45 protein-coding genes, 1 tRNA gene and 2 pseudogenes (1 of these 48 only partly in view) are annotated in these 57,671 nt (G+C 58.3%); 31 read left to right on the top strand and 17 right to left on the bottom strand.

Annotated features, from left to right (window positions below; genetic code table 11):
- From JQ611_RS12680 to JQ611_RS12660, 5 genes are all read left to right on the top strand, one after another.
- A protein-coding gene (locus JQ611_RS12680; RefSeq protein ID WP_211995177.1) for an efflux RND transporter permease subunit crosses the window boundary here: on the top strand, positions 1 to 2,769 show its 3' portion. Its footprint begins 345 nt before the window's first position; the window shows 2,769 of its 3,114 coding nt (coding positions 346-3,114); its start codon lies off the left edge, out of view; it ends in the stop codon at positions 2,767 to 2,769.
- Between the two features lie 57 nt (positions 2,770 to 2,826).
- Positions 2,827 to 3,573 carry a tRNA-uridine aminocarboxypropyltransferase gene (locus JQ611_RS12675; protein WP_212261479.1) on the top strand — a complete coding sequence of 249 codons (747 nt, stop codon included), beginning with the start codon at positions 2,827 to 2,829 and terminating at the stop codon, positions 3,571 to 3,573.
- A gap of 67 nt (positions 3,574 to 3,640) precedes the next feature.
- A complete protein-coding gene (locus JQ611_RS12670; protein WP_212465626.1) occupies positions 3,641 to 4,060 on the top strand; it encodes an SxtJ family membrane protein in 420 nt (139 codons plus the stop codon).
- 147 nt (positions 4,061 to 4,207) lie between these two features.
- Positions 4,208 to 6,040, top strand: coding sequence for a carbamoyltransferase (locus JQ611_RS12665; protein ID WP_212465625.1), 1,833 nt, complete (start codon positions 4,208 to 4,210; stop codon positions 6,038 to 6,040).
- A gap of 124 nt (positions 6,041 to 6,164) precedes the next feature.
- Positions 6,165 to 6,238: transfer RNA gene (locus JQ611_RS12660), tRNA-Cys, on the top strand.
- A 74-nt stretch (positions 6,239 to 6,312) separates the two neighbouring features.
- Here JQ611_RS12660 and JQ611_RS12655 read toward each other — a convergent pair.
- Positions 6,313 to 6,492, bottom strand: coding sequence for a hypothetical protein (locus JQ611_RS12655; protein ID WP_212465624.1), 180 nt, complete (start codon positions 6,490 to 6,492; stop codon positions 6,313 to 6,315).
- Between the two features lie 252 nt (positions 6,493 to 6,744).
- On the opposite strand from JQ611_RS12655, the gene JQ611_RS12650 reads away from it, so the two are divergent.
- Positions 6,745 to 7,002, top strand: a complete 258-nt coding sequence (locus tag JQ611_RS12650; protein WP_212465623.1) for a hypothetical protein — start codon at positions 6,745 to 6,747, stop codon at positions 7,000 to 7,002.
- Between the two features lie 106 nt (positions 7,003 to 7,108).
- Complete coding sequence (locus JQ611_RS12645) at positions 7,109 to 8,035, top strand: SDR family oxidoreductase (protein ID WP_212465622.1); 927 nt, start codon at positions 7,109 to 7,111, stop codon at positions 8,033 to 8,035.
- Between the two features lie 46 nt (positions 8,036 to 8,081).
- Here JQ611_RS12645 and JQ611_RS12640 read toward each other — a convergent pair whose 3' ends face one another.
- Complete coding sequence (locus JQ611_RS12640; protein WP_212465621.1) at positions 8,082 to 8,315, bottom strand: hypothetical protein; 234 nt, start codon at positions 8,313 to 8,315, stop codon at positions 8,082 to 8,084.
- 385 nt (positions 8,316 to 8,700) lie between these two features.
- Here JQ611_RS12640 and JQ611_RS12635 point away from each other — a divergent pair, with 385 nt between their 5' ends.
- The 3 genes from JQ611_RS12635 (at position 8,701) to JQ611_RS12625 (ending at position 11,143) form a co-directional block, all read left to right on the top strand.
- Positions 8,701 to 9,378 carry a hypothetical protein gene (locus tag JQ611_RS12635; protein WP_212465620.1) on the top strand — a complete coding sequence of 226 codons (678 nt, stop codon included), beginning with the start codon at positions 8,701 to 8,703 and terminating at the stop codon, positions 9,376 to 9,378.
- A gap of 848 nt (positions 9,379 to 10,226) precedes the next feature.
- A complete protein-coding gene (locus tag JQ611_RS12630; protein WP_212465619.1) occupies positions 10,227 to 10,664 on the top strand; it encodes a DUF1772 domain-containing protein in 438 nt (145 codons plus the stop codon).
- A 149-nt stretch (positions 10,665 to 10,813) separates the two neighbouring features.
- Entirely contained in the window at positions 10,814 to 11,143 is a 330-nt protein-coding gene (locus JQ611_RS12625; RefSeq protein ID WP_249133122.1) for a collagen-like protein, read from the top strand.
- Between the two features lie 263 nt (positions 11,144 to 11,406).
- Here JQ611_RS12625 and JQ611_RS12620 read toward each other — a convergent pair whose 3' ends face one another.
- From JQ611_RS12620 to JQ611_RS12610, 3 genes are all read right to left on the bottom strand, one after another.
- Positions 11,407 to 13,398: an HlyD family type I secretion periplasmic adaptor subunit gene (locus tag JQ611_RS12620; RefSeq protein WP_249133121.1), complete on the bottom strand. Its 1,992-nt coding sequence runs from the start codon at positions 13,396 to 13,398 to the stop codon at positions 11,407 to 11,409.
- Positions 13,399 to 13,545: 147 nt separating this feature from the next.
- Positions 13,546 to 15,321 (bottom strand): tetratricopeptide repeat protein, encoded by a 1,776-nt coding sequence (locus JQ611_RS12615; RefSeq protein ID WP_212465617.1) that lies wholly within the window; start codon positions 15,319 to 15,321, stop codon positions 13,546 to 13,548.
- A 157-nt stretch (positions 15,322 to 15,478) separates the two neighbouring features.
- Positions 15,479 to 17,641 (bottom strand): peptidase domain-containing ABC transporter, encoded by a 2,163-nt coding sequence (locus JQ611_RS12610; protein WP_312011943.1) that lies wholly within the window; start codon positions 17,639 to 17,641, stop codon positions 15,479 to 15,481.
- Between the two features lie 750 nt (positions 17,642 to 18,391).
- On the opposite strand from JQ611_RS12610, the gene JQ611_RS12605 reads away from it, so the two are divergent.
- Positions 18,392 to 18,793, top strand: a complete 402-nt coding sequence (locus JQ611_RS12605) for a hypothetical protein (RefSeq protein WP_212465615.1) — start codon at positions 18,392 to 18,394, stop codon at positions 18,791 to 18,793.
- Positions 18,705 to 19,277: pseudogene (locus JQ611_RS41700) on the top strand (DUF4347 domain-containing protein); the annotation flags it as partial. The gene JQ611_RS12605 and the pseudogene JQ611_RS41700, both read left to right, overlap by 89 nt.
- A gap of 1,204 nt (positions 19,278 to 20,481) precedes the next feature.
- Here the strand turns inward: JQ611_RS41700 and JQ611_RS42445 are convergent.
- Positions 20,482 to 21,249: a hypothetical protein gene (locus tag JQ611_RS42445; protein WP_283816752.1), complete on the bottom strand. Its 768-nt coding sequence runs from the start codon at positions 21,247 to 21,249 to the stop codon at positions 20,482 to 20,484.
- 167 nt (positions 21,250 to 21,416) lie between these two features.
- Here JQ611_RS42445 and JQ611_RS42440 point away from each other — a divergent pair, with 167 nt between their 5' ends.
- Together JQ611_RS42440 and JQ611_RS12595 are read left to right on the top strand one after the other, a co-directional pair.
- The gene (locus JQ611_RS42440; protein WP_283816751.1) at positions 21,417 to 21,665 is read left to right on the top strand and encodes a hypothetical protein; all 249 of its coding nucleotides are present in this window, start codon (positions 21,417 to 21,419) and stop codon (positions 21,663 to 21,665) included.
- Positions 21,666 to 22,447: 782 nt separating this feature from the next.
- Complete coding sequence (locus JQ611_RS12595) at positions 22,448 to 23,881, top strand: glycosyltransferase (protein WP_212465614.1); 1,434 nt, start codon at positions 22,448 to 22,450, stop codon at positions 23,879 to 23,881.
- Between the two features lie 177 nt (positions 23,882 to 24,058).
- On the opposite strand, the gene JQ611_RS12590 is transcribed toward JQ611_RS12595, so the two are convergent.
- Positions 24,059 to 24,793 carry a hypothetical protein gene (locus tag JQ611_RS12590; protein WP_212465613.1) on the bottom strand — a complete coding sequence of 245 codons (735 nt, stop codon included), beginning with the start codon at positions 24,791 to 24,793 and terminating at the stop codon, positions 24,059 to 24,061.
- A gap of 120 nt (positions 24,794 to 24,913) precedes the next feature.
- On the bottom strand, positions 24,914 to 25,804 hold the full coding sequence (locus JQ611_RS12585) for a hypothetical protein (protein ID WP_212465612.1): 891 nt from the start codon (positions 25,802 to 25,804) through the stop codon (positions 24,914 to 24,916).
- Between the two features lie 154 nt (positions 25,805 to 25,958).
- Between JQ611_RS12585 and JQ611_RS42990 the strand changes: the two genes are divergently transcribed.
- Entirely contained in the window at positions 25,959 to 26,240 is a 282-nt protein-coding gene (locus JQ611_RS42990) for an FkbM family methyltransferase (RefSeq protein WP_212465611.1), read from the top strand.
- Here the strand turns inward: JQ611_RS42990 and JQ611_RS12575 are convergent.
- Positions 26,227 to 29,853, bottom strand: coding sequence for a glycosyltransferase family 25 protein (locus JQ611_RS12575; protein ID WP_249133120.1), 3,627 nt, complete (start codon positions 29,851 to 29,853; stop codon positions 26,227 to 26,229). The genes JQ611_RS42990 and JQ611_RS12575 overlap by 14 nt on opposite strands.
- A 189-nt stretch (positions 29,854 to 30,042) precedes the next feature.
- On the bottom strand, positions 30,043 to 30,357 hold the full coding sequence (locus JQ611_RS12570) for a hypothetical protein (protein ID WP_212465609.1): 315 nt from the start codon (positions 30,355 to 30,357) through the stop codon (positions 30,043 to 30,045).
- An 848-nt stretch (positions 30,358 to 31,205) separates the two neighbouring features.
- On the opposite strand from JQ611_RS12570, the gene JQ611_RS12565 reads away from it, so the two are divergent.
- The 5 genes and pseudogenes from JQ611_RS12565 to JQ611_RS12545 all read left to right on the top strand — a co-directional run bounded on the left by JQ611_RS12565 (position 31,206) and on the right by JQ611_RS12545 (position 36,625).
- On the top strand, positions 31,206 to 31,805 hold the full coding sequence (locus tag JQ611_RS12565; protein ID WP_212465608.1) for a class I SAM-dependent methyltransferase: 600 nt from the start codon (positions 31,206 to 31,208) through the stop codon (positions 31,803 to 31,805).
- A 51-nt stretch (positions 31,806 to 31,856) separates the two neighbouring features.
- Positions 31,857 to 32,056 (top strand): annotated as a pseudogene (locus JQ611_RS42985) (transposase); the annotation flags it as partial.
- Positions 32,057 to 33,494: 1,438 nt separating this feature from the next.
- Positions 33,495 to 33,683, top strand: a complete 189-nt coding sequence (locus JQ611_RS12555) for a hypothetical protein (RefSeq protein ID WP_212261410.1) — start codon at positions 33,495 to 33,497, stop codon at positions 33,681 to 33,683.
- 451 nt (positions 33,684 to 34,134) lie between these two features.
- Positions 34,135 to 34,692 (top strand): NYN domain-containing protein, encoded by a 558-nt coding sequence (locus tag JQ611_RS12550; RefSeq protein ID WP_212465607.1) that lies wholly within the window; start codon positions 34,135 to 34,137, stop codon positions 34,690 to 34,692.
- Positions 34,693 to 36,427: 1,735 nt separating this feature from the next.
- Complete coding sequence (locus JQ611_RS12545; protein WP_249133119.1) at positions 36,428 to 36,625, top strand: hypothetical protein; 198 nt, start codon at positions 36,428 to 36,430, stop codon at positions 36,623 to 36,625.
- Positions 36,626 to 37,332: 707 nt separating this feature from the next.
- Here JQ611_RS12545 and JQ611_RS12540 read toward each other — a convergent pair.
- Both JQ611_RS12540 and JQ611_RS42980 read right to left on the bottom strand, forming a co-directional pair.
- Entirely contained in the window at positions 37,333 to 37,791 is a 459-nt protein-coding gene (locus JQ611_RS12540; RefSeq protein ID WP_249133118.1) for a PilZ domain-containing protein, read from the bottom strand.
- Between the two features lie 9 nt (positions 37,792 to 37,800).
- A complete protein-coding gene (locus JQ611_RS42980; protein ID WP_212261408.1) occupies positions 37,801 to 38,061 on the bottom strand; it encodes a PilZ domain-containing protein in 261 nt (86 codons plus the stop codon).
- 1,023 nt (positions 38,062 to 39,084) lie between these two features.
- Between JQ611_RS42980 and JQ611_RS12530 the strand changes: the two genes are divergently transcribed.
- From JQ611_RS12530 to JQ611_RS12515, 4 genes are all read left to right on the top strand, one after another.
- The gene (locus tag JQ611_RS12530) at positions 39,085 to 39,438 is read left to right on the top strand and encodes a hypothetical protein (RefSeq protein WP_212465606.1); all 354 of its coding nucleotides are present in this window, start codon (positions 39,085 to 39,087) and stop codon (positions 39,436 to 39,438) included.
- 34 nt (positions 39,439 to 39,472) lie between these two features.
- Positions 39,473 to 45,334, top strand: a complete 5,862-nt coding sequence (locus JQ611_RS12525) for a VCBS domain-containing protein (protein ID WP_212465605.1) — start codon at positions 39,473 to 39,475, stop codon at positions 45,332 to 45,334.
- 286 nt (positions 45,335 to 45,620) lie between these two features.
- On the top strand, positions 45,621 to 46,076 hold the full coding sequence (locus tag JQ611_RS12520; RefSeq protein WP_212465604.1) for a hypothetical protein: 456 nt from the start codon (positions 45,621 to 45,623) through the stop codon (positions 46,074 to 46,076).
- A 450-nt stretch (positions 46,077 to 46,526) separates the two neighbouring features.
- Positions 46,527 to 46,715 (top strand): hypothetical protein, encoded by a 189-nt coding sequence (locus JQ611_RS12515; protein WP_212465603.1) that lies wholly within the window; start codon positions 46,527 to 46,529, stop codon positions 46,713 to 46,715.
- Positions 46,716 to 46,910: 195 nt separating this feature from the next.
- On the opposite strand, the gene JQ611_RS12510 is transcribed toward JQ611_RS12515, so the two are convergent.
- The 3 genes from JQ611_RS12510 to JQ611_RS12500 all read right to left on the bottom strand — a co-directional run bounded on the left by JQ611_RS12510 (position 46,911) and on the right by JQ611_RS12500 (position 49,305).
- Positions 46,911 to 48,170, bottom strand: coding sequence for an ERF family protein (locus JQ611_RS12510; RefSeq protein WP_212465602.1), 1,260 nt, complete (start codon positions 48,168 to 48,170; stop codon positions 46,911 to 46,913).
- A gap of 29 nt (positions 48,171 to 48,199) precedes the next feature.
- Positions 48,200 to 48,427, bottom strand: coding sequence for a hypothetical protein (locus JQ611_RS12505; protein ID WP_212465601.1), 228 nt, complete (start codon positions 48,425 to 48,427; stop codon positions 48,200 to 48,202).
- A gap of 77 nt (positions 48,428 to 48,504) precedes the next feature.
- Entirely contained in the window at positions 48,505 to 49,305 is an 801-nt protein-coding gene (locus JQ611_RS12500) for a YqaJ viral recombinase family protein (RefSeq protein WP_212465600.1), read from the bottom strand.
- 93 nt (positions 49,306 to 49,398) lie between these two features.
- On the opposite strand from JQ611_RS12500, the gene JQ611_RS12495 reads away from it, so the two are divergent.
- On the top strand, positions 49,399 to 49,626 hold the full coding sequence (locus tag JQ611_RS12495; RefSeq protein ID WP_212038327.1) for a helix-turn-helix transcriptional regulator: 228 nt from the start codon (positions 49,399 to 49,401) through the stop codon (positions 49,624 to 49,626).
- A 179-nt stretch (positions 49,627 to 49,805) separates the two neighbouring features.
- Here JQ611_RS12495 and JQ611_RS12490 read toward each other — a convergent pair whose 3' ends face one another.
- Positions 49,806 to 50,108: a hypothetical protein gene (locus JQ611_RS12490; RefSeq protein WP_212465599.1), complete on the bottom strand. Its 303-nt coding sequence runs from the start codon at positions 50,106 to 50,108 to the stop codon at positions 49,806 to 49,808.
- Between the two features lie 264 nt (positions 50,109 to 50,372).
- Between JQ611_RS12490 and JQ611_RS12485 the strand changes: the two genes are divergently transcribed.
- The 6 genes from JQ611_RS12485 (at position 50,373) to JQ611_RS12460 (ending at position 55,411) form a co-directional block, all read left to right on the top strand.
- Positions 50,373 to 50,954: a hypothetical protein gene (locus JQ611_RS12485; protein ID WP_212465598.1), complete on the top strand. Its 582-nt coding sequence runs from the start codon at positions 50,373 to 50,375 to the stop codon at positions 50,952 to 50,954.
- 130 nt (positions 50,955 to 51,084) lie between these two features.
- Positions 51,085 to 51,534 carry a hypothetical protein gene (locus JQ611_RS12480; RefSeq protein ID WP_212465597.1) on the top strand — a complete coding sequence of 150 codons (450 nt, stop codon included), beginning with the start codon at positions 51,085 to 51,087 and terminating at the stop codon, positions 51,532 to 51,534.
- 427 nt (positions 51,535 to 51,961) lie between these two features.
- Positions 51,962 to 53,353 carry a sensor histidine kinase gene (locus tag JQ611_RS12475; protein ID WP_212465596.1) on the top strand — a complete coding sequence of 464 codons (1,392 nt, stop codon included), beginning with the start codon at positions 51,962 to 51,964 and terminating at the stop codon, positions 53,351 to 53,353.
- A complete protein-coding gene (locus tag JQ611_RS12470; protein ID WP_212465595.1) occupies positions 53,350 to 53,736 on the top strand; it encodes a response regulator in 387 nt (128 codons plus the stop codon). The genes JQ611_RS12475 and JQ611_RS12470 overlap by 4 nt, the downstream gene beginning before the upstream one ends.
- 270 nt (positions 53,737 to 54,006) lie before the next feature.
- The gene (locus JQ611_RS12465; protein WP_212465594.1) at positions 54,007 to 54,423 is read left to right on the top strand and encodes an ester cyclase; all 417 of its coding nucleotides are present in this window, start codon (positions 54,007 to 54,009) and stop codon (positions 54,421 to 54,423) included.
- Between the two features lie 640 nt (positions 54,424 to 55,063).
- On the top strand, positions 55,064 to 55,411 hold the full coding sequence (locus tag JQ611_RS12460) for a GrlR family regulatory protein (protein ID WP_312011942.1): 348 nt from the start codon (positions 55,064 to 55,066) through the stop codon (positions 55,409 to 55,411).
- Positions 55,412 to 56,047: 636 nt separating this feature from the next.
- Here the strand turns inward: JQ611_RS12460 and JQ611_RS12455 are convergent.
- Positions 56,048 to 56,989: a tripartite tricarboxylate transporter substrate binding protein gene (locus JQ611_RS12455; RefSeq protein ID WP_312011941.1), complete on the bottom strand. Its 942-nt coding sequence runs from the start codon at positions 56,987 to 56,989 to the stop codon at positions 56,048 to 56,050.
- Positions 56,990 to 57,671: the final 682 nt, after the last annotated feature.

The raw sequence follows: 57,671 nt of genomic DNA, 5'->3' as shown, positions 1-57,671 counted from the left end.
AACGCCTCGCTGGCGGATCTGCCGAGCGACCTGCCGTCACTGCCGCGGTTCCGCAAGGCCAACCCGTCCGCGGCGCCCGTGTTCGTGCTGGCGCTGACCTCGAAGACGCTGACGACGAGCGCGATGTACGACGTCGCCGATACCGTGATCGCGCAGCGCATCTCGCAGGTGCCGGGAGTGGGCGAAGTCACCGTCAGCGGCGCGGATCAGCCCGCGGTACGGATCGCGCTCAACCCGGTCGCGCTGTCCAATGCGGGCATCGCCACCGACGACGTGCGGCTGGCGATCGTCAATTCCAACCCACTCGGCCCGGTCGGGATCTTCAACGGCGGCCGCCAGAGCGAGACGATCTCGACCAACAAGCAGATGCGCACGGCGGCCGAATTCCGCGACATCATCATCAAGAGCTCGGGGGGCAATTTCGTCCGCCTCTCCGACGTGGCCGAGGTGGAAGACTCCGTCCGCAACAGCCGCTCGATCGCCTGGTTCAACAAGCAGCCGGCGGTGCTGATCCAGATCACCAAGCAGGGCGACGCCAACGTCATCGATACCGTCGACCGGGTGAGGGCGCTGCTGCCGGAATTGCAGCAATGGCTGCCCGGCGGTGTGGAGATTTCGACGCTGGTCGACCGCACCGGCACCATCCGCGCCAGCGTGCTCGACATGCAATTTACGCTGCTGGCGACCGCGTTCCTGGTCATGGTGGTGGTGTTCGCCTTCTTGCGGCGGTTGACACCGACGATCGCCGCCGGCGTCTCGGTGCCGCTCGCGCTGGCCGGTACCTGCGCCGGGATGTGGCTTGCCGGTTTCTCGATCGACAATCTGTCGCTGATGGCGCTGGCGATTTCGGTCGGCTTCGTGGTCGACGACGCCATCGTGATGATCGAGAACATGTACCGCAATCTCGAGCAGGGCATGGCGCCGCTCGCCGCGGCACTGGAAGGCGCCAAGCAGATCGGCTTTACCGTGCTGTCGATCAGCCTGTCGCTGATCGCGGCCTTTACGCCGCTGATCTTCATGGACGGGATCGTCGGGCGGCTGCTGCGCGAATTCTCGTTGACGCTGACCTTTGCCATCGTGGTGTCGACCGTGGTCTCGCTCACGGTCACCCCGATGATCTGCGCGCATTTCATCAAGGAGGCGACTTCCGATCGTGCCACCTGGTTCGACCGGCTGGTCGAGGGCACGCTGTCGCGCACCGTGTCGTTCTACACCTGGACGCTGCGGCGGGTGCTGGAGTTTCCGTATCTTACCCTGGTCGTGTTCTTTGCCACCATCGCATTGACGGTGACGCTCTACATCAAGACGCCGAAGGGCTATTTCCCGACCGATGACAGCGGCTTCATCATCGGATCGACCCGTGCTTCCCCCGACATCTCGTTTCAGGCGATGCTCGGCCTGCAACAGCAATTGGCCGATATCGTCATGGCCGACCCTGCGGTCGCCGGTATCGGCTCCTCGCTTGGCAGCGGCGGCGGTCCCGGTGGCGGCGGCTCCAACCGCGGCACCATGTTCATCAGCCTGAAGCCACCGGAGGAGCGGGCGGGGCAGTCGACTTCCGATGTGATCGATCGCCTGCGCCGGGCGCTCTACCGCGTCGCGGGCATCCGCCTGTTCATGTTTGCCGCCCAGGATATAAGGACCGGCGGACGGCAGAGCGATTCCGACTATCAGTACACGCTGTCGAGCACCGACCTCGATCTGCTGCAGAAATGGGCCCCCATCGTCGGCAAGCGCATGGAGACCGTCGAGGGCATTACCGACGTGTCCTCTGACCGCGATCCCGGCGGGTTGCAATTGTCATTGGTGATCGACCGCAAGACGGCGTCGAGCTTGGGTGTTCGCGTCCAGGACATCGACAACGCCTTGAACAACGCGTTCGCGCAACGGCAGATTTCGATCATCTACACCCAGCGCAACCAGTATATGGTGGTGCTGGAGATCGACCCGAAGTTCCAGGCCGATCCGTCGAACCTCGAACGCATCTTCGTCGCCGGCGCCAACGACGCGCAGGTGCCGCTATCGGCCGTCGTGCGCTATCAGCGCGGCCTGTCGCCGCTGGCGGTCTATCACTCGCAGTCGTTCCCCTCGACGACGGTGTCGTTCAACCTGCTGCCCAACGTGCCGCTCGAGGTCGCGACCACCAACATCCAGCGCGCGGTTGACGAGCTGCACATGCCGGAGGGCATCCGCGGCAGTTTCGACGGCAATGCCGGCGACTTCAACAAGACCAGCGGCCGGCAGCCGCTGCTGATCCTCGGCGCGCTGGTGGCGATGTATATCGTGCTCGGCGTGCTCTATGAGAGCTTGGCGCATCCCCTGACCATCATCTCGACGCTGCCTTCGGCGGGGCTCGGCGCGCTGCTCGCACTGCAGGTGACCAACACGCCGCTGACCGTGATCGCCTTTGTCGGCATCATTCTGCTGATCGGGATCGTCAAGAAGAACGGCATCATGATGGTGGATTTCGCGCTCGACGCCGAGCGTCACCGTGGCCTGTCGTCGGCGGACGCGATCTTCGAGGCCTGCACCGCCCGGTTCCGGCCGATCCTGATGACGACGCTGGCGGCGCTGTTCGCGGGCATTCCCCTTGTCATCGCGACCGGCCCGGGCACCGAGCTGCGCCGGCCGCTCGGAATTACCATTATCGGGGGATTGTTCGTGTCCCAGATCCTCACTTTGTACACGACACCCGTGATCTACCTTCTGATCGACAGGTTGCGGCGGCGGTGGTCCGAACCGGCCGCAATCCAGGCGCCGGCGGAATAATCGCCGGATCGGCCCTGAATTGTTGATGGGGTGGGCGGCGCAGCGTATAGCGGGCGGATGTCAAAACAATCCGAAGCCAAAGCCACACCTGACGCAGAAGAGGTGCCGGAGTGCGCCGATTGCGGCAAACCGCTGCCGTTGTGCATCTGTGACAGCATCACGCCGATCGAGAACAAGGTTTCGCTCCTGATCCTGCAGCATCCGCAGGAGCAGGACCGGACGCTGGGTACGGCGCGCCTGACGGCGCTCCATTTTGGCGACGCCGTGCTCAAGATCGGATTGTCCTGGCCGAGCCTCTCCAAGGCGCTGGGGCGGCCGGTGGACGATCCCTCGCGCTGGGCGGTGCTGTATCTTGGTTCCGCCAAGGTCAGCGAGCTCGAGACCGAGAACGAAATCGTCGCGATCAACCGCAAGGGCGAGATCGAACCGCATCAGCGCGCTATCCTCAGCGATATCGAGGGCATCGTGCTGCTCGACGGCACCTGGAGCCAGGCCAAGGCGCTGTGGTGGCGCAATGCGTGGATGCTGAAATGCCAACGGGTGATTCTTGGGCCCAAGCGCGCCTCGCGCTATGGAAAGCTCCGCAAGGAGCCGCGTGCCGACGGGCTCTCCACGATCGAGGCCGCGGCGATGCTGCTGGCGGGGTTGGAGAAGCGGCCCGATATCGCCGAAACGCTCAACGGCAGTTTCGAGCGGCTGTTGACGCGTTATCGCGAGGTTCAGACCACCATGCCGGAACTCGCACCCAAGCCGAAGAAGCGCGATTATCGCCGCCGCAAGGGGGTTAAAGCCCGCGCCAAATAATGCTAGCGAAGGTTGCGAGCGACGGGTTGTCTGTCGTCAAAGCCGAAAACATCAGCAGAAAGTACCGATGCAATCGCTTGAGTCGCAACATGACGAGGTTGTCGTCGGGCCAAGCGACCGCAATTTCGGGTTGACGATGGCCGCGTTTTTTTCGCTGATCGGCGGTTACGGTCTCTACCAGGGTTCGTCTCATGCGCCGTTCTGGCTGGGCGCCGCCGCGGTGCTCGCAGGCCTGACCCTGTGGCGCCCGCAGACCCTGAACCCCGCCAACCGGGCATGGCTGAAGCTCGGGCTTCTGATGTATCGCGTGGTCAACCCCGTCATCATGGCCTTGCTTTTCTTTGGCACGATCCTGCCGATTGGGCTGGCCATGCGCCTGTTCGGTAAGGATTTCCTCAATCTCGCCAGGGATCGTTCATCGTCGACCTATTGGCTGCCGCGCTCCGATCCGAGACCACCATCGCAATCCATGCGGCAGCAGTTCTAAGGTCCGCCTGATGTCGTGCCTGCACGAGCCATTTGCCTCTCCGGGATCGCTTTTTGGTTCGCGTGATGCCCGTATGGAAGGATTGCCGGCCGTGAACAACGGCTCAGCGCTGACGTCGTTCGTCTGTACCCTGTTTTGAGTGGCGACGTGCGGATCCTCGGCATCTCCGCATTCTACCACGACAGCGCCGCAGCCTTGCTGGTGGACGGCAAGATCGCCGCCGCCGCGCAGGAAGAGCGTTTCACGCGCAGGAAGCACGATCCGAATTTTCCGGCCGCCGCGATCCGTTATTGCCTGTCGGCGGCGGGCATCAGCGCAAGCGAACTCGATCACGTCGTGTTCTACGAAAAACCGTTCCTCAAATTCGAACGCCTGCTTGAGACCTACCTTGCATTCGCACCGCGCGGCTTTCAGTCGTTCCGGAAGGCCATACCGGTCTGGCTAAAGGAGAAGCTGTTCCAGAAACGCCTGCTCCGCGACCATCTCCTGGAGATCGACGGCAGCGTCGATTGGGAAGCGAAACTGCTGTTCGCCGATCATCACCAGAGCCACGCGGCCTCGGCGTTCTTTGCCTCGCCGTTTGCCGAGTCCGCGATCCTGACGCTGGACGGCGTCGGCGAATGGACGACGACGTCGGCCGGCTACGGCAGGGACAATACGCTCGACCTGACGCGCGAGATCAATTTCCCGCACTCGGTGGGGCTGCTTTATTCGGCCTTCACCTATTACACCGGCTTCAGGGTCAATTCCGGCGAGTACAAGGTGATGGGCCTCGCTCCCTACGGTGAGCCGAAATATACCAAACTGATCCTCGACCACCTCGTCGACCTCAAGGACGACGGCAGCTTCCGGCTCGATCTGCAATATTTTGATTATTGCACCGGCCTGACCATGACCAACGGGCGGTTCGACAAGCTGTTCGGCGGCAAACCGCGCGAGCCGTCCGAGCGCCTGGACCAGCGCCACATGGATCTGGCCGCTTCGGTGCAGCAGGTGACGGAAGAGATCGTGCTGCGGCTGACCCGCAGTCTGGCCCGCGAGGGGCAATCGGAGAATCTGTGTCTGGCCGGCGGCGTGGCGCTGAACTGCGTCGCCAACGGAAAAATCCTGCGTGAGCGCACCTTCAAGAACATATGGGTGCAGCCTGCCGCGGGCGACGCCGGAGGCGCGGTCGGCGCGGCGTTGGCGGCGTATTATCAGTTTGCCGGCAAGGCGCGGGCGGCGCCCGCCGGCGATGCCATGGCGGGCGGCTATCTCGGGCCGTCATTCGCGCAAGCCGAGATCGAGCAGCGCCTGGCGCAGGCGGGGGCGGTGTTCACTGCGCTCACCGATGACGCGCTGATCGAAAGCACCGTCAAAGCGCTGGTTGCGGAGAAAGCAGTCGGCTGGTTCCAGGGACGGATGGAATTCGGCCCGCGCGCGCTTGGGGCGCGGTCGATCCTCGGCGATCCCCGCTCACCGAGGATGCAAAGCTCGCTCAACCTGCGGGTCAAGTTCCGCGAAAGTTTTCGTCCCTTCGCACCGGCCGTGCTGCGCGAGGATGTCGCCGAATGGTTCGAACTCGACGGCGACAGTCCGTACATGCAGATCGTCGCCGATGTGCTGAAGAAGCACCGTCGGCCCGCCAATCCCGGTGATGAAAAGCTGTTCGGTATCGAACGGCTCAATATCCCACGCTCGGACATCCCGGCCGTGACCCATGTGGATTATTCGGCGCGGATACAGACCGTGCATGCCGACACCAATGCGCGCTTTCATGCGCTGCTGACGGCCTTCAAGGCCGAAACCGGGTGCCCGGTGCTGGTCAACACCAGCTTCAATGTCCGCGGCGAGCCGATCGTGTGCACGCCGGAAGACGCCTTCCGCTGCTTCATGGGCAGCGATATCGAAGTGCTGGTGGTCGGCAATTGCTTTCTGCTCAAGGAAGACCAGCCGACGTCGCTGAAGCTCGACTACAAGAACGCGTTCGAGCTCGACTGATCGCACGGCGGGGCGGATCGCGGGTTTCAGAAATCCACGGATTTGGAGTTTCAGAACTTTGTCGATGGGGAAACGAGGAAGGTTGCCTAACCCATTGGCGGGCTGTATTGATCCGCCCCGATGGGGCCACGTGGCGGAGTGGTTACGCAACGGTCTGCAAAACCGTGTACACCAGTTCAATTCTGGTCGTGGCCTCCATCCATATAATCAATAACTTAGCTCGATTATATGAGGGGCCGGACGAACTTCAGGCCGTCGTCAGGCTCAGGCGCTTAGCAGGAGGCGTACCAGCCTTCAGGAAACGGAACCAGCGGCCAAGGGGCGCGGTTGTCGTTGGCGGGGCGCGGCGTTCGACGAGAGGGCAGGGTCTGGGCCACGAAATCATCCTCCGGTACGGGCGCAATGGCCGTTTTAACGGCGTCCAGCAATAGGTCGAACTCAACTTCGCTCATCGCGCTCTCCGGGGTTCCAGAGCGCACGTTCTCAAAACCGGTTTGTTTCCAGATTGAACGGATCGATCCAATTTTATCGATCGGCCAATCGCGGCAAACGTAGTTACTAAATGGTTGATTCCCCGAGGGGCACGGTAGACCCGAACGCCCAGCATAAAGTGTGAGAAAAATCACATTCCACGAAAATTATTCCGCGTATTCGGTCGGATGACGTCCGTGCTGTCAAGCCGGGCCGACCAGGGAGATGCGGACATGAAGACGCACGTGGCGCGAGTTGGAGCGGTACGCAGCCGGATCCGCCGCGCTTCGATGGTCGGTCTGCTCCTCGCGCTGTTCGCAGCGGGGTCGGCTAACGCCCAACAGGGCACGCCTGAGCAACGCCGGGCCTGCACGCCCGACGTCTACCGCCTGTGCGCCGGCGAAATCCCCAACGCGCGCGCCATCACCACCTGCCTGCGCCGGCAGAAGGCAAGCCTGAGCCCGGCCTGTGCGGCGGTGTTCGAGCAGTAGCCAGCTGCTGCACCGGACTCCAGGGCGCGACGTCCGTTCCCTTTACGAAGCGGGATCATTTCCTTAGATGCGATGAAAACTTCGCATTCAGGGAGCGATGCCGTCCATGAAAGCCACTGGATTGAAGGGCCCGCTTGCGGGAAAGGTCGCGCTGGTCGCAGGCGCCACCCGCGGCGCCGGCCGCGGCATTGCCGTTCAATTGGGAGCGGCGGGAGCAACGGTCTATGTGACCGGGCGCACGACGCGACAGCAGCAATCGGAAATGAACCGGCCGGAGACGATCGAGGAAACCGCCGATCTGGTGAATGCGGCCGGTGGCCACGGCATCGCGGTTCAGGTCGATCATCTCGAACCCACGCAGGTACAGGGCCTGCTCGATCGCATCGCATTCGAGCAGGGCGCCCTGCATATCCTGGTGAACGACATCTGGGGCGCCACCCGGATGGAGTGGAACAAGCCGGTCTGGGAATCCTCTCTCGACTATGGCCTGCGTACACTCCGCCTCGCCATCGATACCCACGCCATCACCAGCCATTTCGCCGCGCCCTTGCTGATCAAGACGCGCGGCGGATTGGTGGTCGAGATGACCGACGGTACCGACGCCTACAACGCCACGAATTACCGGGTCTCGTTCTTCTACGATCTGGCCAAGGCCGCGGTGAACCGCATGGCCTTCGCTTTAGCCCATGAACTGGCGCCGCACGGCGGAACGGCTGTTGCGCTGACGCCGGGCTGGCTGCGGTCGGAAGCCATGCTCGATGCTTACCGCGTCACTGAAGCGAACTGGCGCGATGCCACCAAGGTCCAGCCGCACTTTGCGATATCGGAGAGCCCGGCCTTCGTGGGCCGCGCCGTCGTCGCACTTGCCGGCGATCCCGACGGTGCGCGCTGGAACGGAAAATCGCTGTCGAGCGGCGAACTGGCAACAATCTACGGATTTACCGATCTCGACGGCAGCCGGCCCGATGCGTGGCGATACGTCGTCGAGGTCCAGGACGCCGGCCGGCCTGCCGACGTGACCGGCTATCGCTGACTTGCGATTGCTGACTTGCTCTTGCTGCGTTGGGCGCGGTCGGCACTCACATCTCCAGCGCCGCCAGGTTCTTCGGCAGCATCCGCTTGAACAGCGTCAGCATGCGCGTGGCTTGCTTTGGCTCCAGCGCGATCGCGTGGCGCACGGTGGCTGCGATCAGCGTCATGACCAGCTGCGAGAACGACGCCAGCGCAGGAGAGGGCGCGTTCGGCGCGATCCGCCGCAGCGCCTCGAGCAGACCGGCGAGATAAGCGCCGCTGTTGCGCGGCCATAAAGCCATCTGCACTGCCGAAGAAATAACGGGGCCTTGGATGCGATCCCGCACCTTTCAGTGCGCTCGCAACTCGGCAAAGTCGATATCCTCGGTGAGGCTATTCAGATCCGTTTTAAGGCCGTCAGATTGGCTTCGTTTTGCAAATTGGCAAGACCTCTCGAGGCGCCATCGAGCCGAGCCCATTGGACGTCGTTTCTGAAAAATGCAACTTTTGCGAGCTTCTTGGCTGATGCTCGCAAAAGTTGCATTTCGGTCATTTCAAAGACTAAAAATTCTTCGGCATAATAATTGCTAAGTAATAATATTATATTATACTCTTAATTACTGAAATATAGATTTAATATATTTTTAGTATTCGCACCTAATTTCTCACAATAACTTAAGATCATAAATGTCCAATTCTAATACTTCAAAAAATGCTCTCACGCACGGTTTTTACTCCACTGACGTGGTTTTACCCGAAGAAAATAAGCAGGAATTCGACGATCTACTGCAAGCCTATCGGGACGAATATTGTCCCGATGGCATCTCAGAAGAAGCAGCGATATTTGACCTGGTTAGCCTGTACTGGAAAAAGCGCCGTCTCGAGGCCGGATTACAGCAGGCCTACCAAAAGCAGCTGGACCTTGACGCCAAAATCGCCGCTTTTGATTTGGGTCCTGCCGTGAAGTCGCAGTCCGAAGCCGTGCAGAGTGTCTGCAAGATCGTTCAGAGACACCTAGAGCAAATTTATGGGCGCGTCGAAGCGAAAGCCGATAGCCAGACTGTCAGTCAGGCCGTTGATTTCGATAAGCTAACCGTGTTGGCGAAAGAGCTGAACCTCGTTGGCTCAGGCTTCATCGTTCCATCGCTTCAGGCCGCTGAAAAACTGAAACTTGATCAGTTCGAGCGCGCTTGCCTACTGCATATCATGGAAAAGGAATTGAAGATTCAGGCGGAAATCGACAGACGTATCGAGAAGGTCTTGAAACGCCTGGTGGCAGTCAAAGAATATAAAAGGTTTTATGTTGCCAAATCTGTTAATGCGAACCAGATCGAGGCAATCAAATTGCGTGCCGAACCGTCCTAGGAATCCGGTGGGTCGTGAGACTAGTGGGCTTGATGGGTTAGGCCACCCATCGAGCGGGTTGGCGCGATCTAATTCCCTTGCGGTTCTCCAAATTGAGTTCGGAGAGCCGCGAGGCGGTGCGATTACTGCGCTGAACCACGAAGTCGCAATCATGCGACCGACAACACTCAGCTTGGTTTCGACGACGATACTGTGCGCCAGGCAGCAATCGGTGCGCACGGGTCCGTGAGGTATTGCTTCGCAGTTCACCTGTGCTCCCAACGATGGGAAAGACCGCCACCAAGATTACGACGACACCCACGGTCCTATCATGCCGCGTCCAGGCGATTTGCTCACGCTGGCCGGTCAGACTTTCATCTTGTTCTTGTCGGCCTAGGATGGAAGGCAGGGATGTTGCAACTTCGGCCGTCGTTGCAGCACACTCCGAGTGGCATGGATGTAGGATCAAGCTTAATCAACGAAGGCTTGGTGGTTCAATTCGTATGCGAGGCAACAAGCTATCCGCACTCCGGCGCCCGTAGTGTTGCCGCGATCGACTAAGCGGCGGTCATGAAGCAGCCACACGAGCGGACTCGTTCGGAGGGTTAGAACCGCGCTGCCCCTCGAGCGAGTCCACCAACGCCGCGCCGCCGGGCATGGAAGCTAATGATCCCTCCTGATCGGGGACAAAACTCTGCGGCTACGACCCGCAGCGCCGCCGAGGAGATATTCACCCGCCTAGCTCGGACCGTCTTTGGCCTTCTTGGGGTGAACCATTCAAAATCAAGGTTCGCGCATTCCCTCGAGGCCAACCGGCAGTACCCGGGCGAATAAATAGGTCAGCCAGGCAGGTGGCAGCCATCGCGGCGATGAACGTCATCAACGCCGTGATCGTACAGTCGCTGTTCATCCCGCTCTTCCTGGGCGCAACGGTTGCGAGCCTGCTGCTGGCGGTTGCAGGCGGGCTTCGGTGGGGCGAGCCGGGCGCGACGGCGATGCTGGCCGGCTGCGTGCTCTATGTGATCGGCATGTTCGTGTGCACAGCCGTCGTCGACGTGCCCTTGAGCAACGCGCTGGCCACCGTCGATCCCGCAAGTACCGAGGCCGCACCGCTACGGGCGCGCTCTCTGCCCGACTGGACGTTGTGGAATCATGTCCGGACGATTGCATCCACTGTGGCCTGTGCGCTGTTCGTCGGGGCGATCGCGGTGAGATCGGGCGATGCGGCGTTCATTCGACCTTTGGAGGTCGTCAACTCTCTGGAGCTTCGGCATGGGTGGAGGCATATTGTTGGCAACCGCCATTGACGGCGAAAATGACAGGGGGGCTTCACATGAGGATTTTCCCGATACTCGCGATCGGTTTGGCTCTGGCACTTGGCGCATGCGGTAAGGATCCTGGGCCTAAGGGCGATGCAGGTCCGCAGGGTCCGGCCGGCCCTCAAGGGGCGCAAGGCGTGCAGGGTATCGCGGGAGCGCAGGGCCAGCCCGGCGCACAAGGGCCCCAAGGCCCGCAGGGCGCGCCGGGTCCCAAGGGCGAGGCGGGTCCAAAGGGCGAGCTCGGCCCCAAGGGTGAAGCGGGCCCCAAGGGTGACACCGGTGACAAGGGTCCCAAGGGCGACAAGGGCGACGCAGGCGTCACCGTTCGAGCCGTTCAGGCCGACGGGTCGGTAAGCTGCGAATCGACGGAAATGTTGGTGTCGGTGTTCTGCCCAGGTGGCGGTACCGCTGATGGCGCCAAATGCGGGACGGCCCCGACCGTTGGTTTGTGCCTGCGAAAGCCATAAGCCAAACCGGACTCTGATTATCGCGCTCGCCGGTTCACGCCGGCGGGCTTCGCACTGGTCGATCTCGGTGAGGCCAGCTCAGCCCGGGCCAATCGCTCATGTTCGGGTGTTCAAACTCGTCCTCTCTCCTCATGCGGCTACGCCGCTCGGCGTTTACCCGAGCGCCCGGCTGTAGGAGCTGCAGCGAGAGCCGCACTTCCTGGCCGCGTGAGAAGAGCGCTGTGCCGGGACCGTCTTTGCCTTGCTTGGTGAACCATTCAAAATCAAGGTTCGCGCATTCCCTCGAGGCCAACTGGCAGTACCCGGGCGAACAAATAGGTTAGCAAGGTCCGCTTGCCCGCCTTGACGTCGGCAGTAACGGTCATGCCCGGCTTGAGCTGGAAGCCGCCAGGCACGCCGTGCATCTTGAGCTCATCAATGGCCGCGCGGGCTTTGTAGAAGACCGCAGAGCTATCGCCTTGGGTGACGACGGTTCCACGCTGCGTATCTTGCCCGCCGCCGAAGCTATCGGGGCTGATAAAGCGGACTGTCCCCTCGGCCATGCCGTATTGGACGAACGGGAAAGTGTCGAATTTGATCGCGACCTTCTGTCCGGCGTGGACGTAGCCGGCGTCGGCGGTGGCGATACGCATTTCCACCTCAAGCGGCGCATCGGTTGGCACGAGAGTGATCAGCTGCTCGCCGGATTGCATCACCGAGCCGACCGAGACCTTAGCCACACTGAGGACCACTGCGTCCTGGTCGGCGCGTAAGTCAACGAGTTCGCGTCGAAGGGTCGCCTTGCGCAGGCTTTCAGTTGCATCGCTAAGGCTGCGTCTACGCAACGTAAGTTCCTCGCTGATCTTCGCCTTCCACTGCTGTTCGTAGCCGTCACGCTCGGCGACCAACTGGTCGAGGTCGCGGCGGGCGCGCTCGGCTGCGCCGGTCGCATCCGTCAAGTTGCGTTGCATCTCGATGGCTTGGTCTTCCGCGATTAAGCGGTTCACTTGGCTGCCGACCTGCAACCGCTCGAGTTCTCGTCGTTTTGACTCGAGCACGCTGGCGATCCGGTGGCGTTGGCCAAATGCCGCGACGTCGTGCTCAGCGCGGGTTATCTGCGCTTGAAGGCCGCTGAGTTTCTGGTTGTAGCTCTCAATCTGAAACCGATACTGCGCCTGGCGCTGGCCATACATCGCAACCTGCAGGACCGTGGAGGTATCCGCGCTCGTCGGCTGGTACGGCGTCCCGGAAGCTTCCGCCGTGAGCCGGTCGACCTCTGCCTGAAAGCTTTTCACCTGAGTCTGCAGGGCGCTTACGTCGGCCGCGGAGAAGGTCGGGTCGAGGCGCGCCAGCAGCTCTCCGGCGCGCACGGTTTGGCCCTCGCGCACGTTGATCGCGCGCACAATAGCCGTCTCAAGCGGCTGCACGACATTGGTCGCCTGAAGCGACACGACACGTCCCGAGCCGGTCACGACCATATCAATAGGAAACAGCGCAGACACCGCCATCGAGGCTAGGATCGCGGAGACAACCGTCCAGAGCGTGCTTCGCGCCGCGGGCCTGATCGGTGCTTCGACAAGCGCTGCCGTCGGGGACTCAAATTCGAGGAGCGACGACGGTTGCGCATCGACTTTATTACGCTCGCTGAACAATCGTTTTATGGCAGGGACTGTGGGGATAGAGGGCCAACGAATGCTTCCGGCCGCAGGCTTGGCTAGAACTTTTCGCGCGGTGCTCGAAGACTTGAACCCAAATGGCGGCGGAACCGACGGCATTTCCTGCTTGCGACCGAAAAACAAACTGAAGCGCTTGCGCAGCGGCGATGGCGCCCGCGGCGGATCCGCAGCCGACGCTGTTTCAATGTTGGCGGGGAACACCGTCGAACGGGGGAATGCTTCTACTTTCTCGCGGCGCGTGACGACAGGCTGCTCACGCTGTGGCGGTTGGACAGGCTCGCGGCTGAGTACAGTAACTGCGGCCGATACTGGTTGCAGGGCCGGGGAGCGAGGGCCATCCGGATTCTGCCCACCAGGCCTCGCCGAAAAGCTTTCGCGGGACAGGTTCCTGCCGCTACGGTCGGCCTCTACCCTCTGGATCGCTTCCTCAAGAGCGAGATGCTCACATATCAGCTCTGTTTTCGTGAGCGGCGGATTTTGGCTGCCCGAATGCCGGATGAAGGCGGAGCGAGTGCGCTCATAAAGCTCACGCCGAGCCTCGCCGGTATTGAGCGCCAGCGTGGTGACAGCCTTATCGATGAGCGGGTAGTAATTGGTCATTCTATACCATCTTGAATTAAAGGCCTTCGCCGAACGCTTTTTAGTTAGCCAGTGCCTCCGCGCCGCACAGGTTCAGGGTTTGCTAGCTTGCGCCACCACACGCGAGGCTAATCCATTTCCGATCCCGCATGTAGACCTTCCTGTTGACTACGCGGCCGACGCACTTCCTTTCAAACTGCGAGCCCCTCCGCCCGGTTCTTTAGCAAGACGAGTTAACTCGAGCGCCGCTTCAGTCACCCCTTGGGCTTCAGCCGCCTCGAACCATTGCCGTGCTTCGGCAAGATCAGTCCGGCCCGCAGCGCCGCCGAGGAGATATCGGCCGAGCATCAGTTGCGCCCGTGGGTGGCCGCGCTGCGCCGCCTCGCGAAACCAGCGCTGCGCCAGACCAGGATCTGCTGCGATATCATGACCGCCATGATAAAGCGCACCGAGCGCGAACATCGCCCCAACGTGGCCCTGACTAGTAGCCTTTTCAAATAGCGCGCGGGCCGCGCGATGGTCGGCCGGTCCGCCTCGGCCGTTTACAAGCATCTCGCCGAGAAGAACTTGCGCATCGACGATCCCGGCGTCGGCGGCGCGGCTCAGCCACATTCGCCCTTCAACTGGGTTTTCTGAGACGCCACGGCCTTCAATCAAGATCCGACCATACCAATATTGGGCAGTCGGGACGCCCACTGCCGCGCGGCGAAGCCACAGCGCCGCCGCGGTCTCATCGCGCTCGATCCCGATTCCTTCGGCGAAGCAGACGGCGAAGTTGAAGGCGGCTATGAGGTCCCCCGTCTCAGCGGCCTCTTGAAACCAATGACGCGTCTTGGCCTGATCGCCGGATTTGCCGCCGCCGCGGAGCACGAGATTAGCAAAGTCGGCTTTCGACGCCTCGTTACCGAGTTCGGCTGCACGCTCCAGCCAGTAATTTGCGAGGTCCAGATCGCGGTCGACGGCGGTGCCGATCGAGTAGAGCTGACCCAAAGTCCTCGCAGCTGGCGCGTAACCTCCTTCGGCGGCGCGCTCGAGCCATGCTACGGCTTCGACATAGTTAGGTGGTAATTCGCCTCCGCGAGCGTAGAGAAGGCCGACCCTGGCGGCTGCCTCTGCGTCGCCGGCAAGTGCGGCCCGGCGCAGCCAGGTTTCGCCTTCGACCAGATTGCGCTCCATACCGTGACCATTGATGAGGGCCACGCCCAAACGCCTTTGCGCTAGGCACACGCCTTTGTCGGCAGCGAGACGGTACAGCTCGACGGCTCGAGTGAGTTCGCCTCCCACGCCTATGCCAAATTCCGTGAGCACAGCGATGAGATAGAGTGCCGTCGGAATGCCGGCCGCTGACGCTTTCGCGATCTGTTCAGCTGCTTCCTTTTGTGTCCGCTCGTCCTGAGCCCTGCGAAGCAGGGCGAGCCCAAGGCCAAGAGACCCTTGAGGACAGCCTGCTTCCGCCGAACGCGCGTACCAGCGCTCAGCTTCCAGCTCATCGGTCATGGCATCGGGGCCGGAAGTTAGAATATATCCCAGAAGCGCCTGGCCCTCGGCCGAGTTGCCCTCGGCGGCGCGGCGCGCCCAGTTAAGTGCCGTGAAGAAATCTGGGCCGCCACTTTCATTGTCGACGGTAAAGAGAGCCGCACTCGACTGCTCAGGGATGATCACGCCTTGAACATACAGAAGCGCGAGATAAAACTGGGCGTCCGCTGAACCGGCTTCCGCAGCACGTTGGAGCCAGCGTACCGCCTCTGTGGTCGCTTGTGGCACGCCGGTGCCCTCGTGATAGCATCGCCCGACTCGATACTGCGCCTCAATACAGCCGCCGCGGGCGGCGTAGGCGAGTTGATGGAAGCCTTCAGCCACGCGGCCGGATTCGAGGAGCTCAATCCCACGCCGGGCGCGGGCCGATATTGAGACTGGCGCGATCAGACGATCAACGAAACTCATCCTATGGCCTTGCTTGGAGAACCATTCAAAGAAGCTCGCGACGTAAACAGGTGGACCTCGGCCTGAAATTCGAAGAGCGCCGCCAGTATCGGTTGCGTGGGCCCGCGCTTCCTTGGGTTTGATCCGCGAGTGGTGACCGAGCGCCGGGCCATAATCGTCACTCTCGTGTCATGGCGGACTTAAGCGGACGTGGGCGCCCGCCCTCCAAATGCCGGTGTTGCTGCTGCCACAGTTGTCGATAAACGGCGCAGCGCTCAAGCACTTCCTCGTGCGGGCCGATATCGACGACCTTACCCTTGTCAAGGATGAGGATCTGGTCGCAGTCGACCAGCGAGGACAACCGGTGCGAGACGATGATCATCGTCCGACCCTTGGCGATGCGCAAAAGGTTCGCGTTGACAAGGGCCTCACTCTCGGGATCGAGCGCGCTGGTCGCCTCGTCCAAGATCATAAGGCGCGGATCGGAGACGAGCGCGCGCGCGATGGCAAGACGCTGGCGCTGTCCTCCCGACAGGTTGGACGAGGTTTCCTCGAGCCAAGTCTCGTACCCGCGCGGCAGCCGCTCGATGAACTCCTCGGCACCCGCGAGACGGGCCGCCTGCACAGCATGCTCAAGCGTCAAGCCAGGTCGGCTGGCAATGATGTTATCCCGCACCGTGCCGCGAAACAGGAAATTGTCCTGCATCACTACCCCAAAGCTGCTGCGCAGGTGCGTTAGATTGATCTCCCGTAGATCGGTGCCGTCGATCTTAAGGTAACCGCTGTACTCGCGGTTAATGCCCTGAAGGAGGCGCGCGATCGTCGATTTCCCCGAGCCGCTGCGACCGACGAGGCCGAGCATGGTTCCCGCTGGAATTTCGAACGAGATGCGGTCAAGCGCCGGCACGGTTGATCCCGGATAGGTAAAGGTGAGGTCCTGGAATGCAATCGCACCTTCAAATTTCGGCCGAAGACCGGTCCGCATCGCCGCGGCTTCTGTCGGATGGTTGAGAACATCCGCGACCTCGCTCACCGAAAGGCGAACTTCTTCGATATCCTGCATAAGCTTTGCCAGACCAATCAGCGGGCTTGCTACTCGTGCGCCGAGCATTAAGAACGCGATGAGAGCACCGCCCGTAATCGAGGTGCTCCCGGGAGGCGAAGCAATGAGGATGTAGCAGCCAACGAGCAGAACGCCGCGATTGATGAAAGCCTCGATTGGGCTGACAATGGTCTGCGCGACGTTCGAGATGCGACCGGCGTCGAGACGCGCTTGGCCTGCCTCAGCCACGCGCGCGTCCCACTCCTCGTTGCGCACCTTTTCGATGGCGAGCGACTTGACGGTCCGCATGCCATACACGGTCTCGACGAGTACCGAATTCTTACGGTTTTCAGCTATCACGAGGCGCGCAAAAACCTGCCTTATCGCAGGTAAAAATGCGAATACCACGAGGGCAACGAGGGCAGATGCTACGAGCACCATCCAGGCGAGCGTCGCACTCATCCAGAACAGGAATGGCAGAAGAGCGATCAGGGTGAATACGTCGAGAAACGTGCTAACGAGCTTGCCGGTGAAGAAGCTGCGGATGTTGAAGATTTGGCCGACTTTGCGGGCCGTTTCGCCGGTCGGATGGCGCTCGAAAAAGTCCATTGGCAGTGCCAGCAATCGCCGGAAAACGTGCATCCCCAACCGCGCGTCAATCCGCGTCGCGGTGACCTCGATGATCTCGCGACGCGCGTAGCCAAGCAGCGTCTCGTAGGCCGTGATGAGGATCAGTATCAGCGAGATCATGCCCAGCGTCGCCATGGCCTGATGCGTAATCACCCGATCGATGGCGACCATGATAAGGAAAGGCGGCACGATCTGCAGGACACTCAAGCTAATTGAGGCGGCGGCGATCTCGCGCAGATTGCGGCGCTCTTCCAGAACGCGACCCATCATCCAAGAGAACGAGAATGGCTCGTCATCGGCAGATGTGCCTCGCTCCCGCCGCAGGAGCAATACATCCCCATGCCAGACGTTTGCGAGGCGAAGCTCATCGATGGCGACGGGCTCTTCACCGGGACGGCTCGGATCCCGTAAGTATATGGTGCCAGCATTGGCGTCGCGCGAGACGAGGACGCCCGCACCACCGTCGGAAAACAAGAGCACAATTGGGGCGTCCGACTGCATGCGGATCAGGTGGCGCCAGCGCAGGCGCGTCGCTTTTGCCCAAAGTCCGCCCTCGCGCGCCCAAGTGACGAGAGCCGCGGGAGAGGGTACCTCGCCAGGGGAAACGCGTAGCGCTTTGCGATCTAGTTCGACGCCGTAGTGCTGGGCAACAACGGCGAGCGCATCCACGCGCGCCTTAGCTGCGTCATGCCTGACTTGCCCGTCCGGCATTGTGCCAGTGGGCGTTTCCCCGCGGCAAATGTCCGGATGTTGGATGTGAGCCTGAGGGTTCACGCGAAGGCCTACTCTCGATGCATCTCTCAAGTCTGGACGATACGGCAGCGCAACCGCTGCTGCTTATCATCTGCGCGCAAGCAGCATAACCACACTACATTCAAATTCGGTCTGCGCCTACCTCATCTTCAGTTCCCTCAATAATGCCGACAGAAAAGAAGACCCTAGTTTGCTATCTCGAGTCAGCCGCAATCCGTTAAGAGGCGTCGGGCAGGCGCACCGGCCAGCGAAGACATTTCGAGGTAACTCGAAAGGGGTATGTCGTGGAACCGAAGGCGCCGGCGCGTTCGTCGAGTGATGCGATGGGAACAGGCGAAGGCAGTTCAATCGGTCTGCATCGCTCAAAGTTCGTTAATTGAAACAGTCGAGGGAAGGAGAAAGTAAATTTTTGTTTCCGAAGCGTTACAGACAAACCAACGCGGACAGTTGCCAGTGAGGTTGCAGTTGGCTGATGCGGAACATGCGCGCACATATGTCGTGCTGGCGTCGATGTAATTGACACTGCGCATAAGGCGAGACAAATCATTTGCGTGTGCTGAGTTAGGCAGATGAACTACGGAGGAATTTCTCCGTTAGGTCGCTGCGGACGGCGGTGGTACGTGTAATTTGCTCCGGAAGTCGACGTTAGTAGCATTGGGTGGGCGTATGTCTAAATCAGATCGAGCCGACGAGTCGGCGATTTCTTATCAGCATCAGCATGTTCTGCCGCCGCTAACGGCCGTAGGTATTGCCAAATATGGCGGCCTTCTCTCGGCCGGCGTCTCTCACGAAATTGTCGTGAGCGGGTCTTTGCCACACGGCGTGACGACCCAAAACGTCACTTACTTCATTGTCGATCGGGCTACGAAGACGATCGTCTCCCAAGTCATTCTGCCAGACGCATCGAACAATTTTAATGCGGTCGAGATGCGGTTGAAGGTCGGACGCTACGCGAGCGCTTACGACATCGGCACCTTTGATGCGAACGGAGAGTTCAAGCTCTGCCAGTTTATTTCCGTACGCAGCTCTCTCAAGCCCTTACAGCCAGGTGGACCTAGCGGGGAGTAATCTTTCGGCTAGAGCGTCTATTTGTTTGTGGATCTCCTCCACCACTCGGCCTGCCGTGAATCGTGAAGGTCAAAGTCAAAAGAGGACCAATTCCATGGCCCACAAATCAGAGTTTCTGTTCGTCGATCGCTTTGTTCCGGATCTGAGGACGCTGCTAGACAATTTGCGGCCCGAAGTTCAGGCCATTGTGCTTGATGAGCGGAGGCCCGCTGCAAAGCAGATGGCGGAAGTACTTGAAGGGGTCGAAGGTCTCAAGGCGATTCACGTCGTAGCGCATGGCGCTCCAGGACGCCTTTGTTTTACGAGTGGTGAGTGGTCGGCCAGTAGTATCGAAAATGAAGCGGGAGAACTTGCAGCGATTGGTCGCGCTCTTGGTGAGGACGGCGATATTCGGTTGTGGAGCTGCGAAACGGCAGCCGGGGCTCTCGGAGCATCCTTTTTGGCGAAGTTGTCGGCAGCGACGCACGTCCACGTGTCGGGTGCTGCTCAACTCATTGGTAGTGGAGCTCTCGGTGGCCATTGGGAGTTGTCGGAAACTGTGCAATACGCGCCGCCAATGGTGGCCGGTGGAATTCAAGCCTACGCGGGCCTACTTGCGCTGGATGTGACGTTAAACGGCGATATCGATACCGGTGCCCAACCTCAGCATGTCGGACCAACGATCTATTACGTCGTTCAGGGCACGACTGTTGTCGCAAGCTATTCGCTACCTGCAGACGACACCGGGGGGTTTTTTCTGCATTATTCGACGACATTCATTGTGCCTTCCACGGGGTCGTATTCCATTTACGCTTCCGTCGACAATGACGACAATGGCTTTAGCCCTCCAGTTTTCGCAGGCTCGTTCACCATTGCCGCAAACGGCACAGTCACGACTGTTGATGGAGGCGGGCCCAGCAGCAATGGCATCGCCAGTTTGACGAGTGGATCGTCGACGAGCGCCTCAGGTGCGACTGGCCCGACGGGTGCGACCGGAGCCACAGGTGCAACCGGAGCCACGGGCGCGACTGGTGCAACTGGAGCTACAGGTGCGACCGGCGCAACCGGTTCGACTGGAGCCACCGGCGCCACAGGTGCGACTGGCGATACGGGCGCGACCGGCGCTACGGGTGCAACGGGTGATACCGGCGCAACCGGTTCGACGGGTGCCACAGGTTCGACAGGAGCCACCGGCGCCACAGGTGCGACTGGCGATACGGGTGCGACCGGCGCCACGGGTGCAACGGGTGATACCGGCGCAACCGGTTCGACGGGCGCCACGGGCTCGACGGGTGCCACCGGCGCCACAGGTGCGACTGGCGATACGGGTGCGACCGGCGCCACGGGTGCAACGGGTGATACCGGCGCAACCGGTTCGACGGGTGCCACGGGCTCGACGGGTGCCACCGGCGCCACAGGTGCGACTGGTGATACGGGCGCGACCGGCGCCACGGGTGCAACGGGTGATACCGGCGCAACCGGTTCGACGGGTGCCACGGGCTCGACAGGAGCCACCGGCGCCACAGGTGCGACTGGCGATACGGGTGCGACCGGCGCCACGGGTGCAACGGGTGATACCGGCGCAACCGGTTCGACGGGTGCCACGGGCTCGACTGGAGCCACAGGTGCGACTGGCGCGACAGGTGCCACTGGTTCGACAGGTGCCACCGGCTCGACAGGTGCCACCGGCTCGACGGGTGCAACCGGCTCTACGGGTGCCACCGGCTCGACAGGTGCAACTGGTTCGACAGGTGCCACCGGCTCGACAGGTGCAACTGGTTCGACAGGTGCGACTGGCTCGACGGGGGCAACTGGCTCGACAGGTGCGACTGGCTCGACAGGTGCGACCGGCTCGACAGGTGCGACTGGCTCGACGGGTGCCACCGGCTCGACAGGTGCGACTGGCGCGACAGGTGCCACCGGCTCGACGGGTGCAACCGGCTCGACAGGTGCGACTGGCTCGACAGGTGCGACTGGCTCGACAGGTGCGACTGGCTCGACAGGTGCGACTGGCGCGACGGGTGCAACCGGCTCGACAGGTGCCACCGGCTCGACGGGTGCAACCGGCTCGACAGGTGCGACCGGCTCGACGGGTGCCACCGGCTCGACAGGTGCCACCGGCTCGACAGGTGCCACTGGCTCGACAGGTGCGACTGGCTCGACAGGTGCGACTGGCTCGACAGGTGCCACCGGCTCGACAGGTGCCACCGGCTCGACAGGTGCAACCGGCTCGACAGGTGCAACCGGCTCGACAGGAGCGACTGGCTCGACAGGTGCCACCGGCTCGACAGGTGCGACTGGCTCGACGGGTGCGACCGGCTCGACAGGTGCGACTGGCTCGACAGGTGGGACTGGCTCGACGGGTGCGACCGGCTCGACAGGTGCGACTGGCTCGACGGGTGCAACTGGTTCGACGGGTGCCACTGGCGCGACGGGTGCCAACGGCTCGACGGGTGCCACCGGCTCGACAGGTCCAAACGGTGGAGCTACGGGTCCGCGGCAGCACAACAACAACGGCCTTGGCAACGGCCCGGAGGGAGGCGAAACCGGACCCTCTGGTACCGATCCGAGCAACCCGGGCCACCAAAAGTCGGCCAAGGTGGGCATCAGTCCTGCCGATGTCTCCACTGGCGGCTCTGGGCAGATGACCTTCATCAGCGGCGCGCAGGGCAACGTTGCCCACGGTTCGAAGGCGCCGCCCACGTCCGCTATCCCTGGTGGGGTGAAGGACCTGCAGCCGCATGACTTCTCGGCGGGCGGCGCGACAGGAACTGGCCACACAGGCGCGGGCGGTCAAACGCCCGAGCCAGGGTCGAAGGTCAAAGGCGGACTGTCTCTCGACGATCCGCATGGGCCAAAGACTGTCGAAGGCGTGTTCAAGCCGAACGGCTAGTCGACAGACCATCAGAGGAGCGCGACCGGATGGTTGCGCTCTTCAGCAAAGCACCAGCGCGGCGTCGCACGGCGCCGCGCTTTCCGTTTCCGCATAGGATTGATGAACGCCCGAAGACGGGCCGACGTCGATTAAAGAAGGCGAGAGCAGCTTAGGTCACAACGGCCCCGACCAGCGCAGTCGGTGGGACAGACCTCAGCTTTATGCTTGCCGTCGCCGCGAATAACAACCTGGTTCGCGCGTGCTGCGGATTTCTTATCGACCGGCTTCAGGAATGTTGCGCCCGTTGATCCATGCCAAGAAGCGAGACGCACACGCCGGGACGAACCGCGCTTAAGCTGAACTGGGTCAACAGAGAGGGGACGTGGCCAGCAGCGTCCTCGCGGCCGCACCCAGGGCTTTTCTTGCGGGACTAAGTCACCCTCTCATTATCGGTCCGCCACTTCAAAGCACCGCAAGTTTTATCCAGTTTTGAGTTTGCCCTCGCCGTTGGATTTGCCCGGTCGGGCGGTGGGAGCGACGGGAGCTGGCGCGGGATCCTTGGCATAGCGCAGCGCCAGATCCCGGCGCGCGGCAAGATCACATGCGCGATTAATGGTTGGCAGAGGCTCACCAGACCGATCGATCGGCCGATTGACCTTGCCGCCTGAAACGATAGCTTCATTTACTGAATACCGATGGGGACCGATCGGCCTGCACTTCGATGCCGAACGCTTTGAAACCTCTAGAGGACTAGTGAGTCCAGGAGATGACCCTCAGGTAATCACCTAAAAAATCGCCTTGTGCAAATTGAAATTAGAAAAGGACAAGAGCTGATGCCTACCTTACCTGAAGTTTTGGAAAACATTACTCCGCGAATCATACACTTTGTTCTTATTTCTGAGGAGTGCACGGAGCTGCCGCTCGTCTACTATGTTGCGATCAAATCCGCAAAATTACGGAACCCGGATTACACGGTTTTACTGCACACAAACGTTCTGCCAACCGGAATACTCTTTGAACTATTGGAGGCTTCGATACAATTGCGAATTGTGGATGAGCCGCATGCTATTTTCGGTCGAGAAATAATGCGTGTCCAACACAAGGTCGATGTGCTTAGGCTACAGATCCTTATTGAGCACGGAGGAATCTATCTCGACTTGGATACGATTTGCATTCAACCATTCGACGGGTTCCTAAAAAACAAAGTTGTTATGGGAAGGGAAAGTGAATCGGGGCTCTGCAATTGCGTGATTATTTCACCTGCGAAATCAAATTTTCTCAAACTCTGGTATAATGAGTATCGCAATTTTCACAACGATCAATGGAATGAATTTTCAGTATTCCTACCAATGAAGCTTGCACAGACTCAACCCGATATTATTGAAATTGAACCGCGAGAAACGTTTTTCTGGCCGAGTTTTGACCCAGAATCCCTGAAAGATTTGTTTGTTTACTCCAAAAACTTTCCGAAAGCGCACATCTTCCATCTTTGGAGCTCGCTAGCCCGCGATTATGTCTCGAAAATAAATATAACAAACATCTTTGAGCACGAATCTACTTACAACTTAGCAGCTCGACAGGTTATAGGCTCGGATCGCAAACAAATAGAGGGTGAAATGCTATCTGAAAAGATTTTGCAAGCAACGAATACCGAGCGAACCATCTTTACCGAAATTTATGCAAAGTCGCAGTGGGGAGCTGGCTCAGGAAATGGGTCGCATCCAGCGTCAACTTTTGAATACCGTAATTTTCTTGAGCGTTTTATTCACATGAATAATGTCTCTTCAGTAATCGACATTGGGTGCGGCGATTGGCAATCAACGCGTTTCATAAATTTTGGCGCTTCCAAATACCTTGGCTTCGAATTAGTGGAAGGACTCGTGGAATCAAATCGCGCAAGGTTCGGTTCCGACCAGGTTGAATTCAGAAATATGCCCGACAATCCCCTGGAGTTACCGCAGTCGGATTTGCTTATCATGAAGGACGTTCTACAACATCTTACGAACGAGCAGATATTTTTTTTTCGTGATTTTATTTTTCCGAGATACAAGTTTTGTTTAATCACTAACTCATGGAAGGCTATAAATTACGATCACAATTCCAATATCAGTGCGGGCATGTTCCGATCACTTGATCTCCTGGTCGAGCCTTATTCGTTCAAAGGGGGTTACGTTGTTGAAACTTGGAATGAGTGGGAACGGATTCGCACAATGCTTATAACAGGCGGCTGCTAGTTGACTCGCCGGAAACGCCCGCGGTTGCGAGTGAGAGTTAGCGCGCTGTTGGGCTACGTGTGGTGAGCGCGCACAAGCTTGGCTGCACGCCGCCCATTACGCACCCGCTGCGACCACTGTTCCCACGCTCGCAACATCAAATGGGCTGGCTTAAATTCTCGATCTTTGCGCGGTGCCCTAGCTCTTGCGAAGCAGTCCCTGCAGCCGATTAGGCAACTCCGCCGAGGCCTTCAAGTCCTTGCAGCTTGCTTTCCAAGCCTCGAAATACTTCTCTATCGGTAGCGCGCTGCGGCCTTCCCATCTGTTCAGCGCCCCAAGCGCCTCGATGCCGGCGGGGTTGCGTTCATACTCCGCGAGGATAGTGACAGATGCTGCCTGCGCGAAGGCATTCAGACGCGGCTGCGCTTCCATTTCCGCGCGATGTTGCTGAAACCACATGCTGAGGTTTTTTGGATTGCCTTGTTCGATCGCAAGCTTGCCGTAGCGCTCGACCATGTTTTGCCGGTAAGTGGCCACGGCTACACCGAACCCGCTATCGTCCTTGAACGGCGGATCCTTTGACCAGCTATCTGCCAGGAGTGCCAAGCCGCGCAGCGAAAATGCCTCGACCATGGCCTCTTCAAACCATTGGCTGGGAGCAGCTGGCTTGGCATCAGGGCGCCATGAGTTGGCGGTCACATGGCCGAGTTCATGGCCAAACTGATAGGCCAGTCGTGACCAGTCGCGCTCACCGATATTGACGATGACCCACCCGGTGTTGGTGGAATCTGCGTGAAGCCAAACAGCCGGTGACCCCGAAGCGCGTTCCTCGACGCGGAGGCGGTCGGGCTGGTCGTCCGAGATAAGGCGTACGCCATCGAAGCAAGCCGCGCGCATACGTTTTACCACATGCAGGGCCGCGTCGGGGATCATGTGGCCCCAGTCGCCGGTGAGTTCAACTGGGGCGGTAAGGAGGGACGGGCAAGGCGATGACATTTGCGAATAAAATCCTTCAGTTATTGCCGCGCGTACTCTGACTTTTTTCGCGATACTCTATATCACTCCAAGAAGTCTCTGCATCTGACTGGGCAACTCCGCCGAGGCCTTCAACTCTTTGCAGCTGGCCTTCCATGCCTCGAAATACTGCTCCAACGGAAGGGCGCTGCGGCCATCCCATCTGTTCAGCGCACCAAGCGCTTCAATACAGGCCGGATTACGCTCATACTCTTCGAGGATACGCAGAGATGCTGCCTGCGCAAAGGCATTTAGACCTGGCTGGCCTTCCATCGTGAAACGATGTTGCTTTAACCAGATGTCGAGGTTTTTGGGATTTCCCTGTTCTATTGCAAGCTTGCCGTAGCGCTCGACTATGTTTTGTCGGTAGACGGCCAAGGCTGCCCCAAACCCGCTATCGTCCTTAAATGGCGGATCCTTTGACCAACTATCCGCCAAAATCCCCAGGCCGCGCAGCGAGAATGCTTCGACCAGGGCCTCTTCAAGCCATCTGCTTGGCGGGCGCGGTTTGGCGTCACCTCGCCAGGAGTTGGCTGTCACGTGGCCGAGCTCGTGGCCGAACTGATAGGCTAGCTTCGACCAGTCCCGTTCGCCAATGTTGACGATGATCCAGCCGGTGGTGGTTCCATCCGGGTGAAGCCAAATGGCTGGCGACCCTGAGCTGCGTTTTTCGACCCGCAACCGATCGGGCTGTTGATCGGAAACAAGACGTACGCCATCGTAGCAAGCCGCGCGCATCCGCTCGATAACTTGCAGCGCCGCATTCGGGATCATCCCGCCCCAGTCGCCGGTGAGCTCGACTGGCGCGGTGATCAGAAGAGAACGAGTTTTAGCCGAAAGGATCTGCGCCTTTGCATCAATTGGCGTTAAAAACGCGCTGTACGCGCTTCCTGCGCCAACTATCCCTCTTATGAACGATCGTCTATCCATTGAATTTCCCATCCCAAGCGACGTATTGATTGCATCTCGAGATCTCGTTGCGGCTCTCAGGGGGACTTTGGCAGCTAATATCAAAATGACCGTTCGTTACAAATCCTGTTGAGTTTAATTGATAGCGCGGTCGCAGGAAAGGATCGAGGCTCAAATGTTACGCGAAGCAGCCGACACACTGCTTACACTTGCTACGCTTCTGGGTTTTGCCGGTTTCTCGGAGGTTGACATACTTAAAGTAGACATTGAGGGTGCCGAGCTGGAGCTATTCTCAGACGGAATTCGTGATTGTTTGCCGCGAATTCGCATGATTGTCGTGGAAACGCATGATCGGTTTCGGTCCGGAAGTGAGGCAGCCGTACATCGCGCGTTAGCTCCCCTATTCGAAGAAAAATCGTCCAGTGGAGAAAACACGATTTTCACTAGGAAGAAATAGGTTCGTCTAGCAGTGGACGCGAATCTGACTCGAGCCCCTCCAATCGATCGCTCACCCCATCATCTCGATGGACCACAAGCGGAGGAATGCATATGTAACTCTGAGTTTTCGGATACACCAGGTTCATGGCGCCATCGATGCCCTGGTCCTCGTTTACGATTGACGTCCCGGGAAATGGGACAAATTGTTTCTTTAGAGGCAAGAGGGCGTCTAAGAAGCGCTTTGCTCCGCGGGGGCTGATTGAGTATGCTTGTGTGCCGAAAGCATGTCTTAATCGCACAGGAGAGTATATCGAACGTCCATTCGCTGTGTCGTTCCACGTAAATGCCGGCGCTCGATCGTAGAACCGGACTTCAGACGAAGAGAAGCCCAGGTCGGTCCAGATGAAAAGCGGGTCGTAAACATAACCCCATAAAACGGCATCCCAATCATCAGGAAGTTGTGCGGCGACGGTGCGCCAATGTTCGTTAAACTGAGGATGGCCGAAGGCGTCGTCCTCAAATATTGTCAAGGGTACATTTTGATCGACAGCCTGCTGCCAAAGCCGAATATGGGAGAGAGCGCAACCCAAGGCTCCGGGACTATAGTCGAGCCCCGGTGCAATTATGCCTTCGGTTTCCAAAGACGAGCGATCGACCATGTGACCATCCACCGCCGAATAGCGCGTGTATGGGCCAAGGTTTTTGTTACGATCATTGAAAAGTTCCCAGCGCTTGGTGCTGCGATCCAAATTTATGACATTGATTTCGCCGATTGAATGAACGGGCATTGCTTTGGCAGCAACTTTTGCCGTGGAACATTGAAAAAACTCGAGGCTTTTCGCAAGCAGGGAACGTGCGAGAGTTTCGCTGCCGGCGCGGTTCAGGTGAAAGTCGTCTTGAAAAATGTCGTAGCATTCTGCCAGTGCGACCTCGAGATCGCATAAAGTATGTCCTCCCGCGCGCGCTGCTGCGCGGGTGACTTCGTTGATGGAAAGTCGTGCTCGTGTTTTGGCCGGGTCGACATTGTCACCGCGGCGATGCGGAACTGTTGCAAACCAAAGTTCAATGTCAAACGCGCGTGCAGCGGCCGAAAAAAGGTCGAGCAACCGCCGGCGATCGGCAAATGAGGGAGCGGGAAAACTATTGTTGTCGCGCCATCGATTATCTTTGCTGAGTTCGACGATCGGTTCGATCCAGCAGTCCCGACTCCAAAAGCTGGCCGGAACGTGGGCGACATCGACATCGACATTACCGGTCATCAGGATAACCAGGTCAGGCTTCATTGGAATAATTTTATTCATAAAGACGTTCAGCATGTGAAGCGTGGTGGCTCCGCTGTAGCCGCCGTTTTTGACCGCCACATCTACGCCGAATTCCCCGCGCGCAAGGGTTTCGAGCTTTGCGCAGAACCTGTCATCCGGGTCGAGATACATGCATTCGACAACGCCGTCGCCCAAGACCACGAGCGTGTGTGTCGATTGAGTGGGCGAGTTGGTTCCGCGAATAAAGCCGAGTGCATCGGTCTCGAGCAGATAGGGCTTTTGCTCGAGTGCCTGTCGAGCTTTTACGTAGTCGTCCGACGGCGTATTGGAAATGGATGCGAGAGGCGGATATTCCTTCAATCGGATGGCTCGTTCTGCATTCTGCGATGGTGGATAAACCGTATTGGCAAGCGCTCTCTTGAGAGACTGTTCGGTAAGCTCGGCCGCGAGCAGCGGCCTTATTGCTTCACCATCCAAGCCGAAGGTCAGCCACCCATAGACTTCGCGGGTGTCGAGCACCTGGGGTATGCCCTCTTTTCGCGCGCTGGCGGAAAAAATCACATACTCGTAGCGGTACGACGCGTCATCGTAAGTCAGGCGAGGTATCGTATCGGCCCGGATCAGATAGGTGCAGTGGACGAGCGCAACCTCATGGAGACCCGGCGAGGCGCGCTCGAGAATCTTGTGGTACTCGACGCTGTCTAGAAAATACCCGTTCGCATCGACGATCTGGTGATAGTTGGAATAGTTGGGCCTGTCGGTATCTACGCATCTAAGAAGCGGCGCTACGATCGGCAGGTTAAGGTCGACTAGATTCCGTAAGGTGAGGGGACGCAGGTAATTGTCGACGTCGACCACAAAATAGAAGTCGCATCCCAGCGCTAAGGCTTGGTCAATGCTGTGCTGGCGGATTCGGCCCAATACCGAAAAGCGCGTGGTGTTCCATTCGTGGTCGTCGAAGTCTTGAACGCGCTCCGCGACGTCGCTGTCATCGAACTCGACATGCGCGTAGCGCGCGCCAACTCGAGCCACCCAATCGCGCAGGATTTCTGCGGTCGCATCTTTATTGTTGTTGGTCCTGATGTGCAGCGAGATATATTCCGGCGGGTAGTCCAGCGCCTCGATGCACTCCAAAAACAAAGGCAAATGGCCGGCCTTACTCTTTGCCAGAATTGCGATCAGCACTTTTGGGGGAGGCGTTGTCGCGAATGTCGCCTTGCTTGCATCAACCAACGACGAAGGTTTGACTTCCCGAAGCTTGTCCTGCGCGAAACGGGCGTTAGCTATGACGCGCGTTCTCGTAGCTTCATCTATCTTCGCGCGTTCGAGAATGCGCAGACAATCGGCGATGCAGCTGTGGTAGTCGCCTGCCCAATAGGCGTTGATCGCATGCTCGTCGAGAAGGCCCCATTCATAGATCCAGCCTTCAGAAAAGAGAGCGCCAAGAGGTAACGGCAAGTCGATCCCGCGACGAGCGATTTCGGCGCCTAACTGGTTTCTGCCTTTGTACCGACAGTAACGGCTCGCACCGTGCAATGCTTCCGTTCTTGCAGGCTGCGATTCAGTGGCTCGCTGATATGCAGCAATGACATCGTCCTCAGGAAATTCGAGTTCCTCTTTAAGACGTGCGGCGCCCAATAGGGCTACGTAGATCTCTTCCTGCCAAAAGCCCATCTCCGCTCGAGACAGGTATAGGTCGAGCGCTTTCTGTTTCTCGCCGAAATCGCGATAGCTTTGCGCGAGATAAAATGTGTAGCGGGAGCGGAGAAACGCGTCCGTCTCGTTTTGCAATGCGCGTTCTAACAGCTCGGCGTCTTTTCGGAATTTCTGCGGATCCTGACTACGCGCACCGCCGCCGTTGATCTGGATGGCAAACCCTGAGGCGGTCTCACGGCTATGAGGTCCGGGTGGGGTTTCCAGAAATTCATGCAAGACACCGCGAAAATAAAAGTCTTTCCTGTTGCTGCAGATTTGCGGTCGGTAATGCCTAATTGGACCGTGATTGATCGGGACATCATAGAAGTCCGCTTCCATAGTGGATTTGAATGCGACGACGTCGAACCCGGGATCGAGGGTGAGCGTATCGTCGGCATCGATGATGAACGCGTAGTCGATATGCTCCGTTTTTCGAAGGCAGGCCAGCGCATGGGACCGATTGTACGCAAAATCATGCCATGGTTCTTCGACGACGGTGCCGGCAATGCCCTTTTCAGTGAGCCAATTTCGGATGATTTCCTGCGTTCCGTCGGTTGAGCCTGTGTCCTCTATCAAGACAAAATCGATCAGCGGTCGTACACTGTCGAGACAGCGGACAATGACGCTTGCCTCGTTCTTGACAATCATGCAAAGGCCAATCGACTTCACGGTCATTGACAACACACCTTCCTGTGCGGCGATCCCTTCTATGTTTTCTGGGACGCAAATCGCGCGTTAGCTTCCATTCGTTGCCTGTCTTCGGCTGTAACGGACCTTCCCGCCTCTAACAGCCGTCGGCACGCCTGCAGGCTGTCTTCGTATTGGCCTATTTGGCTAAGCTGGGTGCGATCGTGGCGAACCTCTTTATGCTGGATTTCGATAATCGACGTTGAGGAGCGGCATACGGTAGTCGGCCGACAGTTCCAGCTCGTCGTCGGCTTCAAGTAGTGCGAGGGCTTGGTTGCGATTATGCGCGGAATCCTGCCAGGGACGATCGTGCAGTTCGCCTGGGATATCGTACCGGGCAAAATCTCGAATGATTTCCTGAGTTCCCTCCGTGGAACCGGTATCGCAAATCACCCAACTATTAATAATCGGCTGCACCGGTGCGAGGCAACGTCGGATCACGGCCGACTCGTTTTTGACGATCATGGAAAGACAAATGCGCCGCTTACTCATGAGTACTGACCGAATAATTTAGTTCAACGGTAGGGCCGGTACATACTGACCCAGCAATCGATTTAGTGAGCGACATAGCCCTCCGAATTCATCATCTCGTCCTTAGCGGGATCATGAATCGGACAGCTCGAGACCATCACTAATGATCATGACCCTTGAGCCCTGTCTTGGTCAGGGAACCGAGGGCAACGCGTTAACCTCCTCTGGCCGATCAGCCCTTCAATGCTCATATGTTTGCCATCGATCCACGCCGGGGGGCAGTCGAAAGTCCCATCAATGCTAACCGTGCCATTGCAGCGGGTGGCTTGCAACCGAATTTGAGGTATGTTAGCGGCGCAATTCATGGTAGGCCGCCTCCAAGTAGGAGGGCGCGTGTGACGGCAGACTTGGAGGCAGCGCGTGAATGGTTCACATGCGCCGCAAAGGCGGGGATTACAGACGCTCAAGCCGCCTTGGCGGAAATGCTGGTCAACGGACGCGATCGGTCCGCCGCTCTCGCTGCGGCGCAAAAGCTGTGTGAGCAGGCTGCAGCCCCAAGGACATAGCGGCGCAATGTTTGTGCTGGGCGCGATCAATCTGCCGTTCGATCGCAATTGCCGCCGAGACTTGGTTTCGCGCCGCGTTGGAACGAGGCCATGGCCAGGCGCAAGTGATGCTTAGACGCTATCTATGCAACGGAGCGGCGTGACATCGTGATCCAAGCCCTGCTTGTTGTTGGTTAGAAAGCGCAGGGAATTGAGGAAGCGGATGCCGAACTTGCGGAGCTTAACTGAGCAAAACAATTCAAGTTTAGTAAGCGCTCGCGAAGAATTAATGCCTGTCGAACTGTGCATTGAGGAGGTGTTCAAGTGCAAGAAATCGACGTCGCTAGTGCGTTCGAGGCAGTCTACAACGAAGACCGCTGGAGCAATGGTTCTGGTCCCGGATCTCTCCCCAGCAGTACGATTGAATATCGCTCTTTCTTGGAAAGGTTTATCCAGGAAAATGAAGTAAGGACGGTGACCGATCTAGGATGTGGTGACTGGCAGTTTTCCCGTTATATAAATTGGTCATCGGTACGATATACTGGTCTCGATGTTGTTCAGTCGCTGATAGATGAAAATAATAAACGGTATGCTGCAGATAATATTAGCTTTCAGCTTTCCAGAAATCTTGACTCGTTGCCGGGTGGCGACTTGCTCATCGCAAAGGAAATGTTGCAGCATCTTCCCAATAAACTCATTGCCGCTTATCTCGAGGTGATTTCCCAGCGATATAAGTTTGCATTGCTTACTAATAGCATAGCGCCGGGAAGTGGTGTGAATAGCGATATCGAGGCTGGCGGATATCGGCCGTTGCGTTTGGAGGCAGCTCCGTTTCATGCGCGAGGAGCTATAGTTCTTATTTATTATCCGAGAAATGACCATCAGATTTGGCGGAACGCCGTCTTTCTAATGTTGGGCAGTTGAAATAGGCCAGGGTAGAATCCGTCACCTTGAGGGAAACGGATATGAAAAGCGATCCTGCGGGAGCAGGAAGCGGGCTCGAAGACGGGGGGTGTTTGCCGCAAGCACGGCATCAGCAGCGCGATCTACAAATGGAAGGCCAAGTACGGTAGCCTGGCCGTATCGGAAGCTCGGCGCCTTAAGGTCTTTGCCGACCGAAGTTGTTGGCTGAGGCAATACTCGGCAACGCCATGCTAAAGGACTCAACTCAAAAATAGCGTCGCAAGGCGGCAGGCTGTGGCCGCCTTTGCTTGAGTTTTGAGGGTCAGTCAGCGGCGGGCGCGTGAAGTGATTGGGGCTGATCGGTCCTCGGTGCGCCACGAAGCAATGCGTGAATCGTAAGGCCGCCTCGCTCAGATGCGGCTGACGATTTGGACCCGTGCGAAATGCCTATCGACCGATTATTCGGAATTGCCCCACCTGCGACCGCGCTTCGCCGCGCGATCGGTTTGGTTGAGCAAGAAAAAGTTGCAGAAGCGCTGCCACTGCTGACCCGGGCACCGGCGGCTGGATTGGCTGAGGCCAAGCAAATCGGGCGGCTTTATCTTAAGGGAAAATGCTCGCCGTCGTGCTCGTGGGACCAACGCGCAAGTCGGCGCCCACCATTGTACGGCCACGCGAATGAGTTGACCCAAACCGCGGCTCCGCAGGTTTTTGAGTCGATGTCTTTGAGAAGGACGCAGGAAAAGCGGACTTTGTAAATCTCGAAAGAGCCGACAACGCCACCGGCATAAAACGTGACAAATAGTGCCGCACAAACCCATTTCATTGTCTGCCCTTCCGATGACGGCATAATGATAGCGGCATTACCGGCTAATTTACACTCCGCGCTATGCGCTTTTTGACCGGCCGGCGTTGCTGGCTGCGACGACCATACTGAACAGACATTCATCAGCGTGCAAAACACCGCTGCGCTCTTGAACGGCCTCCTGTCCCGGATGTCTCTCACAGATGAAGGCTCCTTGACACAATCGGATTACTTCCGAGAAGAACGCGGCGAAGTGGTCAGCTTGCCGAAGGGTCGGTATCTTTGCGTCCGCACGGAGCGATTGATCTGCCAGAAGTAGAAGTGCGGCTCACCATTCGTCTCGGTAAGGAAGAGGGCCTCCTTGGCTGGTCTCAAACAGACCTTTCAGCTGCAAGCAAAACGGCCACGAAAACCATTGCGGACTTCGAGAGGGGAGCGAGAGAACCATATTCGCGTACTATCGAAGATGTGCGTGGCGCGCTTGAGAATGCGGGCATCGTGTTCATCGAGGAAAACGGCGGAGGACCTGGGGTCCGCCTTCGGAAGGCAAAAGATTCTGCTCGACCTAAATAAAGCGAGCGTGAAGTAAAAACGTCCAAGTGCATCATGTGAGCCAAATCTCTGCCGCAGGGCTTTGTCGCGGCTGCTCGATTTCGACGCCGCATTTTATTGCAGTCAGCCGCCGCCAGGGAGGCTGGCCGGATCACTGCATGGCCGGTCACCTCGTATCTTCACTGGCTCAGCCCGTCGATTTCACCGCGTCCCAATCCTCCGAAGGCCGCCGTTTGGGTTGATGAGGCTTGCTCGGCCACGTTGGCGGTCTTAAGAAAGGTGTCTAGGGCTGGCGGCGGCAGGAATCGTTGCGCCGCTGCGGTGTTGGGAGGTGAAGGGCAGGGGAGGGTGCAATGACGGTTGCTGAATTGATCGAGAAGTTATTGGCGCTTCCGGATAAGACTGCGCGCGTGGTGAAAAGTCCCGGACCATTTGATGGCTTGAATGAACCAGGCGTCATTTATGACGGCTATGTCGACCGGGATATGCAATTTCCAGCTCAGGCCACTGATCCAGACGCGATCTACGTCGTCTATCTTTGAAGGCGCATTACTCAGGGACCACATGCGCGCTGCGATTTTCGGTGTCTCTTGGCGTTCTATTCGAGCTTCGTAATCGAGTATCTTCGTTGGGTCACAGAGGTAAGTAAGGCAATCCCGTTGTTGACTCCAATGCCCTCGAAGAGAAATCGGTCAAGCTAGAGCGCTTCTGCCAGCAAGACCAGAATTCCAAAAAGCCTGTTATGCAAGCCGTGGAGCAGGTTCTGGGTAAGAAGTAGGGGCGTTGGCATTTTTGAGAACACGCTCACGGCCCCGATTGCGTCTTCTTGTGGAGTTAGACCGGAAGTGAGCGGCGCGGTCAAATCGACGCGAACCAAAGCGGACGTAAACGCCGCGACGCGGTAGCAGTGGACAAGGCTCGTCACCCCGCCGGCAATCTTAGTTGCACCATAATGCACCGCAGTCTTATGGGTAATGAAGGGAGCTTGGGGTGATGATTCCTTCCGAAAAATTCGCGCTCTTTATCGACGGCCTGAACCTCCACTACACGGCGAAAGCCCTGGACTTCAGCATTGATTTCAAGAGGCTTCTCGCCGAGTTCAGGACGCGCGGCGTGCTTGTGCGTGCTTATTACTACACGATCATCGCCGAAGAGTTTCAAACGACCCGGCCCCTCATCGATTGGCTCGACTATAACGGTTTCACAGTGCGTACGAACTCGGTCAAAGAGTTCGATGATGGTCAGGGCCGGCGGAAATACAAGCGCAATATTGGAATTGAACTCGCAGTCGATGCGGTCGAGATTGCGAAGCATGTAGACCACATATTGTTGTTTTCTGGGGACGGCGATTTTCGTCGCCTTGTGGAAGCAATCCAGCGCCTCGGTCCTCGCGTCACAGTCGTATCAAGCATGCGAACGAAACCTGCGATGGTCGCTGACGAATTGCGTCGGCAGGCGGATACGTTCCTCGAATTGGATGACCTCAAGGTTGCGATAGGGCGGACAAAGGAGGAGAGCAGAATGCGCAACCAGAGGGATAAGTTTTCGTAGGGAGGCATTCTCGACATGCCTCCACCGGCCGCTTGAAGCATCAACCCACCTGGAACCCGACTGATGCGTGCACGATTGTTCTTGAAAGTTGCGCGAGCAAGATCACGCGTCCACTGCTTGACACTCCCCCATGGAGTACAGTGTCCCAGTGGAAACTGAAGGCCGAGTCCCATCCCGGACATTATTTCAACACCAGAACGCCGGCAGCCGTGCCGATCCGCCCGCGGCGAGGTTGCCGAAGGTAGACCTAGACCGCATCCAGTTCCACAATTAACCCGCAGCGACCGTATCAAGCTTAATATGCGAGTTTTGTTGCCGCGTGCGAACGTACGCCTACCATTCCGGGTAGTCGTTCGGATTTGAGAGGTGTCCGGATCACCAATCAAGCGTACCGCTCGACTAGGGGCGTCGCTGTAGGCGGCGTCCCGCCCAAACCTATCCTGCTGCACGCTTCACGGGACTGCCATGTTGAGTGTCGAGCAAGTGCTGAAGTCCGCAGGTCGAGAACGTCGTGCGATCGGCCGGACGCGCATCAATCGGAGCGCACTGTTATACTTTCATGGCGGGGCCGGTGTCTTTCCTTGCTGGGTTCGCGACGTAACGAATTCCGGAGCCAGCCTTCGTTTGGAGCGGCTGAACGTATTGCCGGTGGAATTCGATCTGTCGTTCGATAATTTTCGGACGGTTCGGGAGTGTCGTTTGGTCTGGCGAGACGCTGACTTCGTCGGTGTCGCGTTCAGGACCTGACCTTTGGGATCCAAAGCATGACGAAACGCGAACGCGGCGATCTAATTTATGGGGTCGTCGCGAGTGCGCTCGCATTTGTATTCATGATCATCATGATTTTCTCGCTATGAAGGTTTAGCGACCCAACACCCTTGATCAACGGCCAAGTCTGTGTCTTCGCCGATGTGGTTTGGGCTTCGGAGGGTCTGTTCCAGTAATTGCGCGATACCACGCGGCGTCTGATTGTGCGCGCGCTGGCAGCGGCAAGATTGGATTGTCCACGATAGAACTGACTTAGGCCTAGGTAGCAATCGGTGCGCACGGGTCCGTGAGGTATTGCTTCGCAGTTCATCTGCGCGCTCGCAACGACGGGAAAGACAGCCAACGAGGTTGCTACGACACCTGCGGTCCAATATGTCATGCCGCCTCCAGGCGATTTGCTCGCGCTGGCCGGTCAGACTTTCATCAATCGCTTGTCTTGTTCGCCTGTGACGGAAGGCGCGGATGCTTGCAACTTCGGCTGTCGTTGCGGCACTCTCCGAGTTAATGGCATGGATGCGGGATCAACCTTAATCAACGAAGGCTTGGTCGTTCGGTTCGTATGCGGGGCAATAAGCTGTCCGCCCTCCCGCGCCCGTGACATTATCGGCTAAGCGGCGGTCATGAAGCAGTAGCGCGAGCGAACTCGCTCGAGGGTTAGAACCGCGCTGGCCCCTCGAGCGAGTCCACACACGCCGCGCCGCCGGTTACGGAAGCTAATGATCCCTTCGATGGCGTCTGCACTGAGAACAACACAAGTAGGGGAAACTCATACCGTGTGGCAAAAGAGCTACGGTAGTCAGGTGGCGCGGCGTTTGGTTTCGGCGAGGGTTCGATCCGACCTGTCGTTTCACAATCCTTTTTGAGCTGAGATGCAAAAAATACGTGAAAGCTCTTGGCTCACGGCCGGGTTGGTGTCTAATCTTCGTTTTTGGTCTGCTTTTTTGGTCAGCTTTTTTTGAGGCCTTATATGAATTATTCCCAAATGAAGAACGAACGTCTGTTGGCGTTTTACGAGAACGTCCGTCAGCAAGTCGCCTTGGATGCAGGAAGCCGCTATCGCTTTGCAGGCGAGGGCGTCCGCGCATACGCGGATAAGCTTCGCGAAGAAATGGACCGACGGCGGCTTACGTTCATGCCCATCAATTGGCCGGAGGATGGCCGCTGAGTATGGGAAACCAAAATCGAGGTGCCAATTCAGGTTCGCGAACTGGTCGCGCTCGGCATTGAAAATGCTAAAGAGGCGCTGGTCTCTCTTCTTCGTGTGGCTAGATCGATTTCACACAGCTCTGCGGAATAGCGCGGCGTGTGCCCGGCCGTCCCAAACGGCAGCCCGGGCTTTTTGCTATGCCGAAGCGTGCTGTGCTGCCCTTTAAGGGACTAGTTACTAGTCATTGTCAAGCTTACCGCCATTGCAGATAGGTCGCGACGAGCGATAGCGAATTTCCGAAACGCTTTAATCCAACCAGCCCGGTTGGCGGTCGCCATGGAGGCCCACTATGTTCAAGGGCTTCGTGATTGCAGTCTTGCTTATGCTTGGTGCATCGCAGCTGGATCAGTACTTCTGTAATGGCAGGTACACAGACGGTACCATGTCAATGCTGCGACAAATCAGGCACTCCTTTCGCAGTTGAAGGTCGCTTCGGCGGACGCCGCTGCGCGCAGCGTCCCGCGTCGGTAGTGGGCTGAGGGTCCGCAAACGAATGGTGCCTCGGGGTTTGGCGCAGTCGATCGCTCCGAGCCCTATAACTTCCGCAAGTTAGTTCCGGCCAGCGATTTTTGCTCGCCCTTTGCGCGGCTTCGCGCGCCTTCGTATCCGAGAGCTGCCCAAGGAAACCGAAAACCGCCGCTTTGAAAATCGGCAGCCTGGTGTCACTAAATTTTGACCGGCCTTATTTTCGCAGCCAAGCCTTTTGACGTGATGCGGTATGCGGCGTCGTTCCCTTCGCCCCTGCGTTCAACCCAGCCGTTTCCGAGCAGTTTCGATATTAGTTTCGAGCTGTTCGGCAAACTCGCCGCACGCTGCCAATTAGTGTCACGCAAATACTGTAGAAACTGCCGTTCACGATGCGTGATTGCAGACTGCTCTTTAGTCTCAAACTCGACGCCGATCCGGTTCTTTTTGATCCAAACAATCCTACAGGTCCGAACGATCCGATCCTGCTCGGTCATCAATTGGAAGCAATTCGGGACAAACGAGGCGTCGGGAACATCCAGGGCCGCGCCGTCATCGGACATATTTGCAATTCGACACCGCGTGCTCGAGCCCGATGCCGAAATGTAGGCCATTTCGTCAACGTCGGTCCGCAGTGACCTTCTGCGCTCGTCGATCATCGAGGTCATTCAGCAGAACGATACGCCAAGGCGCGTTCCTTTTCGCCATATGACGGTGCAGGAATAGATTTTCTTTTTTCGAACAACGATCAAAGTGAACTGATCGGGGACCAAACTTTGGGGAACTGCGTCCAACGCAGCGCCAATTTCCGAAAGATTGCGGATAACGCAGGGGACGGACAAGTCTCCGAACCTCATCAAGCCGCTATCGAGGACTTTGCGGCGCGGCGCGTTGCGTGCTTCGGTATCCGCTATTGCGATGGTTGGCATCGGCTCACCTGTGAAAACTAATCGTTAACGGTGGGCCCAATCCGTAAAGCGTCCGTAAAGCGGGCCGGAAACTTACAGACGCGCTTAAAGTTTGGCTAACGCGCCGGCCAGCCTAATTCGGGTTTTGAAGAAGACGAGCCAGATGTCAAATATACCGTTCGGCAGATATGATGCGCGAGCAAAACTTAAAATCTGTAATTTACAGAAGCTTTGACGATTTGCAGCGTGGGCGAAATTCGCGCTGATACGAAATCGTTGGCGTTGGTTCCGTCAATAGTGGGATTGCCAGCACGTCGTGATGCAGCCGCTTCTTGGCCACCTCGAGCGTCCGCTGGCTGACTCACTTCATTCCACGACCAGGCGCGCCGGATTGTAGCCTTTGATCAATCCATTCGCCGACAGTGATTTTGCTGCAATCGACGTGTTCGCTCGTGCTCACGGCGTCCAGCAAGCTTCGGAACTTTGCGCGGGCCTCGGTCTTCGTACCGTCGGCAATTCTCGGAGGAGCCCGCGCAGATAATCTGGCAAGTACAAGCTGTGCTGCTCTCAATCGCTATTTTGAGGTACCTCTTTCGCCGCTTGATGTCCGTAGTCTTACGGTCTCTCAATCTAGGAAAGAGCTTTGACTTCTAACCGGATGAATCATAACCAATTTTGCGGCGCCATCGATTCATAGTTAAATCAATCTATGTCGTGTTGCACTGGACGGTAATTAGAATTTGCGGCAAGTTGCACTCATTGAGTTAAGGGACGGCCTCGCGAATAGCAGCACGAAGGAATGAGGTCTGCGATTTTGTCTCTGATCAAATCAAGAGACGCGACAAAAAAATTTCGAACATGCGCGGTCCTTCTGGGACTCGACATGAATAGGGCAGGGATTATGGCGTTCGGAGTAATTTCACAATAGTTCCAGATTCTCTCCAGTGTCAGCGCGTTTGCGTTGATCGCGCCGAAAATCGGCGGTGTCTTGTGAGATACCTTTCGAGCGATCGCACCTGCTCTGCGTTAGCAGAGGAGTGAGCCGTGGGTCGCGTTGCGTTTACTAAAAAGGCAGAGCCGGTCGACGGGTCCGAGATCGAATCGCGTGGCCGCGTATTTTTTACACCGAAGTCGGAGCCGGTAAAGGTAGAGCCTGGGATCGATTGGTCAGAGATCGAATCTCGCCTCCGCGAAATTGCAGTAATAGTTCGAGGTAATTCGGTCGATCAGTCGGAGCCTATCGTGCGTGATCCGCCGGTGACTACGCCGAGCGACGCCGCCGTTACGCTGTCGCCGTATCAAGACGCTTTTTCAGAATTCCAGGCGGCTGAAACATCCGCTTCTATGCCGTCTCAACCAGCCGGAGCGCTCAACCGCGTCCGGGCAAATTTCAACTAACAATCGATTTCACGAATTTTAGGACAAATATAAAATGGCTACTCAGACAACCGGCGGCGGCAGCACCACTTCATTCTCGAATACGCCCCAAGCCAAAGATGACCTGTATAGCTGGACCGAAAACGCGCTCGCGCTATCGAGTTATTACAATGTCGCGACCCGCATCGTCACCTTCGACGTGATGAGTAATGACCTTGGGGGAAATGCAAAAACACTTTTTTCAGTCGACGACGGTAACGGCAACGCGCTCGCCCCCGATGCACAGCTGTTAGTCGCGGACCCGCTTACCGGTGGCATCTCGGCGTGGGAAAAAACGGCGTTAAACAACTGGGTTCGAATCAACAACGGAAAAGTCGAATACAAGCTCGACAATGGCGGGGCAGCTGCGGCGGGCAGGGATCTCAACACGCTCTCCGCAACGGATCAGATTAACGACGTGTTCGTTTACGCCATCCGCCTCGCCAACGGCACGCTTAGCCAAGCGCGCGTTTTGATCAACATCCAAGGCGAAAATGATGGCGCAACCATCACAGGGACGTACACAGGCACCGTTGTTGAGGCCGGAGGGACGAGCAACAGTACTCCGGGCACACCGACCGTAACAGGCACCCTCACCGTTACCGATGTGGATGCAGGCGAAAATCATTTTCAAAATCCCTCAGCGGCCGCGCTGACCGGTACATATGGAAACTTCACGTTCAATTCGACAACGGGAGCCTGGAGTTTCACGCTTGATAACGCCAAACCTGCGACGGAGGCTCTCGCCGCCGGGCAAATTGTTCATCAGACCCTTACGGTAACATCTGCAGACGGCACGACTAGCCGTACGATCGACGTCACCATCACCGGCAGCAATGATGCGCCAGTGATCACCGTGCAGGATCTGATTGGTGCGGTCACCGAGCAGGTCACCCCAGCCGGCAATCTCACCGACAGCGGCACCATCTCGTTCAGCGATGTCGACCTCACCGACGTGCATCTGGTGTCCCTGACTGGCACCCCGGTCGGCACCACTCTGGGCTCGCTTAGCGCGGTCAAGAATTCCGATACTACGGGAACCGGCACTGGCGGCCAGCTGACCTGGACCTACACGGTTGCGGATTCAGCGGTCGAGTATCTCGCCGCCGGCCAGACCAAGGTCGAGAGCTTCACCATCACGCTGAATGACCAGCATGGTGGCCTGATCACCAAGCAGATCGACGTCACCATCACCGGCACCAATGATATCCCCGTGATCACGGTGCTGGATCTGATTGGCGCGGTCACCGAGCAGGTGACTCCGGCCGGCAACCTGACTGACAGCGGTATCCTCACGTTTGGCGACGTCGACTTAACCGACGTGCATCTGGTTTCTGCCACCGGCATCCCGGTCGGCTCGGTGCTGGGCGCACTCACCGCGGTCAAGAACAGCGACACCACCGGCACCGGCAGCGGGGGCCAACTGACCTGGACCTATACGGTTGCGGATTCGGCGGTGGAGTATCTCGCCGCCGGCCAGACCAAGGTCGAGAGCTTCACCATCACGCTCAACGACCAGCATGGTGGCCTGATCACTAAGCAGATCGACGTCACCGTCACCGGCACCAACGACGCCCCGGAGATCTCGGCGGCGGTTGCAACCGGCGCGGTCACCGAAGACGACGACGCGACGACTCTGTCGACCACCGGCACCATCACCTTCGACGACATCGATCTGGTCGATGTGCATTCCGCCAGCGCCACCGCGGCCCCCGGCAATACGCTCGGCGGCACGCTGACGCCGGTTGTGACCGACGCGGCGACCGGCGCCGGCGACGGCACCGTGACCTGGACCTACAACGTCGCCAACAGCGCCACCCAGTACCTGGCGGTCGGCGAGACCGCGACCGAGAGCTTCACCGTCACCATTTCGGACGGCAACGGCGGCACCGACACGCAATCGGTCACCGTCACCGTCACCGGCACCAACGACGCCCCCGTGCTGAGCGACACCACCAACCCGACGGCGGTTGCGGAACTGAGCAATGGCTCGGCGCAGGATCTGGCGGCGATCACCGGTAATTTCTCGCTCAGCGATATCGACGTTGGCGATACGCTGACGGCGAGCATTGTGGGCAGCCCGACGGTCCTGCTCAACGGCGGTGCATTCACCTTGCCGGCGGGGGCTGCGGCGCTGACGGCAGGCGGGGCCTTTACGGTCGCCGGGGCGAGCTCGAATGGCGGCGCCGTCAACATCGGCTACAACTACGATCCGGCGGCAGCCAACCTCGACTTCCTGCGTTTAGGCCAGAGCCTGACCATCACCTATGTGGTGCAGGTCAATGACGGCACGACGAACTCAGGCACACAAGACGTGACGTTCACTATCACCGGGACCAATGATGCGCCGGTGCTGAGCGACACAACCAATCCAGGGGCAGTGGCCGAGCTGGCCGCCGCTTCGGCGCAGGATCTGGCTGCGATCAACGGCACCTTCTCGGTCGCCGACCTCGACGTGGGCGACACGCTGACCGCTTCGGTGGTTGGCAGCCCGACGGTGCTGCTCAATGGCGGCGCATTCTCGCTACCGGCTGGCGCCGCGGCGCTGACTGCTGGCGGCGCCTTCACGCTCACCGGCACGACCTCGACCGGGAGTGCAGTCAACATCGGCTACAGCTACGATCCCGCGGCAGCTAACCTCGACTTCCTGCAAGCAGGTCAACAGCTGACTATCACCTATCAGGTCAGGGTCAATGATGGCACGACGGACTCCGCCATTCAGGACGTCACGTTCACCATCACCGGCACCAACGATGCGCCAGTCAATACGATGCCTGGCTCACAAACCATAAATGAGGACACGGCAAGAGTCTTCAGCTCAGCCAACGGCAATCAGATCAGCATCTCTGATGTGGATAATGCGACCCATACGGTGACCCTGACTGCCACCAACGGCGCCGTGACGTTAAACGCCATCGCTGGGCTGTCCTTCAGCATCGGAGACGGAACGTCAGACGGAACGATGACGTTTAGTGGAACGGACGCCAACATCAATGCCGCTTTGAATGGTCTGAGCTACCAGCCAAATTCCAATTTTGTTGGGTTCGGGTCAATTCAAATTGTCACGTCGGATGCTGCATCAGCGTCGGACGGGGATACTGTGAACATCACTGTCGCTGCGGTGAACGACGCGCCCGTGAATACGGTACCAGGTGCACAGACAACACCCGTGAATACGAACGAGAATCTTAGCGGCCTCTTAAGTATCTCGGATGATGCAACCTCGGGCAGTTTGACGGTTACGCTCGGTATTACCAATGGCACGCTAACGGTGAGTGGCGGTACTGCCGTCGTCGGCGGCAACAATTCGGCGTCTGTGACCCTGACGGGTACGGCGGCGGCGATTAACTCCACGCTCGCCGCAAGCGTAACCTACGTGCCCACAAGCAATTTCGTGGGTAATGCCACTCTTACGATGACAACCAATGACAACGGAAACACTGGGACCGGGGGACCACTGACCGATGTTGACACGGTTACGATATCGGTGACCAGCCCGAGTTCAGTTACCCTGACGACCGGCACGGATACGGTCTTCTTTTCATCCGGCACGAATACCGTAACTGCACCACTTAATACGATGGCCGCTGCACAGGCGGATAAGCTGACTGGCGGAACCGGTACGGATACACTTAATATCACGGGAAGCAATCTTAACTCGTTCACCTTTGGTAATGGTACTGGAAACACTCTTCTCACAAATTTCGAAACCATAAATGTCACTGACACGAACACCGGAAACCATACCGTCACTCTCACATTCGCGTCGACGTTCCAAAATAACGGGACGCTGACCATTAACGGCTCAGGCATTACGAACAATGCAGACCTGACGGTGAATGCGAGCGCGGTTACGACCGGCGCGTTTGTTATAACCGGTGGCGCTGACGACGATATTATCAGTACAGGGTCTGGCAACGATACAATCACAGGCGGTAGCGGTACCGACACCATCACTGGTGGCGGAGGTCAGGATACGTTGTCGGGTGGCACTGGCGCCGATACCTTTGTTTTCGCCGCTGGCAGTAGCGGAACGCCCTCTAACACAAATTTCGACAAGATAACCGATTACGCATCGGGCTCGGATTCAATCGACTTTGGCGCCACAAACATTACGCAGGGCACCAACACGACCGCTGGAGCTGTCGCCGGGCATGCTGCCGTAGCCTCCGGAGTGGTCACGTTCGCCGCTGCCGATGACACGCTCGCGGAGCGAATCGTGGCGGTGAATGACGCACTCGAGGACATCAACAATGACGGCAGCGGGAACGATGCTGTCGCGGGCGAAACCCTGGTCTTCGGATTTGGATCGGACTCGTACATCTACATTTCCGACGGTGTCCTAGGTGTTGGTGCCAACGATGTGCTGATCCAGCTGGCAGGCATCGCCAGTGGTCCCGGTACCGATCAGCTTACCCTTTCGGGCGGAAGTATTACGGCGTTAGCTCCAGCCGGCGTCGCCGGGTCTCCGATCAACCTCGCATTGACCAACCCGGCCGATGCCATTGGCGACGTCACTGTGACCATTGCCGGGGTTCCTTCCAGCTGGAGCTTGAGCGAAGGTACGGATAACGGCGATGGCAGTTGGACGATCCAGTCCGATAACGTCTCTAAGCTCACCGTCACTTCACCACACACTTATTTGGGGGCAATGGTTCTCCATGTCACGCAAAGCTGGACGAACACCGACGGTAGCAGTGGCTACTTGATGGTCACCGACAACGTCGAAGTCTACGCCCCGGGATCTCCAATTTTCGCGATTTCGGGCGACGACAACCTGACCGGCTCAAACGGCTACGACATGTTCGTGTTCGCCCAGCCTATCGGGCATGACGTGATCTACAGTTTTGACGCCGCCTCAGACCAGATTGATCTGATCGGTTATGCAGACTTCACCGGGTTCAGCGACATCCAGGCGCACCTCGTCAGCAACGCTGCTGGCGACGCGGTAATCACGTTGTCTGATGGGCAGTCTATTACCCTGAAAGGGGTAGATGCCGCTTCGCTCGATGCGAATGACTTCGTGTTTGACCAAACCCCGGTCACGGAGAATGCTGGCCACATGGTGATCAGTGATGGCGCGATCCTGCCTTTGAGCGGCATCATCAACAATACTGGGACAATCGAGCTCAACTCGACTGGCAGCGAGACCGACCTTCAGCTGATACAGCATGGAATTACCCTGCAGGGGGGCGGCCACGTCGGGATGTCGGACAGCGTCGGAAACGTCATCAGTGGCACCGTTTCGGATGTTACGCTCACCAACGTCGACAACATTATCGAGGGTGCGGGTCAAATCGGGGCCGGCCAGCTGATCCTCATCAACGAGGGGACCATCATCGCTTCCGGTACCAACACGCTCGAGATCGATACCGGATCGAACATCATCATCAACGTCGGAACGCTTGAGGCCACCGGCAGCGGCGGCTTGGTCATAGAGAGCAATGTCGAAAATTCAGGTCAGCTATGGGCCCATGGAGGTGACATCACGGTCCATGGTGATGTGACTGGAAACGGCACGGCATTGATCGATGGCGTAGCCACGATCGAGTTCGCAGGCGCGTCTTCTACGAACGTTACCATTGATGCGGATGCTACCGGCACACTGAGGCTTGGCGACTCCTTCGACTTCAGCGGGTTGGTATCCGGTTTCAACGCGGATGATCACTTTGACCTTGACGATATCGTCTTCGGATCCAACACCAGCGTGAGCTATGTCGAGAACGAAGCGGGCAACGGCGGTACGCTGTCGGTAACAGACGGAGTGCATGCCGCAAACCTTGGTCTGCTTGGCCAATACTCGGCAGACGGCTTCACGCTGGCCTCGGATGATATCAGCGGCACGCTCGTTTCCTATCGAGACCAACTGCATATCTGAGAGCGATGATGAACTGAAGTCGCCATTGGCGAGACCCTAACTTCGAGCGACGGCGTTCACACCGCCAACATCTCGTTGCTCGGCGACTACTCGGCGGACGGCTTCGCATTCTCTGCAGACGATACGACGGGCACACTTCTGTCATACCGTCACGATCTGATCTAGCTGACCGACGGAATTCTCTGGGTGCGGTGCGGAGCTGATGGGGCGATGCCCGACGATGGTTTTGGAAGGCGAGAAGGAGTATGACCAGGGCAGGGGTAGGCTTGGCCTGGAGCGTTCATAAATGGCGATCAGGATCGGCGAGGTAAAGTCGTCCAGCCTTTCGGATGACAAGAAGGAAGTCATCGTCGGCGGAAGTGGGAAGTATATTGGCGACGTAGAGCTGAAAATCGCGCGCGAGTGCCTGGGCGATTTTATCGATGCCCTCGTCAGCGCGCGGGGGACGCTTGAGCCAACCCCTGCAGTAGCACTTCCCAGTGCGGACTCCGCCGTGGTTCCCGAGCGGAATGCTCGATCGGGAGGCAACCCGAATGAAGTCAGATTTGAAATCCCGAAGACCTTCGCCGTGACGGCGGACACCGAGGGCAGGGGCCTGGTCCTGCTTATTCTCAATCACCGGCTGGAAAACCAGGAAGGCTATGCACTTAGCCCAGATGCCGCAAGACAAGTAGCTGCGGGACTGACCAAGAGCGCGGACGCAGTGCAAGCATCCCCGGTTGCCGGCGAACTAAACAAGTGAGCCCAATACGGATGCGCGTTGAATAGTGAGCAACCCATGGCCAGAAGAACGCTCAATCTTAACGCCGATGTCTAGCCGTTTGGCGGTCGCGGCAGGTTAGCATGTTCCGCGGGCGGTGAACCCACTCGATAATCCTTCTTGGAAAATCTCTTGCGCTCGCCTGAACCTTGCGGAAAGCTTGGCGCAACGGATCTGGGATGTGGTTTTGTGCTGCTGCCTCCTCTGCAAACGACCAGGCAGCATGAACTTGGCTTCGAGACGGCGCCCGTTTCGTTGATGACGCCGTCAACAGCTTGATGTGAGCCCGGTCTTGGCCAATGGGTTGAAAGAGGCTTGCTCGGCCTCGTTGGCGGTTTTAAAACAGATGTTCGGGGCTGGCGGCGGCAGGGATCGTTGCGCCGCTGCCGTGTCGGCGGGAGAAGGGCAGGCGTTACCCCTGGGGAGGGTGCAATGACCGTTGCTGAATTGATCGAGAAATTATTGGCGCTTCCGGATAAGACCGCGCGTGTGGTAAAAAGTCCCGGACCATTTGATGGCTTGAATGAACCGGGCCTCATTTATGATGGCTATGTCGACCGGGATATGCAGTTTCCAGTTCAGGCCACCGATCCGGACGCAATCCACGTCGTTTATCTTTGAACGCGGTTACCGATACGAATGTTTCTTCACCACCTTGAGCCGAGGCATCAACCCGTCGCGAGGGGGGATTTTGCCGCCGAAATGACGCACAAATCGCCTTTATCGAAATTGTACTGTGCGATCGATTTTTAAAACTAAGCCAGTAAAATGGATTTGCGAGCCTGCGGAGGCCCTCGACTGTTTTCTCCGGCGAGGTCATGCTGGCGTACCGGGCAACTGGGTTCGTTTCGTAGTTTCGACCGGTGGTTTTTTCGGAATCGCTGCCGCCCCATCTTCATGGATCGCAACGCTAGCTTCCGCCGCCGCACCGTCCGGTTCTGGTGAACTTGCCGAGATCGCCAACGGATGGCTTTCGAGCCAGAGCCTTCGCGCGAGCTCGGTCGGCTCGATGCCGGTTCGCGTCCACCAATCGACTTCCTTGCCGGCTCGGTGCAGCTCCCGATGATGTCCGCGGCAGAGTGGGACCGTGAACTCGTCGCTGACCTTGAGGCTGAGCCCGCGGGATTGCGCAAAACGCAGATGGTGGGCGTCGCAGGGCTGGCGTCCGCAGACGAGACAGCGTTGTTTGGCCACGAACCGCAAATGGGTCTTGTCCCGCAGGCGCCTCGCCACCGGGATCGACAGCACGCTCTTGTCGATGCGCGGGTGGGTCTCCTGGTGCGCTGACGGCTGGTCTGCGGCTGCGGGGGAAATATCCGCATCCGACGCCCCAGCGAGGAGGGCCAGCCGGACCTGAAACGCCGCCCTGACCTCAGCCCCATCTGACGGGATGAGACTGTTAGCCTTTGGCCATGCTCTCAGAGCCCAGGCGTCGAGATCGGCGTCGAGCGGCAACGCTTCCAGATCGGCCAGCAGCTGATCCCGCTGGATGGCCGAGGCCGCCGACAGGACGGCGCCGACCGGGGTGCCATTCATACCCTTTGCAGATCGCTGTAACGGTTTCGCGCTGGTTGTCTGCATATGACCATTCGAGCCGGTCTTGTTTGTCCGTGGGCCACTTTGCGGGCCTGGTCCGGCGGTCTGAAGGCCGAGATCCGGCGCATCGAGATCGTCCTCGCCTGCGATCCCGACCAGTGTGAATAGGGCATAGCGCCGGGCGTAGGTAAGGGCGGCTCCCATTCGATGGGGCGCCGCCGTCTCCGATACCGGACAGACCGGCCAGTCCGAGGACAGCCATTCGCCTGACGAATGCGCCAGCGTCGTAGTCAGCCGGATTAGTCCGGCGGCGTCATCGATTGACGTGGCCTGAACCGTGGCGATCTCGTGTTTTCCCAAAGATTTACGAACCAGTTCTAATCCACTCGATAAGGAGGCGTAGCGGAAGCTGCGGTCGCCCTCGCGCGGGAAGGGCGACCGAATGGTGGCGGTAAGCGACTTCTCTGGATTCTCGATTTCCGCCTGCGCTTTAGCCAGGGCGGCGGCTATGTTGCTGATCGACTGGCTAGTACGTTGCATGGGTGCTTCCTTTGAAAAATGGCAAGGCGCTATTGGGCGGTCAAGAGTTCGACCTGGATCGCTAAGACGAGGCCGGCGGCGACGAGTTCGTTTTCCAGCTCCGCGGTAAAGCCGGACAAAAATTCGTCGTGCTGGCAGGCGGGCCTGAATGCGCGCAGCTGGCCCCAGAGGGAGACCAGCAGCTCTAAAGCCGCGACATACTGCTCCGGCGGATCGCAGGACGGGTCCAGATGGGGAAAGTCGAAGGGAGATTGCATCGGCGCATCCACGTCCTAACCTTTTGCAAGTCGCTTCGGCTTCCAACCGTCATCTCGATCGAAGCACTCGGCCGAGCCTATTCGGCGGCTTGGAGCTCAAAGCTGATCGCGCCGGACTTCGAACGTTTGGCACGGATGCCGTGACCTTTGGCCTCCTTGGCATCCTCTTGCACCAGCTTCTTGAGCTCGACCTTGGCCGCCTCGTGATCGAGGAAGGCGGCTCGGGTTCGGCAAAACACGCCTGCTAATTCCGCCCAGGAATTGGACGTGCTCATGTCCACGACCCTGACCGCCTCGATCCGCGGCTTGGGCGGCTCGACGCCGAATAGGTGAGGGGTCTCGCCGCTCTCGACGCAGCGCCAGAACTTTTTCTCCGCGGTAATCAACAGGTGCTGATACAGCGGATCGGCCGGAATGGTCATTTCCACCCATTTGCCACCGCCGGTGATGATGGACAGCACCGCGGTGCGGGATGCCGTGACCCACATATTGTGCTGCAGCTGCGGCATGTGTTTCTCGGCCGCGCCTTCCTCGGAGAACGACCACGGCAGCGCGAATTTGGCCTCGAACACCGCGCCCGTCGCCTGGACCCTGCCGTCGAGGGTGGCCGCCATCCACCTCTTGATCGGATGAAACACCTGCCGCTGCACCTCGGTGACGACCTGGCTGGTATTGCGTTCGTACCAGCGCCGGTTGAGGTCCTCGGTCGCGGTGCCGAGCTGAACGATCAGGTTGTTGGAGAGATCCTCGGGCTCGACCTCGCCGCGCTTTTCCCGCCACAGCCGGAGCAGGGCGGCCTCATCGTCGCCCATGATGATCCGGGCGTCTGAGCCGCCGATAAAGGCGCGGCGGTCCCCAGCTTTCAATAGCTTCAACATTCGCGACTCCGATGCTCTATGCTAACTTACTTGTGCTCATTGCACATGTGACAATAGCATAATAGGAAGCCTGTGACAAGTGCACAAGTCAGAATGGCGAGAGCCGCACTAAATTGGACCGTCAGAGACCTGGCCGCGGCGACTGGGCTGCATCGGAATACGATTACGAACATCGAGGTGGGGAGGTATGCCGGGGACCCAGCTACGATCACTTTGATCAAGGAGGTCTTGATCCGTGAGGGTGTAGTATTCATTGACGAGAATGGCGGTGGCCCCGGGGTACGACTGCGAAAGCCCTCAAAAGATAAGTCGCGGAAATAACGGATTCGCCGTGCCGCTGCTTATAGAGGAGAGTGCTGTTAAGATGCCGCCGCGGATCTCGCTAAGGAATGTGCGCTGGGCGGCAACCCCGATCTGTCGAGCTGAGGTTGCCGAGGACGGGACGTCACAGTCGATGAGCTAGCCTTTTGGGCGAGCACTGGAAGCCGCCGGCGTCGAGTTCATCGATGAGAACGGGGGTGGAGGCGGAGTGCGCCTTCGAAAGCCCGCAAGAGATAAGTCTCGAAAATAATTTGGGTGAGCTGCCGACGTGTACGCATGATCGCAGCCAGTGATTGGAATCTCGAAGAATTACTGCGGAGGATGACAGGGCGGGACCGCTTGCGATCAAAGAGGCGGCGCAGAGCGTCGATCGCGGCGTTAAGGGCGTGCATGGCGATGTGTATAGCCGCTATCCTGGAAAGACCGAAGACGGTTGGATCCTCTTTCCGTTTGATGCCGTCCGCGTTGATGTCAGATTGCATGCGGCCTAACCCTCCGCAATAAACCGCAAGCGAGCACCCGCAATTCGCCGGTCCGTGTCGACATTCCTGTTGACAGCGCTAGATCGCGTTACGCGCAGTTCCGTGCATCAACGTTCTGTTAATCGACTCAATGCCAACTATAAGGGAAGCTAAAGAGCCGGTTTAGTTGGCAAAGCTTCACTCCCAGGCGGTGTACATTTTGGGAAAAACTTTTCAGACCAGCGTCTGACGAGACATAAATCCTTTTGAATGGAGACAGCCGTCATGCGACCAGTATCCAAGCCGACCCTACTCGGCAGCGAATCCGAAAGGGAGTACCTCGCCCTCCGCGAAGGGATCGCAAAAGAAATCAAACCCAAAGGTCAAATCGAATGGATGTTTCTTGATGACATCCTCGAAATCCTCTGGGAAATCTTGCGGCTGCGTCGCTACAGAACTCTCATCATCTGCAATACCATTCCCGCAGCCGTCCAGAGCCTGTTAAAGCAGCTGACCTTCGAGCCGGATTTTATCACCAATACGCAAGTCGAAGCAGACGCCATTGCAATGGCCAAGGCCTATTTCCAGGATGCAAAAGCCAAAAAGAAATTCATGGAAATACTCGGTCGGGTCGGATTTGACGAACGGGCCCTTGAAGCGGAAGCGTTTCGACTTGCCATGTCTGACCTGGAGCGGCTGGACAAGATGCTGTCGGCATTGGAACGGCGGCGCAACAAGGCGCTGCGGTTCATTGCAGAATATCGCCGGAGCTTGGCCACACAAATCCAGCGGGTGACGGATCGGATTATCGCCGAAGTCGATGGGCCCAGCCTTGAACCCTCGACCTCACCCGAACATGCCGACTAAAAGACAGCTCGAAGCCAATCGCGCCAACGCCCGCCGGAGCGGCGGTCCGCGCTCGGTCCATGGAAAAGCGCGCGCTAGCCGTAACGCCGTCCGCCACGGTCTGACGCGCCCGGACTTAAGCTCTGACTTTTTGGCAAAGGTCGAAAGGCTTGCCCATCGCCTTGCCGGTAAGAGCAAAAACGAGATCGTATGCGCGTTCGCCCGCGAAGCGGCCGAGGCAAACCTGGAGCTTGCCCGCGTGCGGCGGGTAAAGGTGGGGTTGATCGAACGAGCCAGTGCCTTTGGAGCGTTGGTGCCGCCCAAGCACTTTCGCTGCCAGATGCAGGAAGTTCGATGGTGTATACAAATGGATCTGTGGTTCAGGGGATTACGCGCCACCAGGCCGCCGCAGCCCTTGGCAATTGATCCCTTGGATTCTATGCCGGTGGGAGAGCCGGATCAATTGGCGGAAGCTGCCCGCCGCGTGCTTGGCGAGCTGGTCAGGCTTGACCGATACGAACGTCGCGCAGCGTCGCGACGGCACCGGGCCATTCGCGCGATGTTAAAGGCAAAGACGGAAGATCCCCTCGGCGCATCGTAACCGTTATGCCCAGGGATCGGCCGCCCCCGCTGAAAGCGTGCTATTGTCCACCCCCGGTTTGCTGTCACCAATAGCGATGCCACTACCTCCTAGCTGGGACGGATATGAGGCGGCGGCAAGTGATCAGGTTTGCTCGGTGGTGCGGTGGCGGCGTGGCCGCAATCCGACGCGTTTCGCGCTACTGCTGCTCTGTCCGAAAAGCGATCCGCAAGGTCAGGCCCGCGCCGCAGCATTCCGACAGGGGCTTAAAAGCGCAGGATGGACAATAGGCCGTACTATAACCAATCATGTCTGTGCATATTTAGCCCGGATTGGATGAGCTCGGTCACGGCCTACTGCGTCGATAGGCGCCTGACGTGATTGTCGTCAACAGTCGGCTGCTCAACACCGATTGCTTTTGCAGCCGTCAGCGAACCTATAGCGCGCGGTGACGCGAGAGCTTTCCGAAACCCTGCAACAGCAAACCGCGACTGCCGACGTGCTAAAGGTGATCAGCCGCTCGGCCTTCGATCTCAAGGCTGTCTTGGATACACTTGTTTCGTCGGCCTCCCGCCTTTGCGAGGCCGACAGGGCGCTGATCTTCCTGCGACAGACCGACGTCTACGTTCCCGAGGCGCAATTCAACTGCCCGCCGGATTACCTTGAGTTTATGCAGGCACACCCGATCAAGCCAGACATGCATACGTTTACTGGCCGCGCCGCGCTGACCGCATCCATCGTACATGTGCCGGATGTCTCGATGGACAAGGACTTCCAGTTTTGTGAGGCGCAGCGACGTGCGGGTTACAAGGCGATGCTTTCAGTTCCATTGGTGAGGGAGGGAGAACCGATCGGCGTATTGAGCATGATACGCATGGTTGCCGGCCCGTGTAGCGAGCGGCAGATTGAACTCGTTCAGACGTTCGCAGACCAAGCGGTAATTGCGATCGGCAACACCAGATTGTTTGAGGAAGTGCAGCAGCGAACCCGGGAACTTGCCGCTTCGCTGGACGAGTTGCGCGCCGCGCAGGACCGCCTGGTGCAAACCGAGAAGCTCGCTTCCCTCGGCCAGCTCACGGCAGGCATCGCTCACGAAATCAAGAACCCGCTCAACTTCATCAATAATTTTGCGGCTCTTTCAGCTGAGTTGACCGAGGAGTTGAACGAGGTCCTCAAGCCGGTCGAAATCGGCAGCCAGCTCCGCGCCGAGGTCGACGAACTCACCGGGCTCTTAAAAGACAACCTTAAGAAGGTCGTGCAGCACGGTAAGCGCGCCGATTCCATCGTCAAGAACATGCTGTTGCACTCCCGCGAGGGCATCGGCGAGCGCCGGCCGGCGAACATCAATGCCCTGATCGATGAAAGCTTGAACCTAGCCTATCACGGCGCCCGCGCTGAAAAGTCCGACTTCAACGTCACGCTGGAGCGAGACTTCGACGCCGCTGCCGGCCAGATCGATCTGTTTCCACAGGAGATCACGCGCGTGTTCCTCAACTTGCTTGCAAACGGTTTCTATGCCGTGACCAAGCGCCGCAAGGAAGGCGGCGAGCCCGGCTTTGAGCCAACGCTGCGGGCCAGCACCAAAAACCTCGGCGACACTGTGGAAATTCGCATCCGCGACAACGGGGCTGGCATTCCGTCCAGCGTGAAGGAGAAGATGTTCAACCCCTTTTTCACAACTAAGCCAGCCGGCGAAGGGACCGGTCTGGGCCTGTCGATGAGCCACGACATCATCGTGAAACAACATGGCGGCACAATTGATGTCGATACTGAGCCCGGTCAATTTACGGAATTTCGTATTACCTTGCCACGTTCGAGACAAACCAGAGGTCAGACGTGAGCGTTCTGGTTCTTGTGGTGGACGACGAGCCCGATGTTGAGGAGCTGTTCCGCCAGCAGTTTCGCCGCGATCTGCGAGCGGAGCGTTTTGTCATGGATTTCGCTCGTTTGGCCGCAGATGCTCTAATTCGTATTGCTCGTCCAATCGAGCATTCGCTGATCCTGATCCTCTCCGACATCAACATGCCCGGAATGACCGGACTTGAAATGCTGCCCAAGGTCAAGGAGATACGGCCGGAGGTCCCGGTTATAATGATCACAGCGTATGGCGATCCCGAGACCAAACGCAGGGCGATGGAACGCGGCGCTTCGGGTTTATTGACGAAACCAATTGACTTCGCCTTGTTACGTGAGGAAATCAACAAGCGGCTGGAATGGGTTTGAATTGAGTAAGAGTGTTCGGTGAGACTTCGGCCGAAGCGATGGAGAATCGTTCGCTAATGGCAACCTTTAAGACATGCGCCGCAGTCCGGTCAAACGGATGCGAATGACCCATCGCAATCATTGACTATAGCCTTATCAAAGCGCCTGGTGACGTGCCGCTAAATCGCATTGCTCAACGCCCGCTCGCCGGCCTGGTTAACAAGCAGCGTGATGGCCCGAGCGGCCGAAGTGCTAGAAACAGCATTCAATAAACACGAAGGGAGACTGCTCATGGCGTCGATCACCGCAATTGCAGGCGATTTCTTTGCCGCTTGCGAGACTGGAAAGGGTTGGGAAGTCTGCAAGGCTTACTGTGCTCCAAACGCGACCTTCGCAGCTCAGGCCGAACCGCTTGCAGATATCAAAACACTCGCGGAATACGCGGATTGGATGAAGGGACTCATGTCGATTATGCCGGACGGTAGCTATGAGGTGAGATCCTTTGCCACTGATACCGAGCGGAACAACGTCGCTGCCTATGCTGTCTTTTCCGGTACTCATACCGGTCCCGGTGGTCCGTGCGAGCCGACCGGCAAAAAGACGACCTCGGATTACGTCTATGTGATGCAATTTACCGGCGACAAGATCAGCCATATGACGAAGATTTGGCATTCTGGAATGGCAATGCAGCAACTGGGCTGGGCTTAAGCGGGGAAATTTCTTGCGATCCGAACATGTCTAGCAGGGTAGAGCGTCGCTAGATCAGTCGTATTGACAGACACTCGGTCGGGCGGCAAGAAGCTGGGCGCCCTACAAGACACGCGGACAGCTGAAGAGGACGACGCCTTGCGTTCTCTGGTCCAGGCCGGAAGAGACGTGCGCTTTATCGGCAAAGCGCTGGGTCGGTCCTTCATGGGCGTCCAAGCTCGGGTCAAGAAATTGAAACTCACTTTGGTCTCGGAGCAACGCAGGAATTCCAGCGAGGGCACTTGGGGCGGTGGGCCGTCAAAACGAGTCCTACAGAACGCTTGAAGGCAGCGAAAGAACCTGTCTCCGCGAGTGCGAAGAAGTGACACACGCCGAACTGTATCGGCTGACGACTGCCAGCTTATAGCATGTCCGAACTGAGTGACGACCTAAAGGGCGCCATGACAGGTGCCGTGAAAGGATAGCTGGCTGCGGCTACACAAGAGTGGATCGGCAGCGGCGGTTTGCGGCCAGCGTCATTCGAGACGGGCTTATTGCCCGTTGTGAACGCGAGGCCTCTCAAAAATGATAACACCGGCTGTCCAACAGGCGGCGTAACAATGTAGGTTCATCGCCAGTTGGGCAACCGTGGACAGAAACCGTGCTGATCAAAAACGGCCTTTACTCTGTTAGCATCGAAATGAAAGACGCCAGGCGCGGACACGCGACCGGCGTTATCATCCTTCTCAACGGTCAGATTTTGGGAGGCGATTCGCATTTTTATTACACCGGCTCCTATATTTTCAGAAACGGGAAGTGGCGCGGCGAACTCATTACTCGGGAGCATACAAAGGTAGTTGGCTTAAACATGTTGTTTGGGGGCAGGGAAGTGTGCTGCGGTTTCAGTGGCATCTATTCCAACGGCGCAGCGGAGGTAAGCGGTACCGCCTTAGTGGGGAAGATGAGCATATTGTTTGACGCCGTGCTGCAGTTCCAGGCGGCGCTCTAGAGGAGGGCGCTTCTGCGGACGCAGTCCGAGGTACGTTACAGGCTCGCTCAAGGTCTGAGCTTGGCGCCTTGCTCGCCCATGCCACGCATCCACCTGGACCAGACGGATGACCTTGGTGGGAGCGACCCATTCAAATTTGAGGATCTGGACGGCTCGCTTCAAGATGAGTGAAGTCAGAGCCACTCGATGCCGATCGTTGGCCGGCAGGAATCGTTGCTGAGGTTTTCTATCGCAATACGGGCGTCACCGAGCTGTTCGATGGTGCCAACAGACCAACTTGCCTGCACAGCGGCGATGATCTGCCGATCTTAGGCTTGAAACAGGAGAGGTTCAGCGTAGCATTGCCCTGATAATTTACATCGAATCAGGAGCGAACAATGGCCAAGGGCAAAGACAAGCCGAGCAAGCAAACTAAGAAACCAAAGTCCGACAAGCCGAAGGGCTCAGGCTCGTCGTACCAGCAGGAAAAGGCGAGCGGCAAAAAGGGCTAGGGCCCTGGCGCTGACCGGCCCAACTCACCACGTCTCTCCGTGAGGGTGAAGCAGACTTCCCGGCTGCGTGTCCTGATTTCTCAGTTGATCCAACTCGGGCATCGGATTGTACAGGCTCGGTTTAGAATCCGGTGGCGTCCCGGCACTATTCAGCCTTGATGCCCGCGAACTTGATCACCTTCGCCCACTTTTCGGTGGCCTCCGAGATGATCGTCCTGAATTCCGCGGGCGAGCCGCCAAGCACTGTGCCGCCGAGCTCGACGATCCGGGCTTTGACTTTGCTGTCGGCGAGGCCGGCATTGAGCTCCTTGTTCAGGATATCGATGATGTCCGCCGGGGTGTCCCTGGGCGCGCCAATGCCCGCAAAACCGCTGGCCTCATAACCAGGCACGAAGTCTCCCACCGTTGGAACGTCCGGCAACACGTCCAGACGCTTCGCGGTCGTTACCGCCAGGGCGCGCAGGTTACCCGCCTTGATATATTGGATCGACTCGGACACCGGAGCAAAAATCACCTGTATCTGGCCGCCGACCAGATCGGTGGTCGCGGGCGCACCGCCGCGATAAGGGACGTGGACCAAATTCACCCCGGCCATCATCTTGAAGAGTTCGCAAGCAATGTTTTGCGGGGTGCCGGGGCCGGCCGACCCGTAGTTGACCCTGCCCGGGTTGGCCCTGGCGTAGGCGATGAATTCAGGGATCGTCGTGGCGGGGACCGACGGATGCACCACGACGACGTAGGCCAGCCGTGCGGAGCATACAACCGGCGCGATGTCCCGGATGAAGTCGAAATTGAGATTGCTGTACAGCGCGGCATTGATCGCGTGCGGGGTGACAATTTGCAGCAGTGTGTAGCCATCGGCGGGCGCTTTGGCGACCGCCTCGGTGCCGATGTTGCCGCTGGCGCCGGCGCGGTTCTCAATGATGAATTGCTGGCCGAGGCGATCCGATAGCCATTGACCCATCAGGCGCGCCTGGATGTCGGTAGCCCCGCCGGCGGCAAAGCCGACGACAATGCGCACCGGACGGGACGGATAGGCTTGCGCCCGCGCAAGGCGGGGCACGGCCGGCAATGCAGCCGCGCCCACGGCCAGCTGCATGAATGCGCGGCGGGGAAATTTCATGATGCTCCCTCCACAGGGCGCTACGTCGCGGATTTATCCATCTGGACGCCCTGCGGGAACAGACTACACCGGTCTTGCAACGAGGTGGAAGGGGGCATGCTTCCTCTCGGCGCTCGTGAGCCATAACAACCCGTAGATGTGGTAACACCGTCAGATTATGTGGGCACAGTGCAAGTCGTCAGCGCGGTCAAACCGACGCGAATGCCGTAGCGGACTGCCGCGATGGCCACGTTCCTGGATAGCCCCTTTTGAAATGTCGATACAAGACAGACTGGCCCGTGGAAGGCTAATTGTTTCTGTGGGGGAGGCAATTCCGCGCGGCTTTGGTCTCCTGGGGTGGGCCCAAACAGACCTTTCAGCAGCCAGCAAGACGGCCACGAAAACCATTGCCGATCTTGAGAGGGGAGCGAGGGAGCCATATCCGCGTACGATCGAAGATGTGCGTGGAGCCCTTGAGAGTGCGGGGATTGTGTTCATCGGCGGAGGACCTGGGGTCCGCCTTCGGAAGGCACAACTTCCTGCTCGACCTAAATAAGTGAGCAGCGTCGTCCAAGAGCAGCCAATGCCGCACGATGCATTTTTGGAAGTAGCCGCCGATAAGGGAGCCTCGCTGCAAGGCCGGTCGCCCAAGAATTTCAGCTGATCG

It is taken from the genome of Bradyrhizobium sp. AUGA SZCCT0182 (assembly GCF_018130185.1).
Lineage (GTDB): Bacteria > Pseudomonadota > Alphaproteobacteria > Rhizobiales > Xanthobacteraceae > Bradyrhizobium.
Note: the sequence above shows the minus strand (reverse complement) of the source record. Positions and strands in the feature narration are given on the sequence as shown.

Bases quoted from the DNA above. Each gene is read 5' to 3' on its own strand.
- JQ611_RS12675 (WP_212261479.1), top strand. From the start codon at position 2,827: ATGTCAAAACAATCCGAAGCCAAAGCCACACCTGACGCAGAAGAGGTG.
- JQ611_RS12670 (WP_212465626.1), top strand. From the start codon at position 3,641: ATGCAATCGCTTGAGTCGCAACATGACGAGGTTGTCGTCGGGCCAAGC.
- JQ611_RS12655 (WP_212465624.1), bottom strand. From the start codon at position 6,492: ATGAGCGAAGTTGAGTTCGACCTATTGCTGGACGCCGTTAAAACGGCC.
- JQ611_RS12650 (WP_212465623.1), top strand. From the start codon at position 6,745: ATGAAGACGCACGTGGCGCGAGTTGGAGCGGTACGCAGCCGGATCCGC.
- JQ611_RS12645 (WP_212465622.1), top strand. From the start codon at position 7,109: ATGAAAGCCACTGGATTGAAGGGCCCGCTTGCGGGAAAGGTCGCGCTG.
- JQ611_RS12640 (WP_212465621.1), bottom strand. From the start codon at position 8,315: ATGGCTTTATGGCCGCGCAACAGCGGCGCTTATCTCGCCGGTCTGCTC.
- JQ611_RS12635 (WP_212465620.1), top strand. From the start codon at position 8,701: ATGTCCAATTCTAATACTTCAAAAAATGCTCTCACGCACGGTTTTTAC.
- JQ611_RS12630 (WP_212465619.1), top strand. From the start codon at position 10,227: ATGAACGTCATCAACGCCGTGATCGTACAGTCGCTGTTCATCCCGCTC.
- JQ611_RS12620 (WP_249133121.1), bottom strand. From the start codon at position 13,398: ATGACCAATTACTACCCGCTCATCGATAAGGCTGTCACCACGCTGGCG.
- JQ611_RS12615 (WP_212465617.1), bottom strand. From the start codon at position 15,321: ATGAGTTTCGTTGATCGTCTGATCGCGCCAGTCTCAATATCGGCCCGC.
- JQ611_RS12605 (WP_212465615.1), top strand. From the start codon at position 18,392: ATGTCTAAATCAGATCGAGCCGACGAGTCGGCGATTTCTTATCAGCAT.
- JQ611_RS42440 (WP_283816751.1), top strand. From the start codon at position 21,417: ATGACCTTCATCAGCGGCGCGCAGGGCAACGTTGCCCACGGTTCGAAG.
- JQ611_RS12590 (WP_212465613.1), bottom strand. From the start codon at position 24,793: ATGATCCCCGACGCGGCCCTGCATGTGGTAAAACGTATGCGCGCGGCT.
- JQ611_RS12585 (WP_212465612.1), bottom strand. From the start codon at position 25,804: ATGGATAGACGATCGTTCATAAGAGGGATAGTTGGCGCAGGAAGCGCG.
- JQ611_RS42990 (WP_212465611.1), top strand. From the start codon at position 25,959: ATGTTACGCGAAGCAGCCGACACACTGCTTACACTTGCTACGCTTCTG.
- JQ611_RS12575 (WP_249133120.1), bottom strand. From the start codon at position 29,853: ATGACCGTGAAGTCGATTGGCCTTTGCATGATTGTCAAGAACGAGGCA.
- JQ611_RS12570 (WP_212465609.1), bottom strand. From the start codon at position 30,357: ATGAGTAAGCGGCGCATTTGTCTTTCCATGATCGTCAAAAACGAGTCG.
- JQ611_RS12555 (WP_212261410.1), top strand. From the start codon at position 33,495: ATGACGGTTGCTGAATTGATCGAGAAGTTATTGGCGCTTCCGGATAAG.
- JQ611_RS12550 (WP_212465607.1), top strand. From the start codon at position 34,135: ATGATTCCTTCCGAAAAATTCGCGCTCTTTATCGACGGCCTGAACCTC.
- JQ611_RS12545 (WP_249133119.1), top strand. From the start codon at position 36,428: ATGAATTATTCCCAAATGAAGAACGAACGTCTGTTGGCGTTTTACGAG.
- JQ611_RS12540 (WP_249133118.1), bottom strand. From the start codon at position 37,791: ATGATCGACGAGCGCAGAAGGTCACTGCGGACCGACGTTGACGAAATG.
- JQ611_RS42980 (WP_212261408.1), bottom strand. From the start codon at position 38,061: ATGCCAACCATCGCAATAGCGGATACCGAAGCACGCAACGCGCCGCGC.
- JQ611_RS12525 (WP_212465605.1), top strand. From the start codon at position 39,473: ATGGCTACTCAGACAACCGGCGGCGGCAGCACCACTTCATTCTCGAAT.
- JQ611_RS12520 (WP_212465604.1), top strand. From the start codon at position 45,621: ATGGCGATCAGGATCGGCGAGGTAAAGTCGTCCAGCCTTTCGGATGAC.
- JQ611_RS12515 (WP_212465603.1), top strand. From the start codon at position 46,527: ATGACCGTTGCTGAATTGATCGAGAAATTATTGGCGCTTCCGGATAAG.
- JQ611_RS12510 (WP_212465602.1), bottom strand. From the start codon at position 48,170: ATGCAACGTACTAGCCAGTCGATCAGCAACATAGCCGCCGCCCTGGCT.
- JQ611_RS12505 (WP_212465601.1), bottom strand. From the start codon at position 48,427: ATGCAATCTCCCTTCGACTTTCCCCATCTGGACCCGTCCTGCGATCCG.
- JQ611_RS12500 (WP_212465600.1), bottom strand. From the start codon at position 49,305: ATGTTGAAGCTATTGAAAGCTGGGGACCGCCGCGCCTTTATCGGCGGC.
- JQ611_RS12495 (WP_212038327.1), top strand. From the start codon at position 49,399: ATGGCGAGAGCCGCACTAAATTGGACCGTCAGAGACCTGGCCGCGGCG.
- JQ611_RS12490 (WP_212465599.1), bottom strand. From the start codon at position 50,108: ATGCAATCTGACATCAACGCGGACGGCATCAAACGGAAAGAGGATCCA.
- JQ611_RS12485 (WP_212465598.1), top strand. From the start codon at position 50,373: ATGCGACCAGTATCCAAGCCGACCCTACTCGGCAGCGAATCCGAAAGG.
- JQ611_RS12465 (WP_212465594.1), top strand. From the start codon at position 54,007: ATGGCGTCGATCACCGCAATTGCAGGCGATTTCTTTGCCGCTTGCGAG.